At 69.9% G+C, this 57,671-nt stretch carries 49 protein-coding genes, 1 tRNA gene and 1 other RNA gene (1 of these 51 only partly in view); 27 read left to right on the forward strand and 24 right to left on the reverse strand.

Translation table 11 applies throughout. The features are described 5' to 3' along the window. Window positions 1–1,952, forward strand: the 3' portion of a protein-coding gene (locus tag BW982_RS01945) for an acyltransferase family protein (RefSeq protein ID WP_175611010.1). It extends 124 nt beyond the left edge of the window; only the last 1,952 of its 2,076 coding nucleotides appear in the window; its start codon lies off the left edge, out of view; the stop codon is at window positions 1,950–1,952. A 34-nt stretch (window positions 1,953–1,986) separates the two neighbouring features. On the opposite strand, the gene BW982_RS01950 is transcribed toward BW982_RS01945, so the two are convergent. The 6 genes from BW982_RS01950 to BW982_RS01970 form a co-directional block, all read right to left on the reverse strand. Beyond that, a tRNA-Val gene (locus tag BW982_RS01950) sits at window positions 1,987–2,062 on the reverse strand. Window positions 2,063–2,099: 37 nt separating this feature from the next. Continuing rightward, window positions 2,100–3,374: a hypothetical protein gene (locus tag BW982_RS18075; protein WP_076490411.1), complete on the reverse strand. Its 1,275-nt coding sequence runs from the start codon at window positions 3,372–3,374 to the stop codon at window positions 2,100–2,102. After that, window positions 3,371–3,700: a hypothetical protein gene (locus BW982_RS18080; protein ID WP_076490412.1), complete on the reverse strand. Its 330-nt coding sequence runs from the start codon at window positions 3,698–3,700 to the stop codon at window positions 3,371–3,373. Before BW982_RS18080 ends, BW982_RS18075 begins: the two co-directional genes overlap by 4 nt. Further along, complete coding sequence (locus BW982_RS18625; RefSeq protein WP_368483018.1) at window positions 3,697–3,942, reverse strand: glycine zipper domain-containing protein; 246 nt, start codon at window positions 3,940–3,942, stop codon at window positions 3,697–3,699. The genes BW982_RS18080 and BW982_RS18625 overlap by 4 nt, the downstream gene beginning before the upstream one ends. Next, the gene (locus tag BW982_RS01965; protein WP_076490413.1) at window positions 3,834–4,925 is read right to left on the reverse strand and encodes a hypothetical protein; all 1,092 of its coding nucleotides are present in this window, start codon (window positions 4,923–4,925) and stop codon (window positions 3,834–3,836) included. The genes BW982_RS18625 and BW982_RS01965 overlap by 109 nt, the downstream gene beginning before the upstream one ends. Next, the gene (locus tag BW982_RS01970) at window positions 4,922–5,236 is read right to left on the reverse strand and encodes a DUF6507 family protein (protein WP_076490414.1); all 315 of its coding nucleotides are present in this window, start codon (window positions 5,234–5,236) and stop codon (window positions 4,922–4,924) included. The genes BW982_RS01965 and BW982_RS01970 overlap by 4 nt, the downstream gene beginning before the upstream one ends. A gap of 91 nt (window positions 5,237–5,327) precedes the next feature. Between BW982_RS01970 and BW982_RS01975 the strand changes: the two genes are divergently transcribed. From BW982_RS01975 to BW982_RS01990, 4 genes are all read left to right on the forward strand, one after another. Further along, window positions 5,328–6,056, forward strand: coding sequence for a zinc ribbon domain-containing protein (locus BW982_RS01975; protein ID WP_076491751.1), 729 nt, complete (start codon window positions 5,328–5,330; stop codon window positions 6,054–6,056). A gap of 63 nt (window positions 6,057–6,119) precedes the next feature. Further along, complete coding sequence (locus tag BW982_RS01980) at window positions 6,120–7,778, forward strand: bifunctional 3'-5' exonuclease/DNA polymerase (protein WP_254845544.1); 1,659 nt, start codon at window positions 6,120–6,122, stop codon at window positions 7,776–7,778. A gap of 28 nt (window positions 7,779–7,806) precedes the next feature. Further along, window positions 7,807–8,171, forward strand: an RNA gene (gene rnpB / locus BW982_RS01985) — RNase P RNA component class A. Between the two features lie 126 nt (window positions 8,172–8,297). Continuing rightward, a complete protein-coding gene (locus tag BW982_RS01990; protein ID WP_076490416.1) occupies window positions 8,298–9,434 on the forward strand; it encodes an S-layer homology domain-containing protein in 1,137 nt (378 codons plus the stop codon). 42 nt (window positions 9,435–9,476) lie between these two features. Here BW982_RS01990 and ppgK read toward each other — a convergent pair whose 3' ends face one another. After that, window positions 9,477–10,262: a polyphosphate--glucose phosphotransferase gene (ppgK, locus tag BW982_RS01995; RefSeq protein WP_076490417.1), complete on the reverse strand. Its 786-nt coding sequence runs from the start codon at window positions 10,260–10,262 to the stop codon at window positions 9,477–9,479. A 98-nt stretch (window positions 10,263–10,360) separates the two neighbouring features. Here ppgK and BW982_RS02000 point away from each other — a divergent pair, with 98 nt between their 5' ends. Genes BW982_RS02000 through BW982_RS02010 form a run of 3 tightly spaced genes read left to right on the forward strand, consistent with a single transcriptional unit; the run spans window position 10,361 to window position 14,936 of the window. Next, entirely contained in the window at window positions 10,361–10,567 is a 207-nt protein-coding gene (locus BW982_RS02000; protein WP_076490418.1) for a hypothetical protein, read from the forward strand. A 27-nt stretch (window positions 10,568–10,594) separates the two neighbouring features. After that, window positions 10,595–11,935, forward strand: a complete 1,341-nt coding sequence (gene glnA / locus BW982_RS02005) for a type I glutamate--ammonia ligase (RefSeq protein ID WP_076490419.1) — start codon at window positions 10,595–10,597, stop codon at window positions 11,933–11,935. Between the two features lie 10 nt (window positions 11,936–11,945). Next, the gene (locus BW982_RS02010; RefSeq protein ID WP_076490420.1) at window positions 11,946–14,936 is read left to right on the forward strand and encodes a bifunctional [glutamine synthetase] adenylyltransferase/[glutamine synthetase]-adenylyl-L-tyrosine phosphorylase; all 2,991 of its coding nucleotides are present in this window, start codon (window positions 11,946–11,948) and stop codon (window positions 14,934–14,936) included. A 6-nt stretch (window positions 14,937–14,942) separates the two neighbouring features. Here the strand turns inward: BW982_RS02010 and BW982_RS02015 are convergent, their stop codons facing one another. Then, window positions 14,943–16,637, reverse strand: a complete 1,695-nt coding sequence (locus BW982_RS02015; protein WP_076490421.1) for a long-chain-fatty-acid--CoA ligase — start codon at window positions 16,635–16,637, stop codon at window positions 14,943–14,945. Window positions 16,638–16,745: 108 nt separating this feature from the next. Between BW982_RS02015 and BW982_RS02020 the strand changes: the two genes are divergently transcribed. Beyond that, window positions 16,746–17,060, forward strand: a complete 315-nt coding sequence (locus BW982_RS02020) for a DUF2277 domain-containing protein (protein ID WP_076490422.1) — start codon at window positions 16,746–16,748, stop codon at window positions 17,058–17,060. 6 nt (window positions 17,061–17,066) lie between these two features. Here the strand turns inward: BW982_RS02020 and BW982_RS02025 are convergent, their stop codons facing one another. Both BW982_RS02025 and glnA (BW982_RS02030) read right to left on the reverse strand, forming a co-directional pair. Further along, complete coding sequence (locus BW982_RS02025) at window positions 17,067–17,660, reverse strand: hypothetical protein (RefSeq protein WP_139327301.1); 594 nt, start codon at window positions 17,658–17,660, stop codon at window positions 17,067–17,069. A gap of 206 nt (window positions 17,661–17,866) precedes the next feature. Then, a complete protein-coding gene (gene glnA / locus BW982_RS02030; RefSeq protein ID WP_076490424.1) occupies window positions 17,867–19,291 on the reverse strand; it encodes a type I glutamate--ammonia ligase in 1,425 nt (474 codons plus the stop codon). 90 nt (window positions 19,292–19,381) lie between these two features. Between glnA (BW982_RS02030) and BW982_RS02035 the strand changes: the two genes are divergently transcribed. Next, window positions 19,382–19,852, forward strand: coding sequence for an RDD family protein (locus BW982_RS02035; protein WP_076490425.1), 471 nt, complete (start codon window positions 19,382–19,384; stop codon window positions 19,850–19,852). Between the two features lie 44 nt (window positions 19,853–19,896). On the opposite strand, the gene BW982_RS02040 is transcribed toward BW982_RS02035, so the two are convergent. Next, a complete protein-coding gene (locus tag BW982_RS02040; RefSeq protein WP_076490426.1) occupies window positions 19,897–20,607 on the reverse strand; it encodes a DUF4191 domain-containing protein in 711 nt (236 codons plus the stop codon). A 120-nt stretch (window positions 20,608–20,727) separates the two neighbouring features. On the opposite strand from BW982_RS02040, the gene BW982_RS02045 reads away from it, so the two are divergent. Further along, window positions 20,728–21,810 carry a hypothetical protein gene (locus tag BW982_RS02045; RefSeq protein WP_076490427.1) on the forward strand — a complete coding sequence of 361 codons (1,083 nt, stop codon included), beginning with the start codon at window positions 20,728–20,730 and terminating at the stop codon, window positions 21,808–21,810. 17 nt (window positions 21,811–21,827) lie between these two features. Here BW982_RS02045 and sucB read toward each other — a convergent pair whose 3' ends face one another. Genes sucB through BW982_RS02060 form a run of 3 tightly spaced genes read right to left on the reverse strand, consistent with a single transcriptional unit; the run spans window position 21,828 to window position 26,448 of the window. Then, on the reverse strand, window positions 21,828–23,558 hold the full coding sequence (sucB, locus tag BW982_RS02050; RefSeq protein WP_076490428.1) for a 2-oxoglutarate dehydrogenase, E2 component, dihydrolipoamide succinyltransferase: 1,731 nt from the start codon (window positions 23,556–23,558) through the stop codon (window positions 21,828–21,830). Window positions 23,559–23,611: 53 nt separating this feature from the next. Next, on the reverse strand, window positions 23,612–24,985 hold the full coding sequence (gene lpdA / locus BW982_RS02055; RefSeq protein ID WP_076490429.1) for a dihydrolipoyl dehydrogenase: 1,374 nt from the start codon (window positions 24,983–24,985) through the stop codon (window positions 23,612–23,614). Further along, entirely contained in the window at window positions 24,982–26,448 is a 1,467-nt protein-coding gene (locus BW982_RS02060; RefSeq protein ID WP_076490430.1) for a leucyl aminopeptidase, read from the reverse strand. Before BW982_RS02060 ends, lpdA begins: the two co-directional genes overlap by 4 nt. 85 nt (window positions 26,449–26,533) lie before the next feature. Here BW982_RS02060 and BW982_RS02065 point away from each other — a divergent pair, with 85 nt between their 5' ends. The 4 genes from BW982_RS02065 (at window position 26,534) to murJ (ending at window position 31,379) form a co-directional block, all read left to right on the forward strand. After that, window positions 26,534–27,460, forward strand: a complete 927-nt coding sequence (locus tag BW982_RS02065) for a proteasome assembly chaperone family protein (protein WP_076490431.1) — start codon at window positions 26,534–26,536, stop codon at window positions 27,458–27,460. Window positions 27,461–27,755: 295 nt separating this feature from the next. Further along, entirely contained in the window at window positions 27,756–29,078 is a 1,323-nt protein-coding gene (locus BW982_RS02070; RefSeq protein ID WP_076490432.1) for an RNA polymerase sigma factor, read from the forward strand. After that, window positions 29,075–29,776, forward strand: a complete 702-nt coding sequence (locus tag BW982_RS02075) for a coenzyme F420-0:L-glutamate ligase (RefSeq protein ID WP_076490433.1) — start codon at window positions 29,075–29,077, stop codon at window positions 29,774–29,776. Before BW982_RS02070 ends, BW982_RS02075 begins: the two co-directional genes overlap by 4 nt. 10 nt (window positions 29,777–29,786) lie before the next feature. After that, window positions 29,787–31,379, forward strand: a complete 1,593-nt coding sequence (gene murJ, locus BW982_RS02080; RefSeq protein WP_076490434.1) for a murein biosynthesis integral membrane protein MurJ — start codon at window positions 29,787–29,789, stop codon at window positions 31,377–31,379. A 30-nt stretch (window positions 31,380–31,409) separates the two neighbouring features. Here the strand turns inward: murJ and BW982_RS02085 are convergent, their stop codons facing one another. After that, window positions 31,410–32,444: a sugar-transfer associated ATP-grasp domain-containing protein gene (locus BW982_RS02085; protein WP_076490435.1), complete on the reverse strand. Its 1,035-nt coding sequence runs from the start codon at window positions 32,442–32,444 to the stop codon at window positions 31,410–31,412. Window positions 32,445–32,590: 146 nt separating this feature from the next. On the opposite strand from BW982_RS02085, the gene BW982_RS02090 reads away from it, so the two are divergent. The 3 genes from BW982_RS02090 to BW982_RS02100 are packed head-to-tail and all read left to right on the forward strand — an operon-like array spanning window position 32,591 to window position 35,324. Continuing rightward, on the forward strand, window positions 32,591–33,622 hold the full coding sequence (locus BW982_RS02090; protein WP_076490436.1) for a sugar-transfer associated ATP-grasp domain-containing protein: 1,032 nt from the start codon (window positions 32,591–32,593) through the stop codon (window positions 33,620–33,622). Continuing rightward, window positions 33,619–34,269, forward strand: coding sequence for an alanine racemase C-terminal domain-containing protein (locus BW982_RS02095; protein ID WP_076490437.1), 651 nt, complete (start codon window positions 33,619–33,621; stop codon window positions 34,267–34,269). The genes BW982_RS02090 and BW982_RS02095 overlap by 4 nt, the downstream gene beginning before the upstream one ends. Next, complete coding sequence (locus tag BW982_RS02100; protein WP_076490438.1) at window positions 34,266–35,324, forward strand: alanine racemase; 1,059 nt, start codon at window positions 34,266–34,268, stop codon at window positions 35,322–35,324. The genes BW982_RS02095 and BW982_RS02100 overlap by 4 nt, the downstream gene beginning before the upstream one ends. 31 nt (window positions 35,325–35,355) lie before the next feature. Here BW982_RS02100 and BW982_RS02105 read toward each other — a convergent pair whose 3' ends face one another. Beyond that, entirely contained in the window at window positions 35,356–35,577 is a 222-nt protein-coding gene (locus tag BW982_RS02105) for a DUF7455 domain-containing protein (RefSeq protein WP_076490439.1), read from the reverse strand. 162 nt (window positions 35,578–35,739) lie between these two features. On the opposite strand from BW982_RS02105, the gene BW982_RS02110 reads away from it, so the two are divergent. Continuing rightward, entirely contained in the window at window positions 35,740–37,812 is a 2,073-nt protein-coding gene (locus BW982_RS02110) for a DNA gyrase/topoisomerase IV subunit B (protein ID WP_139327363.1), read from the forward strand. Between the two features lie 192 nt (window positions 37,813–38,004). On the opposite strand, the gene BW982_RS02115 is transcribed toward BW982_RS02110, so the two are convergent. Continuing rightward, window positions 38,005–40,464, reverse strand: coding sequence for a DNA gyrase/topoisomerase IV subunit A (locus tag BW982_RS02115; RefSeq protein WP_076490441.1), 2,460 nt, complete (start codon window positions 40,462–40,464; stop codon window positions 38,005–38,007). Between the two features lie 70 nt (window positions 40,465–40,534). On the opposite strand from BW982_RS02115, the gene BW982_RS02120 reads away from it, so the two are divergent. Next, window positions 40,535–41,662, forward strand: coding sequence for an alkaline phosphatase family protein (locus BW982_RS02120; RefSeq protein ID WP_076490442.1), 1,128 nt, complete (start codon window positions 40,535–40,537; stop codon window positions 41,660–41,662). A 5-nt stretch (window positions 41,663–41,667) separates the two neighbouring features. Here the strand turns inward: BW982_RS02120 and sepH are convergent, their stop codons facing one another. Then, window positions 41,668–42,717 carry a septation protein SepH gene (gene sepH, locus BW982_RS02125; protein WP_076490443.1) on the reverse strand — a complete coding sequence of 350 codons (1,050 nt, stop codon included), beginning with the start codon at window positions 42,715–42,717 and terminating at the stop codon, window positions 41,668–41,670. A 211-nt stretch (window positions 42,718–42,928) separates the two neighbouring features. On the opposite strand from sepH, the gene BW982_RS02130 reads away from it, so the two are divergent. After that, a complete protein-coding gene (locus BW982_RS02130) occupies window positions 42,929–43,222 on the forward strand; it encodes a DUF4193 domain-containing protein (RefSeq protein WP_076490444.1) in 294 nt (97 codons plus the stop codon). Here BW982_RS02130 and BW982_RS02135 read toward each other — a convergent pair. Next, window positions 43,197–43,688: a DUF3093 domain-containing protein gene (locus BW982_RS02135; RefSeq protein WP_076490445.1), complete on the reverse strand. Its 492-nt coding sequence runs from the start codon at window positions 43,686–43,688 to the stop codon at window positions 43,197–43,199. The two genes, BW982_RS02130 and BW982_RS02135, sit on opposite strands and share 26 nt — an antisense overlap. A gap of 12 nt (window positions 43,689–43,700) precedes the next feature. Between BW982_RS02135 and dut the strand changes: the two genes are divergently transcribed. The 5 genes from dut (at window position 43,701) to dxs (ending at window position 50,588) form a co-directional block, all read left to right on the forward strand. After that, window positions 43,701–44,156, forward strand: coding sequence for a dUTP diphosphatase (dut, locus tag BW982_RS02140; protein WP_076490446.1), 456 nt, complete (start codon window positions 43,701–43,703; stop codon window positions 44,154–44,156). Further along, entirely contained in the window at window positions 44,153–44,761 is a 609-nt protein-coding gene (locus tag BW982_RS02145; RefSeq protein ID WP_076490447.1) for a DUF3710 domain-containing protein, read from the forward strand. The genes dut and BW982_RS02145 overlap by 4 nt, the downstream gene beginning before the upstream one ends. After that, the gene (locus tag BW982_RS02150) at window positions 44,758–45,507 is read left to right on the forward strand and encodes a DUF3159 domain-containing protein (RefSeq protein WP_076490448.1); all 750 of its coding nucleotides are present in this window, start codon (window positions 44,758–44,760) and stop codon (window positions 45,505–45,507) included. Before BW982_RS02145 ends, BW982_RS02150 begins: the two co-directional genes overlap by 4 nt. A gap of 134 nt (window positions 45,508–45,641) precedes the next feature. Continuing rightward, a complete protein-coding gene (gene acnA, locus BW982_RS02155; RefSeq protein WP_076490449.1) occupies window positions 45,642–48,473 on the forward strand; it encodes an aconitate hydratase AcnA in 2,832 nt (943 codons plus the stop codon). Between the two features lie 165 nt (window positions 48,474–48,638). After that, complete coding sequence (gene dxs, locus BW982_RS02160; RefSeq protein ID WP_076490450.1) at window positions 48,639–50,588, forward strand: 1-deoxy-D-xylulose-5-phosphate synthase; 1,950 nt, start codon at window positions 48,639–48,641, stop codon at window positions 50,586–50,588. Between the two features lie 203 nt (window positions 50,589–50,791). Here the strand turns inward: dxs and BW982_RS02165 are convergent, their stop codons facing one another. From BW982_RS02165 to BW982_RS02180, 4 genes are all read right to left on the reverse strand, one after another. Continuing rightward, window positions 50,792–52,930 carry a 3-hydroxyacyl-CoA dehydrogenase NAD-binding domain-containing protein gene (locus BW982_RS02165; protein WP_076490451.1) on the reverse strand — a complete coding sequence of 713 codons (2,139 nt, stop codon included), beginning with the start codon at window positions 52,928–52,930 and terminating at the stop codon, window positions 50,792–50,794. Continuing rightward, entirely contained in the window at window positions 52,927–54,135 is a 1,209-nt protein-coding gene (locus tag BW982_RS02170) for a thiolase family protein (protein WP_076490452.1), read from the reverse strand. The genes BW982_RS02165 and BW982_RS02170 overlap by 4 nt, the downstream gene beginning before the upstream one ends. Before the next feature lie 71 nt (window positions 54,136–54,206). Continuing rightward, entirely contained in the window at window positions 54,207–55,403 is a 1,197-nt protein-coding gene (locus tag BW982_RS02175) for a ribonuclease D (RefSeq protein ID WP_076490453.1), read from the reverse strand. Beyond that, complete coding sequence (locus BW982_RS02180; RefSeq protein WP_139327302.1) at window positions 55,396–55,992, reverse strand: DUF3000 domain-containing protein; 597 nt, start codon at window positions 55,990–55,992, stop codon at window positions 55,396–55,398. Before BW982_RS02180 ends, BW982_RS02175 begins: the two co-directional genes overlap by 8 nt. Before the next feature lie 19 nt (window positions 55,993–56,011). Between BW982_RS02180 and BW982_RS02185 the strand changes: the two genes are divergently transcribed. Beyond that, the gene (locus BW982_RS02185; protein WP_076490454.1) at window positions 56,012–57,220 is read left to right on the forward strand and encodes an alpha/beta hydrolase family protein; all 1,209 of its coding nucleotides are present in this window, start codon (window positions 56,012–56,014) and stop codon (window positions 57,218–57,220) included. Window positions 57,221–57,224: 4 nt separating this feature from the next. Here the strand turns inward: BW982_RS02185 and BW982_RS02190 are convergent, their stop codons facing one another. Then, window positions 57,225–57,665 carry a SufE family protein gene (locus BW982_RS02190; protein WP_076490455.1) on the reverse strand — a complete coding sequence of 147 codons (441 nt, stop codon included), beginning with the start codon at window positions 57,663–57,665 and terminating at the stop codon, window positions 57,225–57,227. Window positions 57,666–57,671: the final 6 nt, after the last annotated feature.

Consider the following 57,671-nt stretch of genomic DNA (forward strand, 5'->3'; position numbering starts at 1 on the left):
GCTTCGTCGGGGTCGACGTGTTCTTCGTCATCTCCGGCTTCCTCATCACCGGGCATCTCCGACGCGAGATCCTCGCCACGGGCACGGTGCGGTTGGCGGCATTCTGGGGTCGACGCGTACGCCGGTTGCTCCCCGCAGCTCTGGTGGTGCTGGGCTTCTGTGCGGTGGTGATCTCCGTCCCGTCGCTGGCGCTGCTGTCGGCGCTCCCCGCACGGGTGAAGGAGATCGTGGCGGCGACGTCGTACGTGGCGAACTGGCAACTGGTCGCCACCTCCGCCAACTACTTCGGAGACTCCAACAGTCCGACGTTTGCCCGACACTATTGGTCGCTGTCCACTGAGGAACAGTTCTACCTGGTCTGGCCGCTGGCGCTTCTGGCGGGCGTGGCGATCGCTCGTCGTGTGCACAGACGGAGCACTGCGGGAACCATCGGTGCGGTTCTGCTGATCTCGCTCGTGAGCTTCGGCGCGAGCGTGTGGTTCACCGAGGTCAGTCCCGCGGCGGCCTACTTCGCCACGTTCACCCGGGTCTGGGAGTTCGGGGCGGGGGCGCTGCTCGCGCTCTTTCCCCGGCTGCGCGCGCGAAGCGCGTCGGCCCGGATGGTCTGCGGCTGGCTCGGGCTCGCCGGTCTGACGATGTCCTTCGCGTTGATGAGCGACGCCATCCATTTCCCGGGTTACGCCGCGCTTCTGCCCGTCGCGGCGACCGTGCTGATCCTTGCCGTCGTCCCCGGCGGTGCGTGGTGGTTCCCGACTCGACTGATCTCGCTCCCACCCTTCGACTTCGTCGGGAAGATCTCCTACAGCCTCTACCTCTGGCACTGGCCTCTGATCCTCGTGGTCCCGGCGCTGCCGTGGTGGACCGGGGGCATCACGCAAACCGCGGCGCTTCTCCTCGTCACCGTCGTCCTCTCGTGGCTGACGCAGCGGTTCGTCGAAGATCCGCTGCGTTCCTGGCCCTGGCTCGTCGGCGCCCGCCCCCGCCGAACGTTCGCCGTCGGTGGCGCGGCGATGGCGGCCGTCGTGGTGCTGACCATCGGGCTCGGCGCGGTGAATCTCCCGCAGTTCCTCAGCGCCAGGTCGGCGCTCGCCGACCTCCGCGCGGACCCGACGATGTGCTCCACGCCACTGAACGAACCCGCGGAGGCCTGCGACGTTCTCTCCACCGGCGGATTCTTCCCGGCATCGAGCATCGCCGGCATGGACTCGCCGCAGTCCTCGGAGTGCCTCGCGCAATTCGACGAGGCGGAACCGCTCACCTGCTCTTTCGGGACGGACGATCCGGATGCGCCCAGCGTGCTCTTGATCGGGGACAGCCACGCGTTCCAGTACATCGACGTCCTCGCCGATGTCGCCGTCCGCGAAGGATGGCGCCTGACGACAGCACTCAAGGGCGGGTGCCCGTGGAGCACGACGAAACTGGCATCGGAGGTTCCCTTCGCACGCGTGTGCGACGAGTGGCGCGACAACGTCTCGGGATGGTTGCTCAGCCAGACGCCGGCGGTGATCGTCACCTCGGCCTATTCCGGCACGCAGTACGCCGTCGACGGATATGGATCACGAACGGACGCGGCCGTGGCGGGATTCGCGGGTGCCTGGAGCAGTCCGGCGGTTGCCGCGGTTCCGATTCTCGCGGTGACGGACAACCCCGCCTTTCCGACCAATCCGAATCTCTGCTTGCTGAACCGCGCCGCCACGGACTGCGATGTGCCACGCGCCCAAGCGGTCCCCGCGCCCGATCCGATGAGTAGCGCAGCGGAGGCACGTCCGAACGTTCACGTCCTCGACAACACGGACATCTTCTGCGACGACGCGGTGTGCAGCCCGGTGGTCGGCAATCGGAACGCCTACCGCGATCCCAACCACCTGACCGCGAGCTTCGCGGCGTCGCTGGGCTCGCGCCTGACCGTCGCGATTCAGCGGGTTCTTGACGCTCACCCCCAAGGCCAATGACGATCCTCGGCGGCGCAAGCATATGACGAACTGGTGGTGGGCCCTGCCGGGATCGAACCGACGACATCCACGGTGTAAACGTGGCGCTCTACCAGCTGAGCTAAAGGCCCTGGAGGTCTCGAGTCTAGCCCGAGACGATCCGCGTCCTCAGGCGCGGGCGCGCGAGACCGACGCCGCGAGAGCGTCGAACACGGCGGCCGTCGGCTCGGCGCGCAGCGGATGGATGCCGTCGACCGGCGCCCCGAGGTGCAGCCAGCCGCGCGACGGCGAGATCGCGTCGTAGAGCTCCCCGCCCTCGCTGCGGACGAGCACCTCGGTCCACGGTTCGACGGTGGGGTCCTCGGACGCCACGTGCGCGGCGAGGTCGACGGCCGTAATCTCCTCGCCTTCCTCGCTCACGGGCCAGGCGGGAGTGAGACCCAGCCACGCCGAGACGAAAGTCGGCACGTGGTCCGGATCGAGGACGACCGCGTGGCGCGCCGCGCCGTCCGTCGCCGGCACCTCGGTGTGAGAAGGATCGTGCAGGACGAGCACGCCGCGCGGACCCGCGTAGGCGACCAGCAGCGCGGCCCGATCGCCCCGCCGCGTCTGCGCGGTCACCACGTGCCGATTCGCGGCGAGCGCCGTGCCCGCAGCACCGCCTTCGCGGGTCAGCCGTCCGTCGGCCTCGACCCACCCGGCATCCTGAAGCTCCTGTGCCTCCGCGGTGCCGCGATCGGCGCGCGCGAGGATGCCGTAGGCCGCGCCCACACGCGTCTTCGTCGCCCCGGTGAGCAGCGCCTGCAGTGCCGCGGTGGACACACGCGGGGCCGCCGAGAGGAACGTGGGGGCGGGGATGCCGTCGAGCGACTCGATGGCGTGGCCCTCCCGCGTGGTGAGCGCCGCGTCCAGGGGCGCGTCACCGGGTGCGGAAGCCGCCGCAGCCACGGCCTCCGCGTCGGCGGTCAGCACGAGGTGCGCGGCGACGCCGTCGAACACGGGCGCGTACGCCGTCCACTGGGAGGGGGAGCAGCTGGCCGACAGGTGGACGTGGTGCGTGCCCGTGGCCCACACCCATTTGGCGACGACGACGTCCTGTCCATTCTCCGCGCGGTACACGAAGACGATGCGCCGTCCGCGCGGCGCGGAGTCGTCGGACGCCGGATGCCAGAGATCGACCGCGATCACGTAGGCCCCGGGGTGCTGGGCCCGGGCAGCGTGGAACGCCGCGGTCGAGGCATCCATCAGGGGAGCCGTGCTGGCGACGGACGTGAGCACGAGATTGGGGACGAAACCCTCGGGGCGATCGACCGGCGTGAGGACGACGTCGGCGCCATCGAAGTCCGACGTCTCGAGCCAGTTGGGATACGTGACGTTCGCGTGGAGCGTCTCCGCGATCAGGATCGCGGGTTCGGAGGGCGCCCGACCGGTGAAGAACTTCATGCGCGTCCGTTCGCTCGGGTGTCGTCGCCCCGCAGGACACGGAACCACGCGGGAAGAAGGAACCTCGGCAGCCAGAAGAGCCCGACGGCTCCGACGACCAGCAGAACGGCCGCCACTCCGATCAGGACGAAGAAGGCCGGACGCGACGCGGACTCGACCAGCAGAGCCACGGCCCCGACGACGAGGGCGAGGCCGATCCACAACCACGCGAACCCGATCGTCGCGCCGAACCCGCGGCGGACACGGATCCAGCCCTTCCAGGCTCCGGTGTAGGCGACGACCCCTCCGGCGAGGAAGAGGATCCCGACGAGCAGCCCGGCGGTCACAGGACGTTCCCCGCCGGCTGCTCGGCCGTGCCCAGCGGCCCCGGCGCCATGATGGTCGTGTTCTCGCCGCGCACGTCGTCCATGATGTCCTGCGACACCTTCTGCCCGCCCCACCCGCCGGCGACACCGCCGATCACGCCGCCGACGATGCCCCCGATGACCGTTCCCGGACCGGGGAAGATCGACCCGATGGCGGCACCCGCCGCCGCGCCACCCCACGCACCACCGGCACCGGCGACCACCGACGAGGTGCCGACGAGGTGCCGACGACGGCGGTGTCCGTCCAGGCCTCCTGCTGACGCTGATCTTCGCTCCAGTCGGGATGCCGGGTGAGGGTGTCGTTGTAGCTCTCGCCGTAGACGCTCCAGTACGTCAGGCCCGCACCGACCACCGACAGCGCCTTACCGGCGTGTCCGGCCCACGCCGGGGGCGTCCCGACCTCGTTCGGCGCGAACTGCGGCACGCCCGACCATCCGGGGAGGCGGGTCGAGGGGAGAGGAGTATCGGGGAGGAGGTTGCTCTCCAGCATCCAAGCTCCCGAAGGCCGCTGCACCCAGATCTGTCCGTCGATCTTCGAGCGCGGCCAGGTGGGGTTGATGTCACCGGCCGTCAGGCGGATCTCGTCCGGGAGGACCGCGCCGGGCCCCGGGACCATCAGCGTTCCGCGATAGCGCTGCAGGAGCTCGGACGCGAGACCCTGGACGGCCGAGCCGCTGTTCCCGGTGACGATGTCGAGACCGCCGTTCAACGCCCAGCTGAGGGACGTGCGCAGGCCACGGAGCGTGCTCGCGCATTCTGCGTCGGCGGCGGCCGCGTCGGCGTCGAACCGGAAGCGGTCGCCGGCGACGCTTCCCGCGCTCGGGGCGTCGGGGTCGCGGTCTTCCACATCCAGGGTCGCCTGCTGCTTCACCGTCGCGAGGTCGGCCACGATCGCAGCCCGTCGGGTCTCGAGACCCACGAGCGTCTGGGCGTACGTGCGCAGCGCCGACACGGCCGTGGAGAGCGCCGTGGTCAGTTCCTCCGCGGCGGGGGAGAGCGGGGCCAGCGCGCCGTACGCAGTCTGCGCCTCGGGCGCCTCGTACACGGCGCTGAGCCCACCCCAGGTGGCCGTGATGTCGGAGACCGCATCGTCCAGACCGTCGAGGGCCGCCGCGAGGGTGTCCGCCGCACCGGAGACGGCGGCGGAGCTCGGAATGGTGGCCGGTGTCCCGCCCAGTCCGCTCACGGCTCCAGTCCGCTCATCGTCGACTGCGTCTGCGCGGCCATCTCGTAGTCGGTCTGCTCATACAGAGAGATGACGCTCTCGGTCGTCTCGGTGACCGTGCTCACCATGCGGCGCATGCCGGCGAGTCTGATCAGGAAGGGGTCGGCGGCGACCTCGCCGAGAGCGGTGGCGGTCTCGCCGTCACCGACCGCGGCCTGCGCGGACTCGAACGCTCCGGCGGTCGTGGCGACGATCGAGTCGATCGCGGCGGCCCGCTCGTCGGCGGTGCGGCAGATACCGCGCGCCTGAGGGGGATCGATGCTCCAGGTCATCGGATGGCATCCATTCATCGGTGGGGGGTTCCGTGGCCTCCAGGCTAACCGAGGTCCCGGCGTGTCGGACGGCCGGGGTAGCGTGGAGTCCGTGAACGCCGACCCCGCCGACCAGCGCAAACTGCTCGATCTCGCCGACCTCGATGCGCGCATCCTGCGCGACGAGCACGTCAAGGGCAACCCGCCGCAGGCCGCGAAGGTGCGTGAGCTCATCGCGCAGCGGTCGTCCCTGTCGCAGGAATTGGTGAACCGCGCCAACGCCCGCGACGACCTGAAGGCCGAATTGGCGCGGGTCGAGTCCGATGTGGCCGTCGTCGACGCGCGCGTCAAGCGCGACGCCGAGCGTCTGGCCGCCGCCACCAACGCCAAGCAGGCCCAGGGCTTCGAAGCTGAGCTGGCCTCACTGGCTCGCCGCAAGAGCGATCTCGAAGACGCCGAGATCGCCCTCATGGAACAGCTCGAGGCCGCCGACGCCGCGGTCGCCGAACAAGAGGCCCTCATCGCCGAGACCAACGCGCAGGGTGCCGAGCTGAGCGCCGAGGCCAAGCGTGTGGTGTCCGAAGCCACCGACCGTCTCGAGGCCGCGCGTCGCGATCGCGACGCCGTCGCCGGAGCCGTCCCCGCCGACCTCCTCGCCCTGTACGAGCGTCTCGCTGCCCGCGGCACGGGGGCCGGACTCCTTCGCGCGGGCGCGTGCGAAGCCTGCCGCATGGTCCTGCCGCCGAGCGACCTCGCCGAGGTGCGCCGCGCGCAGACCGACGAGGTCGTGTTCTGTCCCGAGTGCGGCGCGATCCTCGTCCGCACCGAAGAATCGCGGTGACCGGTCCTGGCGTCCTCCTCGACTGAGGTCGTCGTCGGGCGCACGGCATCCGGAGCCGTCGGACTGAGCGAGCTGGATGCCGCCGGCTCCGTCGTCCGCACCTTCACGATCCCGGATCGCGACGACCTGCCCGCCGCGATCCGGGATCGCGAGGCGGTCGGCGACGTGCGGTGGGTGTGGAGCGACACCCCCACCTGGTACGGACCGGTACTGGCATCCGGGATCCGCGTGGCCCGCGCCTGGGACCTCCGCCTCGTGCACGCTGTCCTCCGTGACGCGGAGGCCGTCGTCGACGATGGCGGCCTTCGCGCGCATCGGGAGTGGGATGCCGCCGCCCCGACCTCCGACGACACCGACACGCTCTTCTCGCTCGGCGCCGCCCGCAGCGGCCCGCCCGACGACATCGAGTCGGCCGCCGCCGAGTACCGCCGTCAGCGAGCCGCGATCGCCGCCGCGACCACACCGGGGGCGCTGCGCCTGCTCGCCGCCGCGGAATCGGCGGGGGCGCTGATCGCCGCGGAGCTGCAGGCCGCCGGGCTCCCGTGGAGCGTCGAGGCGCACGAGCGCCTGCTCGCGGAACAGCTCGGCACGCGGGTGGGCGGCGGGCTGCCGACGCACATCGAGCAGGCCGCGGCCGCCGTCCGTGACGCGCTCGGAGATCCGTCCGTCTCCCTCGACTCGCAGCCGCGACTCCTGCGAGCACTGCACCGCGCCGGGCTCCTCGTGCAGTCGACGAATCGCTGGGAGCTCGCCGAGCACGACCACCCCGTCATCGCCCCGCTGATCGCCTACAAGAAGCTCATGCGTCTCTACACCGCGAACGGCTGGGCGTGGATGGCCGAGTGGGTGCGCGACGCCCGCTTCCGCCCCGTCTACGTTCCCGCCGGCGTCGTGACGGGGCGCTGGGCGTCGTCGGGTGGGGGAGCGCTGCAGATCCCACGGCAGCTCCGCACCGCCGTCCGGGCCGACCCGGGCTGGACCCTCGTGACCGCCGACGTCGCGCAGCTCGAACCCCGGGTGCTCGCCGCGATGGCCCGCGACACGGCGTTGGCGGAGGCGGCATCCGGTCGAGACCTGTACGCCGGGATCGTGGATGCCGGAGCGGTCGGTACCCGCGCCGACGCCAAGATCGCGATGCTCGGCGCCATGTACGGGGCGACGAGCGGCGAGAGCGGACGCCTGGTGCCGCGGCTGCGGCGCACGTTCCCGCGCGCGATGGCGCTCGTCGACGACGCCGCGCGCGTCGGCGCGGAGGGTGGCCGCGTCCACACCTGGCTCGGCCGCACGTCACCGCCCGCCGGCGACCTGTGGCGGGCCGTGCAGTCGCAGGCGAGCGACGCCGAGGCATCCGGGGTCGACGAGACCCGCGCGCGCCGCGCCGCCCGCGACCGTGGCCGCTTCACGCGCAACTTCGTCGTGCAGGGGACCGCCGCCGAGTGGGCCCTCGCGTGGCTCGCCGACCTGCGCACCCGCCTGTCCGCCCTCGAACCCGTGGATGCCGCCCGCGCGGCCCCCGCGTCCGGCCCGGCGTTCGCGCGGGTGCCGCACCTGGCGTTCTACCTGCACGACGAGATCGTCGTGCACACCCCGGTCGAGCACGCGGACACCGTGGCCGACGCGGTGCGGGAGTCTGCGGCATCCGCGGGTCGGCTGCTGTTCGGGACGTTCCCGATCGACTTCCCCCTCGACCTGCGCATCGGCGAGACGGCCGAGAAGGGCTGACCCGCCCGCGTAGACTCGACGATGCGAATGGGTCGGCTGGACGGTCGCGTCACGGGTTCGCCCGTGCCGAGGAACGTCCGGGCTCCACAGGGCAGGACGGTGGGTAACGCCCACCCGGAGCAATCCGCGAGACAGTGCCACAGAGAGCAGACCGCCCGCGCTTCACGGCGCGGGTAAGGGTGAAAGGGTGGTGTAAGAGACCACCGGGGTCGTGGTGACACGACCCGCGAGGTAAACCTCGTCCGGAGCAAGGCCAGACAGGGGATGACGACGCGGCTCGCCGAGTCCCCGGGTAGGCCGCTGGAGCGGCACGGCAACGTGTCGCCGAGAGAGATGACCGTCCACGGGGCTCACGCCCTCGGACAGAACCCGGCGTACAGGCCGGCCCATTCGCGCTCCGCCGGACGCCGTCGCCCCTCACGGTGCGGGTCTGTTCACGTGTTCGTCATGTGAACCCTGGTAGCTTTCCGAGAAGCGGCTATGCGAATGCCGAGTTCTGCCATGGGGGGCACACACCGAATGAGCACTTTTCGTCGACGTCTGATCTCGGCCGCGATCACGATGGGCCTCGTGGCCGGGTCGGTACTGGTTCCCGCCGCCGCGAATGCAGCTTCGTCCTATCCGGTGGCGGACGGGCCGATCTACATCCGATTCGAATGCGGCGCCTCGGCGACGATGGTTCTGTCGTTCTCGCTCAAGGACGGCTCGGGCGGCTCGGGCTCGGGCGACGCCCAGCTCTACGCCCACCACTTCCAGGAGCGGCAGCAGGAAGCCTCGAGCATCAAGACATTCCACTACCCGGGGGAATACACGTGGGAGGTCCCGCTGACCTACTTCGACGAAGTGATCTGGCAGCTGGGAGTCACCGGCGGTGACGCGTTCACCGATGCGTACTTCGCCCTGCTGCCGGAGGACTGCTGGAGCCCCTTCCAGGACGTCCCCTACAACGCGAGCTTCTACAAGGAGATCCGGTGGATGGCCGAGACCGGCATCTCCACCGGCTACCCGCTGCCGCCCAGCACGGGGGAGAACGACCCGTACAGCCCCTATCTTCCGCGCCAGGAGTACCGCCCCTTCGGCTCGGTGACCCGCGACGCCATGGCGGCGTTCCTCTACCGGTTCGCGGGGTCGCCGGAGGTTTCCGTCGACGGCCCCTCGCCGTTCGTGGACGTTCCCAAGAGCCACCCGTTCTACAAGCAGATCCTGTGGCTCAAGAATTCGGGGGTGAGTACCGGATGGCCGTCGGGAAACGGGCGCGAGTACCGGCCCGCCAGCCCGATCACCCGGGACGCGATGGCGGCCTTCCTCCAGCGCATGCTCGGTGACGCACTCCCGCCGGAGAGCACGCCTGCCACTTCGCCCTTCACCGACGTCGCCAAAGATGGCCCGTTCTACGATGCGATCAGCTGGCTCTCGCAGAAGGGCATCTCCACGGGCTGGCCCGCGGCCGGCGGCAAGAAGGAATTCCGCCCGTACGAGAACATCACCCGGGATGCTATGGCCGCGTTCCTCTACCGCACCGCCGGCCTGTTCCAGAACCAGTCCCGCCGATCGGTCTCCGGCGGCGCGGAATTCACGGCGCCCATCGCATCGCTCCCCCTGGGAGCCGACATCGCGGGGCTCTCGGAAGCCGCTGAGGTACCGCTCGGCCGCTGAGATCCGGCACGGGCGAGCTCGATCGCTGCCCGCGGGGGAGTCCTACTTCACCGCGGGCAGCGCCTCGGGCACCGGCACAGCCAGCGACGCCGCGCCGATGATGCCCGCGTTGTTGCGGTGCTTCGCCGGGACGATCGGGGCGCGCAGCTTCAGCAGCGGCAGGAACTCCTCGGAGTGCTTCGACACCCCGCCGCCGACCACGATGAGGTCGGGGCTGAAGAGGAACTCGACGTAGTCGTAGTACCACTGCAGACGCTTCGCCCACTTCTCCCACGACAGCTCGTCGCGCTCCATCGCGGAGTAGGCGGCGTAGCCCTCGGCATCCTTCTTGTGCTCGGCGCGCTGAAGGTGACCCAGCTCGCTGTTCGGGATGAGGACGCCGTCGTAGATCATGGCGGACCCGATGCCGGTGCCGAGGGTCGTGAGGATCACGAGGCCGTTCACGCCCTTGGCGGCGCCGTATCGCACCTCGGCGATGCCCGCCACGTCGGCGTCGTTGGCGAAGTGGATGTCACGGGACAGGCCCTGCTCGAAGAACTTCTCGGCCTCGAAGCCGATCCACGACGAGGCCACGTTCGCGGCAGACAGCGTCCGACCGTTCTTCACGATCGCGGGGAACGCCACGCCGAGCGGCAGGTCGTCCGGCGCCTCCAGCGTCTGGAGCACCTCCTTGACCGCCGCCAGAACGTCCGCGGGCTCCGCGCCCTTCGGAGTGGAGACCTTCACCCGGTCGCTGATGAGCTCACCGGCATCCAGGTCGACGATTCCCGCCTTGATCCCGGTTCCGCCGATGTCCACTCCGACCGCACGCGACGCATTCGTTGCCATACCCTCCAGCCTATCCAGGCTGACGGCCCGGATCAGTAGGATCGGGAGAGCGCCCGCCAGACGTCCGCTGCGGAGCGAGACCCACGCAAGGAGCGATCGTGAGCGACGAGAATCAGAAGTACTGGTACAACCTCGAGACCGGTCAGGTCGAGCAGGGCTACGAGTCGCCGGCGATCGACCGCGCGGGCCCCTTCGACACCGCCGAAGAAGCCGCGCGCGCCCCCCAGCTGATGAAGGAACGTTCGAAGAAGTGGGCCGAAGACGACGCCCGCGACTCCGACTGGGGCTCCGGCTCCGGCCGCTGATCCCGCCCACCGAGAACGAGGAGAACGATGGACAAGCAGCGCGATTTCGTCCTGCGGACGATCGAGGAACGCGGCGTGAAGTTCGTGCGCCTGTGGTTCACCGACGTCGTCGGAACCCTGAAGTCGGTGGCGATCGCGCCGGCCGAGGTCGAGGGCGCCTTCAGTGAGGGCCTGGGCTTCGACGGCTCGGCCATCGAGGGTCTCACCCGCTCGTACGAGTCCGACCTGCTCGCCCACCCCGACCCGACGACGTTCCAGATCCTGCCGTGGCGCGGCGAGATCGACCCGACGGCACGCATGTTCTGCGACATCACCACGCCCGACGGTCAGCCCGCCGTGGCCGACCCGCGGCACGTCCTCAAGCGCACGCTCGCGAAGGCGGCCGATGCCGGGTTCACGTTCTACACGCACCCCGAGATCGAGTTCTACCTGCTGAAGTCGTCGCAGCTCGGTCCCGACGGGCGCCCCGAGCCCGTCGACTCGGCCGGCTACTTCGACAATGTGCCCGGCGGCACGGCGCACGACTTCCGTCGCCGATCGGTGCGCATGCTGGAGGACCTCGGGATCTCCGTCGAGTTCAGCCACCACGAGGGCGGTCCCGGTCAGAACGAGATCGATCTGCGCTACGCCGACGCCCTCACCACGGCCGACAACATCATGACGTTCCGCACGGTCGTCAAGGAGGTCGCGATCGAGCAGGGCGTGTACGCCACGTTCATGCCGAAGCCCCTGAGCGGCCAGCCCGGCAGCGGCATGCACACGCACATGTCGCTCTTCGAGGGCGACATGAACGCCTTCTACGAAGAGGGCGGCCAGTACCAGTTGTCGAAGGTCGGACGCCAGTTCATCGCGGGGCTCCTGCGTCACGCCAACGAGATCTCGGCCGTCACGAACCAGTTCGTCAACTCGTACAAGCGCCTGTGGGGTGGCGACGAGGCACCCAGCTTCATCTGCTGGGGCCACAACAACCGCTCCGCCCTGGTGCGCGTGCCCTTGTACAAGCCGAACAAGGGCCAGTCCACGCGGGTCGAGTACCGCGCCCTCGACTCGGCGGCGAACCCGTACCTGTCGTACGCGCTGATGCTCGCGGCGGGCCTGAAGGGCATCGAAGAGGGCTACGAGCTGCCCCCCGAGGCCGAAGACAACGTGTGGTCGCTCACCGACGCCGAGCGCCGCGCCCTGGGCTACGCGCCGCTGCCGGCGAGCCTCGACCACGCCCTCGAGTACCTCGAAGAATCCGAGCTGGTCGCCGAGACGCTGGGGGAGCAGGTCTTCAAGTACGTGCTGCTGAACAAGCGCCGCGAATGGCAGCAGTACCGCGCACAGGTCACGCCCTTCGAGCTGCAGAGCAACCTCGAGGCGCTCTGACCGGGCCGTGATGATCTCGGGCGATCGATCGACGGCGCTCACCGCCCTGGCCCGCACCGGCTTCTCGCGTCTCGCGGAAGCCGATGCGGGTCTGGGCGAGCTCGAGCAGCTGACGGCTGCCGGACGGGCGGATGTCATGGCGCTGGCGCAGCGCGTGGCCGACCCCGACCGTGCCCTCTCGGCGCTCCTGCAGATCGCACGGCGCGATCCGGACGCAATCCGCTCCGCCGCGGCGGATGCGGGCACCTGGCGCGCCCTGTGGGACATCGTGGGCGCCTCGGACGGGTTCGCGGAGTTCTACCTGCGACACCCCGACGAGATCGCGCATCTCGCCGGTGCGGGACTGACGGTCCCGGACGAGCACCTGATGCGCACCGAGCTGCTGGCATCCGTCGGTGACGTCGAGGGATTCGCCGCCGACGCGACGGATGCCGCGTGGGTCGCGCTGCGCGCGCGCTATCGGCGTCTGCTCGCACGGATCGCCGCCTACGATCTGGGCCAGGACGACTCGGCGGCGGCGATCGACGTCGTCTCCGCATCGCTCGCGGATCTCGCGGGCGCCGCCCTGGAGGCGTCTCTCAGCGTCGCCCGGTCGCGCGTCGCGGGCACCGGCCCGGCCGCGTTCCCGCGCGCTCAGGTCGCCGCGACCCGGTTCGCGATCATCGCGATGGGGAAGACCGGCGCGCGCGAGTTGAACTACGTCAGCGACGTGGACGTGATCTTCGTCGGCGGCACCTCCGACGAAGACGTGGTCTCCGAGGCTCGCGCGATCGACATCGGCACCCGGCTCGCGGTGCAGACGATGCGCGGCATCTCCGGCCCGGAGATCGAGCCCCCACTGTGGGAGGTCGACCCGAACCTCCGGCCCGAGGGCAAGCAGGGGGCGCTCGTCCGCAGCCTCGGCGCCCACGAGCAGTACTACGCGCGATGGGCGAAGAGCTGGGAGTTCCAGGCACTGCTCAAGGCGCGGGCCATCGCCGGCGACGCCGCTCTCGGCGCGGAGTACATCGCCGCCGTGCAGCCCCTGGTGTGGCAGAGCGCCGCCCGCGAGAACTTCGTCGAGGGCGTGCAGCGCATGCGCGAGCGGGTCACCGACCACATCCCGGCGAGCGAAGTGAACCGTCAGGTGAAGCTCGGTCCGGGTGGCATCCGGGATGTCGAGTTCACCGTGCAGCTGCTGCAGCTCGTCCACGGACTCACCGACGAACGCATCCGTCAGCGCGGGACGTTGGAGGCTCTCGACGCGCTCGTCGCCGAGGGGTACATCGGTCGCAGCGAAGCCGAGGCCTTCGGCCGCGACTACCGTCTGCTGCGTCTTATCGAGCATCGGCTGCAGCTCCGCGGCCTGCGTCGCACGGCCCTGCTCCCCGAGAAGGACGACGATCTCCGCGTCCTCGCGCGGGCCACCGGACTCGCGGACTCCGCCGCGGGCGTGCAGACCGCGTGGGAGAGCATCAAGCGCGAGGTGCGCGACATCCACGTCCGCCTGTTCTACCGGCCGCTGTTGTCGGCCGTGGCGGCGCTGCCCGAGGGCGAGCGGACCCTCTCCACCGAGCAGGCACGCGACCGTCTCGCCGCCATCGGCTTCCGCGACCCGGCGGGTGCGCTGCGCCACATCGCGGCGCTCACCAGCGGCCTGAGTCGCAAGGCGACCATCCAGCGGCACCTGATGCCGATCATGATCCGGTGGTTCGCCGACGGCGTCGACCCCGACTACGGCCTTCTGGTCTTCCGCCGCATCAGCGAGCGCCTGGGCAACACCCCGTGGTTCCTGCGGATGCTGCGCGACTCGGCCGGCGCCGCAGAGAGCCTCACCCGCGTGCTGTCGGGGTCGCGCTACATCGGCGAGCTGATGGAGTGGATCCCCGAGTCGGTCGCGTGGCTCGATGACGACGCGCTCCTGCGTCCCCGCTCGGGAGCGGCCCTCCAGGAGGAGGCGCGGGCCATTCAGACCCGTTGGGACGACATCGACGGCGCCATGCGCTCGGTGCGCGCGCTCCGACGACGCGAGATGCTGCGCGTCGCGATGGCGGCGGTCCTCGAGGTCGTCTCGCTCGAGGAGCTCTCGGACGCCCTGACGACGATCACCGAGGTGACGATCCAGGCGACGCTGCGCGCGGTCCGGCGCGAGGTCGTCCCGCCCGAGGACGACGCCCTCGACTTCTCCGTCATCGCGATGGGACGCTTCGGCGGTCGCGAGATCGGCTTCGGCTCGGATGCCGACGTGATGTACGTCTATCGCGCGAACGGCATCGACCCCCAGCGCGCGAGCCAGCTGGCCCTGAAACTCGTCGCCGGCCTCCGGGAGCACTCGGAGGACCACCGCCTCCCGCTCGACCTCGACGCGGAGCTGCGACCCGAGGGGCGCAGCGGTCCGCTGGCGCGCTCGCTCGAGGCCTACGCCGAGTACTACCGGCGGTGGTCGCTGTCGTGGGAGGCGCAGGCCCTGCTGCGCGCCCGCGGGGTCGCCGGCAGCGTCAAGCTCATCGCCGACTTCCTGGCCCTCGCCGACGACGTGCGCTACCCGGCGAACGCCGACCCGAACGGATTGCGGGAGATCCGCCGCATCAAGGCACGGGTCGAGAACGAGCGCCTGCCGCAGGGAGCCGATCCCGCCCGGCACCTCAAGCTCGGTCCCGGCTCGATCAGCGACGTCGAGTGGCTGGTGCAGATCCTCCAACTCCAGCACGCGCGGGCGGTTCCGGCGATGCGGACGACGTCGACCCTGGACGCGCTGCAGGCGGCCGTGGAGGCGGGGCTCATCGCTTCGGACGCGGCGGAGAAGCTCGCGGCATCCTGGCACCTCGCCAGCCGCCTGCGCTCGGCCAACACCCTGTTGTCGGGGCAGACGAGCGACGTGCTGCCCGCCGACCGTGCGCGGCTCGACGGCATCGGGCGGATCCTCGAGTACCCGCCCCACTCGGCCACCCAGGTCGAAGAGGACTATCTCGGTGCCACGCGACGGGCCCGCCGCGTGTTCGAGAAGCTCTTCTACGGGTGATCGACCTCAGGATGCCAGGAGTCGCTCGCGCACCTCGCGGCGCAGCACCTTCCCGATGAGCGAACGGGGCAGGTCGTCGACGACGACCACCCGCCGCGGGACCTTGTAGGACGCCAGTCGCGACTTGCAGTAGTCGCGGATCGCCTCCGGTTCGATCTCGACGCCATCGCGCACGACGATCGCGGCCGCCACGTCTTCGCCTCCGCGGGGCTTCGGGAGAGCGACGACGGCCGCACCCTCGATGTCGGGGTGCGACACCAGGACGTCCTCGACTTCGCTGGGCGAGACGTTGAAGCCGCCGGTGATGATGATCTCCTTCAACCGGTCGACGATCGTGACGAAGCCGTCGGTGGACACCGAGGCGATGTCGCCGGTACGCAGCCACCCGCCGTCGAGAAGCGTCGCTGCCGTGTCGGTCGGCCGGTTCCAGTAGCCCTCGAACACCTGCGGGCCGCGCAGCAGCAGCTCACCGGACTCACCGAGAGGAAGGTCCTTCTCGGGATCGTCGGGGTCGACCACCCGGATGTCGGTGCTGGGGAACGGCACTCCCACGGTGCCGGGGCGCCGCGACGGTCCGATCGGGTTGCCCAGCGCGACGGGCGACGACTCGGTCATGCCGTAGCCCTCCACCAGCAACCCACCGGTCGCCGTCTCCCAGCGGTCGACGGTCGCCACCGGCAGGCTCATCGCCCCCGAGATCGCGAAGCGGACCGTCGAGAGGTCGAGCGTGCCGCGGGAGGCGGCGCGCGCGAGCTGGTCGTAGATGGGCGGAACCGCCGGGAGGAACGTCGGCGGGCTCTTCTTGACCGCGGATGCCACGAGGTCGAGGTCGTACTTGGGGAACAGCACGAGCTTCGCACCGATGCTCATCGCGAACGTCAGGCAGAGGGTGAGCCCGTACGCGTGGAAGAGCGGGAGGACGCCGTAGAACGTCTCCTCGCCGTCGTGGAGGCCCGGTACCCACGCGCGGCCCTGCATCGCGTTCGCGCGAAGGTTCCGGTGCGTCAGGATCGCGCCCTTCGGCGTCCCCGTCGTTCCGCTGGTGTACTGCAGCAGCGCGATGTCGTCGAGGAGCGGCCCCTCGTGCTTGCGGGAGAGCTTTCCGTGGGTGAGGAGCTTCTCCCACGCGATCGGTCGCTTCGACGAGGGCTCGGCCGTCAGCTGCGCGCGGGACTCACGGGCCTTCTTCACCGGCAGCCGCAGCGCCATGCGCGTGCCGAACGGCATCGCCCGGGTGATGTCCACCGCGACGATGTGCGGGAGCGCGAGATCCGAGGGGAAGTCGGCGACGAGGTCGGCCACCTTGTCCCAGACGATCGCGAAGGTCGCGCCGTGATCCTCGAACTGGTGCCGCAGCTCGCGCGCGGTGTACAGCGGGTTGTGCTCGATCACGATCGCCCCGAGCCGCAGCGCCGCGTAGAACGCGACCACGTGCTGAGGGCAGTTCGGCAGCACGAGCGCGACCCGGTCTCCCGCCTTGAGACCCAGACGGCGCAGGCCCTCGGCCGCGCGGGCGATCTGGTCGCCCAGCTCGCGGTAGGTCGTCTGCGCACCGAAGAACTCCAGCGCGACGCCCTTGCCGTATCGGTGGACGGAGTCCGCGATCATCTCGGGCAGCGTCTGCGAGGGCTCGTCGATGTCGTGCGGCACGCCCTCGGCGTACGAGCTCAGCCACGGACGCGACGCGTAAGGGGAGGTCATGGCATCCATCCTTCCCGACGCCACCGACACGCGAGCAGCGCGACGCCTGTGCGGATGCCGAGAAGCCGGGACCTTCCGTGCGTCGAGGGAGCGGCCTAGCCTGTCGGCATGTGTCGCAACATCGTCCCTCTCCACAACTTCGAGCCGCCGGCGTCCGACGACGAGTGCCACGACGCGGCTCTGCAGTTCGTGCGGAAGATCACGGGGACGACGAAGCCCTCCCGCGCGAACCAGGAAGTGTTCGACCGCGCCGTCGACGAGGTCGCCGCGGCCACCCGCCGGCTGCTCGATGACCTCGTCACCGCGGCGCCACCGAAGACGCGCGAGGTCGAGGCGGCGAAGCGCCAGGCGCGGTCCGCCGATCGTTACGAAGCGATCCGCGTGTTCCAGGAGCAGAAGCGCGCCGCGCGCTCGGCATCCTGATCCGGATCATCCCTCCGCGAAGCGCTCGAACAGGGGAGTGGCATCCGGGCTCTCCAGATCCGGGATGCCATTGTCGCTCGGCACCGCGGTGAGGGGGCCGCGCAGCTGGTCGAGGAGCGCGCCGGCATCGCCGGGTTCGCATGTGGACGTCGCACGGAGCTCCAGCACGTCGATCGCGCCCTCGGCGGGATTCGCCGGAACCATGTCGACATCCAGACGCGACACCTTCGCCTCCGGCTTCCCCGCCATGATCACGATGTTCTCGATCCCCTCCCCGTACGTCGGCGTCGGCGCAAGCTGCCACCCGTTCTCCGACAACCACGAACGAAGCTGTTCCATCCGCTGCGCACCCTGACCATCGAACGAGAAGCCCTCGGGGAGCTTGCGTCGCAGGAAGAACTGGTACCCGCCCTCGCACTGATCGGGAACGTCGCCGTACTCTCCGACACGCCAGTCTCCGTCGAAAATCTGCTTCTGCACATCGGCGACGGCCGCCTTGAACTCAAGGTTGACCGCGCGGGCGTCGTCGAATGCCTGCTCCGACCCGGGCTCTGCGGGCTCCTCGCCGCACGCCGTGAGCACGAGAACCATGGAAGCCACGAACACCGCCGCCAGCGCTGTTCGCTTCCGCCCACCCCTCAGGTCCTTCACGCCGCCCCCTCTCGACCGATCCAGGATGCCGAATCCCCGCGACCCTGGCCAACGACTGCCGCTCGCTGTCCGGAACGTCTAATATCCCGGGCACAACGACGAAGCCCGCCCCCGCGAAACGGCGGGGACGGGCTTCGTCGTGGATGATCGGGCGATCAGACCCCGAAGTACAGCTCGTACTCGAAGGGGTGCGGGCGCTGAGCGATCGGCTGGATCTCGTTCTCGATCTTGTACTCGATCCAGGTCTCGATGAGCTCCTCCGTGAAGACGCCACCGGCGAGCAGGAACTCGTGGTCGGCGCGGAGGGCCTCGAGCGAGTCGAGCAGCGAGTTCGGAACCTGCGGGATGTTCTTGGCCTCTTCGGCGGGGAGCTCGTAGAGGTCCTTGTCGACGGGCTCGTGCGGCTCGATGCGGTTCTTGATGCCGTCGATGCCGGCCATCAGCTGTGCGGCGAACGCGAGGTACGGGTTGCCCGACGCGTCGGGCGCACGGAACTCGATGCGCTTGGCCTTGGGGTTCGTGCCCGTGATCGGGATACGGATGGCCGCGGAGCGGTTACCGGCCGAGTACACCAGGTTGACCGGAGCCTCGAAGCCCTTCACCAGGCGGTGGTAGCTGTTGAGGGTCGGGTTGGTGAAGGCGAGCACGGCGGGGGCGTGAGCCAGGATGCCACCGATGTACCAGCGCGCGAGGTCGGAGAGCCCGCCGTAGCCGGTCTCGTCGTAGAACAGCGGCTTGCCGTCGTTCCACAGCGACTGGTGGGTGTGCATGCCCGAACCGTTGTCGCCGAAGAGGGGCTTGGGCATGAAGGTCGCGACCTTGCCCCACTCGAGAGCCGTGTTCTTGACGATGTACTTGAACTTCAGGATGTCGTCGGCCGCGTGCACCATGGTGTCGAAGCGGTAGTTGATCTCCGCCTGACCACCGGTGCCCACCTCGTGGTGAGCGCGCTCGAGGATGAGGCCGGCGTCGATCAGCTTGAGGCTGATGTCGTCGCGGAGGTCGGCCTGCTTGTCGACGGGGGAGACGGGGAAGTAGCCGCCCTTGTAGGGCGTCTTGTTGGCGAGGTTGCCGCCCTCTTCCACGCGACCGGTGTTCCAGGCGCCTTCCTCGGAGTCGACCGAGTAGAAGCTCGCGTTCTGCTTCACTTCGTAACGGACGTCGTCGAAGATGTAGAACTCGGCCTCGGGCGCGAAGAATGCGGTGTCGGCGATGCCGGTGGAGGCGAGGTACTTCTCGGCCTTCTTGGCGACCTGACGCGGGTCCTTCGAGTAGATCTCGCCGTTGCGCGGGTTGTAGATGTCGAAGACCATGATGAGCGTCTTCGCCTCGCGGAACGGGTCGAGGTACGCCGTCGTCACGTCGGGGATGAGCTGCATGTCCGACTCGTGGATGTTCGCGAACCCGCGGATCGACGAGCCATCGAACAGCTGTCCGACGGTGAAGAACTCCTCGTCGACGGTCGACGCGGGAATGTTGAAGTGCTGCTGCACGCCAGGAAGATCCGTGAAACGGATGTCGAGGAACTTGACGTCCTCGTCCTGGATGAACTTCAGCACCTCGGACGAATCTTTGAACATGAAGACTCCAGAGGTAGAACATTCGGGATCGGCCGGCCTCGGCCAGCCTCCTTGACCCTACCCAGAACCGGTGTCTCGGTCATATCTCGCATGTTTCGGGCGTGTTACGGAGCCCCGATTACGCTGGATGCCGTGACCGTCCCCGTCGAGAACGAATATCCGGGCCAGCGACTCGGCCTCCCCCGCGAGGGGCGCGGGTCCATCGGCCGACCGGGGCGGCGCATCGCCGCACTTCTGGTCGATGTCGCCTGCGCCGGCCTGATCGGCTATGCGTTCTTCTCCACGCCGGATCCCGTCACCGGCGTGCCGTTCGCGAATCCGCTCGCGACGAACCTCATCTTCTTCCTCGTCCAGATCGTGTTCATCCCGCTGATCGGCGGGAGCCCAGGGCACCGACTGCTGGGGATGCGTCTCGAACTGGCATCCGGGGGATGGGTGGGCGTCTGGCGCCCCATCGTCCGCACGCTGCTGCTCGGTGTGATCATCCCCGCGGTGGTGTGGGACGCCGATCAGCGCGGCCTCCACGACAAGGCGGTCGGCACGGTACTCGTCCGCAGCTGACGGACGAAGAACGGCCCCGCCGGAGCGGGGCCGTTCTCACGTGATCAGCGGGGACGCGGGGCGCGCATCTTCGTCGGGTCGACACCCTTCGGAATCGGCAGCGACGACAGCCCCTGCGACACCGACGACACGCGCTTGATGACCGCCGCCTGCGTCGTGCGGTCGACCTTCTTCGGCAGCGCCTTGATCGCGGAGGCGAGGTTCTTGATCTCGACCTCGCCCTCGCCGTGTCCGACGTACAGGACCGTCACCGGGACACCGGCGGCGACTCGCTGAACGCGCGCGCGTTCCTCGTTGACGAGGCGGGACAGGCGCGTCTGGGAGCCCTCGCCGACCAGGACCACGCCGCCGCGACCGATCGCGCGGTAGACAGCCTCCTGCGTACGGGGGTTCACCCCGATGGGCGTCTCGGAGGCCTGCCAGTTGCGGCCGAGCGACGACGAGAGCACGTGACCGGTGGCACCGGGCATGCCGTCCATGCGGCGGTACATCGCCCGCGTCGACAGGCGGGTCATCGTGATCATCCCGACCAGGACGCCGGCCAGCAGACCCGTGACGCCCCACAGGATGACGCTCCACACCGCCACCGGCGGAATGAGGAAACCGACGAGCACGCCGAGGCCGATGCCCGCGAGGACGATGCCGGCCAGCGCGAACGGCAGCCAGCGGTACTCCTTCTGCGTGAAGGTGTACAGGGTGCGAAGCTGGGAGAAGAATCCCGGACGCTTCTCGGGGGTGGAGGTGCGAGCGGCCATGCGGACGATTCTATCTTCGACGTCGGCACCCCTCCTCCCCTTCGGTCGGGATCACGGCTCCATCCCCGGAACGCGTTCGGCGCCCGATCGGTCGCGCCCGATTCACGACAGCCTCGAGGCATGCACCCGACGCCTCTCCCTCAGACGATCGACACCGTCGCCGGTTACCTTCGCCGCAGAGGCCGGAGCTCCCATGTCCTGACCGCAGGCGAAGCAGCCACACTCGCGATCGCCGTCGTGCGCGGGTGCGCCGCCGCTCCGTCCCGGGCGGCGCCGGGGGAGTGGCGGCTCACCGCCGAGGGGCAGCCCGTCCTCGTCGCCCACCCGGGCGGAGAAGACGTGCTGGCCGTCACCGTGGCGATCCTCGACGAGGTGGCGTCCCTCGTGAGCGCCGATGTCAGGCCCGGCTTCGCACGCCTGCGCGACGGGGTTCTGACGGAACCTCCGCCGACATGGTCCCTCCTCGAGAAGCGTCTGCTCGCCGTTGTGGAGCCGCAGCCGCTCGTGCTCGGACCGCTGGCCCCTGTCGCATCGACCGTGCTGCAGGCGGTGCACGACGACGATGCCGCATCCTCGACTCTCGTCACACGCCTCCGTGACGTCGTACGGCGCATCCGACCGCCCGTGATGTGGACGGGGGCCGGTCTCGCCGGCGTGCTCGTGTTCGTGGCGGTGTCACTGCTCACGAGCGCGGAAGCGACCGAGGCGAGCGGGGAGCAGACGGCATCCGGAACCGTCGTCGTCGACGCGACGACCCCGTCCGCGAGCCCGGGGCGCGGCGCGGCCGTGACCTCGCCCGCCGACGAGACGACGACCGACACGGATCTGTTGCCCGCGGGACAAGACCGGACGGCGTCGGGACCCGAGGGCGACGGGGCGTCGTCGGGTGACGACGATCCGCTCACGGAAACGACGTCGTCGGATGCCGATGACGTGCGGTCGGCGGCGACCGACGTCCTCCGGTCCCTCGCGGCCTGCGCTGACGAGGAGTGCGTACGGCGACTGTGGGAATCCCCGGACGGATCACGCGATCCGGTGCCCCTGGACCCTGCGATCGCCGAACTCGAGCTGATCGACGACTACGGCGGGCTGGCCGTGGTCCGCCTGACCGCCGACGATCGCACGCAGTACGCAACACTCGTCCGGCAGGAAGACCGATGGCTGGTCCGCTCCGTCAGGGACGTCGCGGACCAGCCATCATGAGCCGGTCAAGCCGGGGATCAGATCCCGAGGTCGCCTTCGAACTGCGCGGCCTCGAGACGGGCCTTCACGGCACCGAGGAAGCGGGCGGCGTCCGCACCGTCGATGATGCGGTGGTCGTACGAGAGCGCCAGGTAGACGTACGAACGGACCGAGATCGCGTCCTTGCCGTCGACCGAGACGACACCGGGCTTCTTCACGACCGCGCCGAGGCCAAGAATGGCCGACTGCGGGAGGAAGACGATCGGCGTGTCGAAAAGGGCGCCGCGCGAACCCGTGTTGGTCAACGTGAACGTGCCACCGGCGAGCTCGTCGGGCTTCAGCTTGTTGTCGCGCGTGCGCGCAGCCAGGTCGGCGATCTCGCGGGCCAGCTGCGCGATGTTCTTCTCACCGGCATCCTTGACGACCGGAGTGAGGAGCCCGCGCTCGGTGTCGACCGCGATCGAGACGTTCTCGTGGGCCGGGTAGACGATCTCGTCGCCCTCGACTGTGGAGTTGATGATCGGGTAGGTCTTCAGCGCCTCGACGGCGGAGAGCGCGAAGAAGGGCAGGAACGACAGCTTGTCGCCCGTCTTCTGCTGGAACTCGCCCTTCACGCGGTCGCGGAGGGCCGCGACCTTGGTGACGTCGACCTCGACGACGGTCGTCAGCTGAGCCGTCGCCTGCATCGATGCGACAGCACGCTCCGCGATGACCTTGCGCAGACGCGTCATCTTCTGCGTGGTACCCCGCAGCGGCGAAACCTCGACCGGCGCGGCGGGTGCGGCAGCCACCGGGGCGGCGCTCGCCGCGGGAGCGGACTTCGCAGCCTCAGCGGCCTTGAGGACGTCTTCCTTGCGGATACGCCCACCGACGCCGCTCCCCGAAACGGTGGCGAGGTCGACGCCCTGCTGCTGGGCCAGACGGCGCACCAGCGGGGTGACGTAGGTGATCTCGTCGCCGCCGGCCGCGGGAGCCGGCGGCGCCGCGGGCTGGGCTGCGGACGGAGCGGGCGCGGCGGGCTGCGCCGCGGGGGCGGGCTGCTCGGCCGGCTTCTCGTCCGCGGGGGCGGCGGGCGCGGGCTGCTCGGGCGCCTCTTCCTCAGCGGGGGCTTCCGGAGCGGCGGCGGGCGCCTCGGGGGCTGCAGCCGGGGCCGCGCCGCTGCCGATGCGGGCGAGAGCGGAACCGACGGCGACCGTCTCGTCTTCCTGGACGAGGATCTCCTGCAGGGTGCCGGCGACCGGCGAGGGGATCTCGGTGTCGACCTTGTCGGTGGAGATCTCGAGGAGGGGTTCGTCGACCGCGACGTCGTCGCCGACGGCCTTGAGCCAGCGCGTGATCGTGCCTTCGGTCACGCTCTCGCCGAGTTCGGGGAGCGTGACCTCGGTCGCGTCGGACGAGGCGGCGGGCTGCGCGGCGGGGGCCGGCTCCTCAGCGGGCGCGGATTCGGCCGGAGCCGGCTCTTCGGCGGCCGGGGCCGGAGTCTCCTCGGCGGGGGCGGCCTCGGGAGCGTCGTCCGAGGACGACGCACCGGAGCCGTCACCGATCTTCGCCAGGACGGCGCCGACCTCGACGGTCTCGTCCTCCTGCACGAGGATCTCCTCGATGACGCCGGAGACGGGCGAGGGGATCTCGGTGTCGACCTTGTCGGTCGAGATCTCCAACAGACCTTCGTCCTCCTGGACGGTGTCACCGACCTGCTTGAGCCAGCGGGTGACCGTTCCCTCGGTCACGCTCTCGCCGAGAGCGGGGAGGACGACGGAAGTGCTCATGGATATGTCTCCTTCGTACCGGATGCGGTATCTAGCTTAGTGACGGCTGAGGGTCAGAGTGCGTGCAGCGGCTTGCCGGCCAGGGCGAGGAACGCCTCGCCCAACGCTTCGCTCTGTGTGGGGTGGGCGTGGACGAACGGCGCGATGTCCTCCGGGTGGGCTTCCCACCCGACGGCGAGCTGCGCCTCGGTGATGAGCTCACCGACGCGGTCGCCGACGAGGTGGGCTCCGACGACGGGACCGTCGACGCGGCGGACGATCTTCACGATCCCCGAGGTCCCGATGATCTCGCTGCGACCGTTGCCGGCCAGGTTGTACTCGTACGCGCGGACGCCGTCGGCGCCGAAGCGCTCCTGGGCCTGCGCTTCGGTCAATCCGACGGAGGCGACCTCGGGATGCGAGTACGCGACGCGCGGCACATCGACGTCCGGCACGAGCACCGGAGAAAGACCCGCGATCTCCTCGGCCACGAAGATGCCCTGTTGGAACCCGCGATGAGCGAGCTGAAGACCGGGCACGATGTCGCCGACGGCCCAGACGTGCGCGGCCGTGGTGCGCAGCCGCTCGTCGGTCTGCACGAAGCCGCGATCGAGGCGGACGCCGGCCTCCTCGAAGCCCAGGCCCGCCGTGGACGGGCCCCGACCGACAGCCACGAGCACATAGTCGGCTTCGAGTTCGGTGCCGTCATCGAGGCTCACCGTGACCGAGGATTCGGTCTGCGTGAGGGACGAGAAGCGTCGGCCGAGCTGGAATCCGATCCCGCGCTTGCGGAACGCGCGTTCGAGCGCCTTGCTCGACGAGACGTCTTCGGCCGGCAGCAGATGAGGCAGCGCCTCGACGATCGTGACCTCGACGCCGAACGAACGCCACACGCTGGCGAACTCCACGCCGATGACGCCACCGCCGAGGACGACCACGCGCTCGGGGACGACATCCAGATCGAGCGCCTGCTCGCTGGTGAGGACGCGTCCCCCGATGTCGAGCCCGGGGAGCGTCCGGCTGTACGACCCCGTCGCGAGGATCACGTCGGACCCGCGGTAGACGTCGTCTCCGACTCGCACCGCCGCTCCGCTCTCGAGCGAGCCTTCGCCATGGACCACCCGGATGCCGCGCGCCGAGATCAGGCCCTCGAGGCCCTTGAACTTCTTCGCGACGATCCCCTCGCGGTAGGCCCGGACGCCGGCGGGATCGATGCCGTCGAACGACGCCACTACGCCGATCCCCGCCGCGCCGCGCGCCGCGTCGGCGACCTCGGCCGCATGAAGCAACGCCTTCGTGGGGATGCAGCCTCGATGCAGACAGGTCCCGCCGAGCTTGTGCTTCTCGACGAGCACGACATCCTTGCCCAACTCGGCGAGACGCAGCGCGGCGGCGTATCCACCGCTGCCACCGCCGAGGACGACGACGTCGGCCACGAACTCGGTCACCGGACGCTCCCCGCCGAGATCAGCTCGATGAGCGAGCGCACGGTCGCACCGGTCACGCCCTTGTCGGTGAACCCGAAGGGCGCGGACTTGTTCATGCCGACGCCGGCGATGTCCAGGTGCACCCAGGGGATGCGCGGGGCGTTCGCTTCCTCGGACACGCGTCCGACGAAGTGCCGCAGGAAGAGCCCGGCGAAGAGCGAACCGCCTGCGGGGTCGCCGATCTTGGCGTTCTGCAGATCGGCGATGGGGGAGTCCAGCTCGTCCACCATGTGTGCGGGGAGCGGCAGCTGCCAGGCGAGTTCGGACACCCGCTCCGCGGCGGCGAGATACTCGGCCACCGCCTCGTCGTCGCCCATCACGCCGGTGTGGCGATTGCCGAGGGCGACCGTGATGGCGCCGGTGAGGGTCGCCACGTCAACGATGAGATCGGGGTTCTCCCGGCTTGCGGCGACGAGACCGTCCGCGAGCACCAGGCGTCCCTCGGCATCCGTGTTGAGCACCTCCACGGTGGTTCCGTCGAGCATGCGCAGCACATCGCCCGGGCGCGTCGCGCGCCCCGAAGGCATGTTGTCGGCGATGCACAGCCAGGCGCTCACGCGCACCGGCAGAGCCATCTCGGCGGCGGCCCGCAGCACGGCGAGCACGGTGGCGGCACCGCACATGTCGTACTTCATCCCGACCATGGATGCCGCGGGCTTCAGCGACAGCCCACCGGTGTCGAACGTGATGCCCTTGCCCACGAGGGCGACGAAGCGGTCGGCGTCGACCGGGGAGTACTCGAGGTGGACGAGACGCGGCGGACGATCGGAGCCCTGGCCGACACCCAGGATGCCTCCGTAGCCGCCCTCCGTGAGCGCGTCCTCATCCAGCACGGTCACGGTGACGGGCAGGCCGTCCACGGCGGCGACCGCGGCATCCGCGAAGTCGGCCGGACCGAGCCACTCCGCGGGCGTCGTGACGAGATCCTTCACCAGCGCGACAGCCCCCGCGACCGCGGCGACCGCGGCCTGCTCGGCGTCCGTGGGCGGCGTGGTCCTGTGGACGGTCACGCGCGACGCGCGGGCCCTCGGCGCCTCGCTCTTGTACCCGGCGAAGCGGTATCCGCCCAGCGCCGCGCCTTCGGCGAGCGGAGCCCACGGCGCCTCCACCAGCGACTGCACCGCCACGTGCTCGAAACCGGTCAGCTGACGCAGGCCCGTTCCCACAGCGTCGCGGAGAGCGGCGACATCGGGCGCGACGCCGGCGCCGACGACGGCCACCGGCAGGGACACACCGGGCACATGCACGCGCTGGAAGGAGCCGGCCGCACCGGTGAACCCCACCGCGGTCAGCGAACTCGTGAGACCGTCCCATCCATCCGGGTCCGGAGCCGAGCCGTCGGACTTCGCGACCACCAGGAGGATCGCATCGGCGCCGGAGTCGAGGACGGGGACATCGGAGTACGTCACGGAGGGGAATGGCATAGCTTCCATCCTAGGTTCGCGGGTGTTCGCTAGCAGCGGGACGCACCGCCGCCGCCGTGTCGGACGCGGCTCGTAGAGTGGAGACATGCCGCATCACGCACCGCTGTACGACCGCGCCCCCGCCGCGCCGCCGGTGCCGTCCGGGCTTCCGCTGGTCATTGCGCTCACCGGCTTCACCGACGCGGGAGGTGCGGTGACCCGTCTGGTCGAGTACTTCCGCGACGACCTCGAACCCCACCCTGTCGTCGTCTTCGACAACGACACGTTGCTCGACTACCGGGCCCGGCGTCCTCTCATCACGTTCGTCGAAGACCATCTCACCGACTACCGCCCACCGCGGCTCGAGCTCTCGCTCGCGCACGACTCTCTCGGGCATCCGTTCCTCCTGCTCGCCGGCTACGAGCCGGACTTCCTCTGGGAGGCTTTCGCCGAGAGCGTGCTCGAGCTCAGCGCCGGTCTGCAGGTGTCGTCGATCACGTGGGTGCACGCCATCCCGATGCCGGTTCCGCACACGCGCCCGATCGGCACCACCGTCAGCGGTACGCGCAGCGACCTCGCCGAGGCGCACTCGGTATGGCGTCCGCACACGCACATCCCCTCGACCGTCGGCCACCTGCTCGAGTACCGCTTCGCCGAGGCCGGCGCCAAGGTCGCCGGCTTCGCGCTGCTCGTCCCGCACTACCTCGGCGACACCGAGTACCCCGCGGCGGCGCTGGCCGGTCTCGACAGCCTGACGGTCGCGACGGGACTCGTGTTCTCCGGCGAGGTGCTGCGCGAGGAGAACCGCGAGTTCCTCGTCAAGGTCGCCGAGCAGGTCGAGGGCAGCGACGAGCTCACGCGCATGCTGCAGGGCCTCGAAGAGCGGTACGACGCGTACATGGCCGGCTCGACGCAGGCGACGCCCATCATTCACACCGGCGACCTGCCGAGTGCCGACGAGCTCGCGGCCGAACTCGAGCGATTCCTCGCCAATCGTCCCGGCGACGACGATCGCCGCGGCCGCCTGGGCTGACTCGCGCGGAGACCGGGAGGAGTGCGCGCCCGGCTCTTCCGATGCCGATCCGCGATACTCCGCGTGGGATCGCTCCCGCGTCACAGGGAATACCGAGGCGCCGTGCGCGGTTCCCTACGCATAGATCCCCGGTGCACGTCAAGTCCCGCGCCGGGAATGTGAGACAATGAAGAACCTGACCCGTTGTCGGCCGAACCTGGAGCCCGCTCCACAGGATCGGACTTGACAAGGGTCTTACTAGTGTCCGAGAACGACCGGCGGCCGTGCAACATGCGTTCCCGGTGAAAGGCGAAACGTGGCAGGCACGAACACCAAGACCCGCTCCGGCAGTGAGAAGGACACCGACCTCGACGCTGCCGAGGAGACCGTGACCGCGTCGAAGAAGACCGCGGCCAAGAAGGCCCCCGCCAAGGCGAAGGCGACGCCCGCCAAGGCGAAGTCGAAGGCCAAGTCCGACGACGACCTCGACGAGGACGACATCGAGGAAGAGATCGACGACGAGATCGAAGTCGCCGACGACTCCGACGACGACGACACCGACGGCGACGAGGCGGCCAAGCCCGCGGCGAAGAAGTCGGACGACGACAGCGACGACGACGACGAGGCCCCGGCGGCGCCCGCCGAGGCCCTGCCGACCGGCGCGATCGTCATCTCGTCGAGCGACGAGGACGACGTCCCTGTCTACTCGGCGCAGATCACCGGTGCGACGGCCGACCCCGTCAAGGACTACCTGAAGCAGATCGGTAAGGTCCCGCTGCTGAACGCGGCCGAAGAGGTCGAGCTCGCGATGCGCATCGAGGCGGGCCTGTTCGCCGAAGAGAAGCTGTCGAACATGTCGGCGGCGGAGAAGACCAGCCAGCTGGGTCTCGACCTCCAGTGGGTCGCTCGCGACGGTCAGCGCGCCAAGAGCCACCTGCTCGGCGCCAACCTCCGCCTGGTCGTGTCCCTCGCCAAGCGCTACACCGGTCGCGGCATGCAGTTCCTCGACCTCATCCAGGAGGGCAACCTGGGTCTGATCCGTGCGGTCGAGAAGTTCGACTACACGAAGGGCTTCAAGTTCTCGACCTACGCCACCTGGTGGATCCGTCAGGCGATCACGCGCGCCATGGCCGACCAGGCCCGCACCATCCGCATCCCGGTGCACATGGTCGAGGTCATCAACAAGCTCGCGCGCGTCCAGCGCCAGATGCTGCAGGACCTCGGACGCGAACCCACGCCCGAAGAGCTGAGCCGCGAGCTCGACATGACCCCCGAGAAGGTCATCGAGGTGCAGAAGTACGGTCGTGAGCCGATCTCGCTGCACACGCCGCTCGGTGAAGACGGCGACAGCGAGTTCGGTGACCTCATCGAGGACACCGAGGCGGTCGTCCCGGCCGACGCGGTGGGCTTCACCATGCTGCAGCGCCAGCTCGAGTCGCTTCTGGACTCTCTGAGCGAGCGTGAAGCGGGTGTCATCCGCATGCGCTTCGGTCTTGGCGACGGTCAGCCCAAGACGCTCGACCAGATCGGTGACACGTTCGGCGTCACGCGTGAGCGCATCCGCCAGATCGAGTCGAAGACCATGGCGAAGCTCCGGCACCCCAGCCGGTCGCAGTCGCTGCGGGACTACCTCGAATGAGCGGCGAGGCCAACGCCGGCAAGGCGCTCACCCGTACCGTCGAGGGCACTTCGTACGCCCGCATCCCGATCCGCACGCGGGTCGTCATGCCGGGAGACGACCTCGACGCATTCATCCTCGAGTACGCGAAGGATGCCGTGCAGCCGGGCGACCTGCTGTTCGTCACCGAGAAGATCGTGGCGATCACGCAGGGCCGCTCGTTCAAGCTCGACAGCATCAAGCCGCGCAAGCTCGCGCTCTTCCTGTCGAAGTACGTCACCCGGACGCCGTACGGCATCGGGCTCGGCATGCCGGAGACGATGGAGATGGCGCTGCGCGAGTGCGGCACACCCCGCATCCTGTTCGCGGCGGCCGTCTCGGCCGTGACCAAGGCGTTCGGGCGCAAGGGCGACTTCTACCGCATCGCCGGCGACAAGGCCCGAGCGATCGACGGCCCCACCAAGGGCACGATCCCGCCGTACAATCAGGCGGTCGTGCTCGGGCCGGAGCGTCCGCGCGAGGTCGCGACGCGGCTGAAGGCTCTGCTGGGCATCGAACTCGACGTCGCCGTCGTGGACATCAACGACCTGGGGGGCAACATCCTCGGTTCGACGATGGACAAGGCCGGCGAGAAGCGTCTCGTGGCGATCCTCAAGGACAACCCGCTCGGCCAGGGACACGAGTCCACGCCGCTGGGTATCGTCCGCGCCGCGGCCTGACGCGTCCTCGATGAACCTCGCACGGGCGAGCAGCCTGATCGCCGCGGGCACCCTGGTGTCGCGCATGACGGGGCTGGTGCGCACCATCGTCCTGGTCGCCGCGATCAGTTCGGTGGGCGCGTCGGCCGATGCGTTCTACGTCGCCAATCAGCTGCCGAACACGGTGCTGACGCTGATCTCGACCGGACTGTTGACCGGCGTGATCGTGCCACGGGTGGTGGCGGTGAGCGCACAGGCCGACGGCGGCCGGATCTTCCTCCCCAAGCTGATCACGGCCGGAGCCGCGATCCTGCTGCTGACCACCGCTGTCGCGATCGCGATCGCTCCGGCGCTGGTCGCCGTGATGGCGAGCGGCTACGACGGCGCGACGCGCGAGCTGACGATCGCGTTCGCCTACTGGTGCCTGCCGCAGATCTTCTTCTACGGCATGTTCGCCCTCATCGGTGAGAGTCTGAACGCCCGCCGCATGTTCACGCCGTACGCGTGGGCCCCCGTGGTCAACAACATCGTCTCGATCGCGGGCTTCGGGCTGTTCATCGTGCTGTTCGGCTTCCATCGCACCGAGGTGGGGTGGTGGACGCCGTCCTCGATCGCGCTGGTCGGCGGCACCGCGACGCTCGGCATCGTCGCGCAGACGGTCGTCCTCGCCGTCGCCTGGCGCCGGTCCGGCATCCCGCTCCGTCCCGACTTCCGCTGGCGAGGAGTGGGCTTCGGCAGCATGGGGAGCCTCGCCACCTGGACGTTCGGCATGGTGGTCGTGACGCTCCTCGCCGGTCTCGTCCAGGTGAACGTCATGAGCGCGGCGTCGGGAGAGAACGCCTCCGTCGCCGTGTGGGGCAACGCCTGGCTGATCTACATGGTGCCGTACTCCCTGATCGTGCTGTCCATCGGGACGCCGTACTTCACACGGATCGCCGAGCACGCCGCGGCCGGTCGCGGGGAGGACGTCCGCGCGGACATCAGCGCGGCGATCCGCATCCTCGGCCTGTTCGTCGTGATCTCCGCCGGTGCCCTGATCGCTGCAGCCGCGCCGGCCTCTCGAATCTTCACCAGCAGCGCCGGTGACGCCCTCCTGGCCGCGCCCGTCCTCATCGCGTTCCTCGTCGGTCTCGTGCCGATGGCCGTGCTGTTCATCATCCAGCGGACTTTCTACGCCTACGGCGACACGCGGACGCCGTTCTTCTTCACCCTCGCGCAGGGCGCCCTGGTCGTCGTCCTGACCCTGGTGGCGGTCACGGTCCCGAAGGAGTTCCTCACCGCGACGGTCGCCTCCGTCCAGACGCTCTGCGGCATCCTGGAGCTCCTGCTCGCGACCTGGCTCCTACGCCGGAAGATCGGGCCCCTCGGCATCCGGAAGGCCGTCTCCTCGCTCGCGCTCTTCATCGGAGCCGCAATCCCGGCCGCCCTTGCCGGCTGGGGGATCTATCTCTGGTCCGGCGCCGAGCAGGGGTGGATGCTCGACAACCTGCTCCTCGGTGCGGCCGGCACGGCGCTCATCTGCTCCGTGGCGGGTGCGATCTATCTCGGGATCCTCGCCGCGCTGCGGACGCCGGAACTCACGTCCGCGATCACGCTGGTACGCGCGCGCTTCGGTCGTCGCTGACGCGGAACCCGGTGGTGCGGGCCGAACGTCTCAGCGGCGACGTTCGAGGATGCCGGGACCGATGGCGTCGCGGTAGCGGTGCAGGAGCCCGGTGCGGATGCCGGACACGCTCGGCTTCATCTGGAACACGCTGGAGTTGTGGTTCGCCTCGATGAGTGCGGGCCCCTCCGGCGTGATCGCGACGTCCCAGCCCACGTAGGGCACGGTGGGCAGGCGGCGGGAGGCCTCCTCGACCATCGCGACCGCCTCGGCGAACAGCGGTACCTGGAATCCGGCGATCTCGACATCGGTGACGGGATGCCGGGCGAAGACGTTGGAGTTCTTGTCGACCCCCGCCCACTGGGCGGTGCCGTGGTCGTCGACCATCGTGAACATCCCGCCGCCGGCGAAGTTGTCGATGACACCGCCGTTGCCGATGCGCAGCACGGAGGCGATGAGGTGGAAGCTGCCGTCCTGCCGCCGGTAGGTGATCAGGCGGAGCGTGTTGACGCTGCCCGGGTACAGGCGGGCGAGATCCTCGTGCTGGGGGAGGATCTCCTCGACCAACGTGCGGTTCTCGGCCACGAGCGTCGCGCGCCAGGCGGCGACGTCGGTGATCTCGTCGGCGGTGAACGTCGTGATGCCGCGTCCGCCCTCGCCGAGCGCGGGCTTGACCAGGACACGCGGATGCCGCGCGAGGAAGTCCGCCAGCTCCTGATCGCTCGCCGTGGTGGCGTCGATCCATTCGCGGCCGATCATGTCGGCGAAGTCGCGGTAGAAGCGCGGCTTGTCACCCAGCAGCGCGGCCGAGTCGGGACCGTTGAGCGTGTTGTTGAGACGGATGGCCTTGGGGTGCGTCATCCACGTGCGCCGCTCGCGACCGTTGAGGAGCCGGATGTCCCAGACCGCGTAGTCGCGGAAGCCCATCTCGTAGCGCACCGACGACCAGAGCATGTCGGCGATGATGACGGGCAGGGGCGCGCGGGAGACCTTCTTCACCTGACCGGCGAACTCCGTGACATTCCCCAGACTCAGGCGTCGAGCTCGCTGCAGCAGGTACCGGACGCGCAGAGACCTCTGTGACACCTCGACACGCTAACACAGCGCCACCGAGCGTCCGCGGCGCGGGCGCGCGGAGGTCGGCCTCGTATGATGGGTACTTCGGAAGCGCTGCGACGGACGTTCGTCCGGGCGGCGACTGACCTCCGGACGAGAAAGCGATCAGCCTGCCGATGGACATCTCCCCGAAGGCGCGCGCCGCCTACTTCTTCAAGCGCGTCGCCGCATTCCGCCCCTCCCGCGTCTGGACGTTCGCGCGTCAGATCGGTCAGGAGCAGGGCAAGTTCGCTCCGTTCGTGCTCGTCGACATGCTGTGGTGGGCGGCGTTCCACGACACCGCCTACATCGACTACTACGAGGCCGACTTCGCGCTGTTGAACCGTCGCGAACGCAAGACGTTCATGACCTCCCTCATCCAGCATCACCTCGCCACCGCGGTGAACGACCGCGAGGTCGCGAAGACGCTCGAGAACAAGCTCAACTTCAACCGCGCGTTCGAGGACTTCCTCGGGCGCGAATGGATGCAGCTCGACACCACCGACACCGCCGCGCTGAAGGACTTCGCCGGGCGCCACCCGGTGATCATCGCGAAGGTTCCGGTGAGCCGCGAGGGCAAGGGCGTCTTCCGCTACGACACCGCCGAGGTGACGGACTGGGAGGCGTTCCGCGCCGAGCTGCTGCGGAAGGGGCAGATCCTGATCGAGCAGCCGATCGTGCAGCACCCCTATCTCGCGTCCTACTGCGCGGGAACCGTCAACACGACGCGCATCACGACCTACTTCGACGGCGAGACCGTCCACCCGATGGTGATGGTGCAGAAGTTCGGGCGCGGCGCGGTGAGCGACCAGTTCACCTGGGGCGGCTTCTTCACGATGCTCGACGACGACGGCCACTCGGTCGGCCCCGGCCACACGGGCAAGCACAAGAGCCGCTACGACGTGCACCCCGAATCGCAGCAGTCGATCGTCGACTTCCAGGTTCCGCTCTGGGACCAGGCGCTCGCGCTGGTCGGCGAGGCCGCGCGACGGATCCCCGAAGTGCCGTACGTCGGCTGGGATGTCGCCGTCGGGCCGGACGGTCCGGTCCTGATCGAGGGCAACTGGATCCCCGGACTCTACGAGACGCGGGTGAGCACGACCGGTATCCGCGAGGGCTCGCGGCCGCGCCACGAGCGGCTGATGGGCGACGCGCTCCGCCGTCGATGACTTCCGACGCCGAGATCCTCACTGCACCCGACGCCGCCGGGGGAGTCTCTCCGGTCGCGCGGGTGTCGGAGCGGAACCTCCGCGCGAATGCGCGGCTCGCCTCGACCGGCCGTGCCGACGATGTGCTCGCCGCCGACGCCTGGGGACACGGCGCCGACTGGGTGGCATCCGTCCTGGGCTCCCTCGGGACCGACCCCGCAGGACTCGACGCGGCCACCCTGTTCGGCCTCCCCGGGGGCGACCCCCGCTCCCGACCCGTGCTGTCCCTGCACGGGCGCGTGCTGGGCACGAAGGCGTTGCTCACGGGAGAGGGCGTCTCCTACGGCTACACGCACCGCGCCGCGCGCGACACGACCGTGGCGCTGGTGACCGGCGGGTACGCGCAGGGCGTGGTGCGCTCACTGGGGAACGCGGCCGACGTCGCCATCGACGGCCGCCGTCACCGCATCGTCGGCCGCGTCGCCATGGACGTCTGCGTCGTCGACGTCGACGACGCACGCCCCGTCCGCGGCAGCGGCGTCGTGTTCTTCGGCGATCCCGTCGCCGGTCACCCGGCCCTGGGGGAATGGACGGATGCCACCGGCTGGAACGCCGGAGAGATCGTCGCCGCCGTCGGCGCCCGGGCCGTGCGGACGGTGGTCGCGTGAGCGCCGAATACCGGGTCGATCTCGACGCCTTCGCCCGCAACCTCGCGCGCGTCCGCGAGGCGGTCGCCCACGCCCGGCACATGCTCGTCGTCAAGGACGACGCCTATGCCCACGGACTCGAGGCGATCGTGCGGCGAGCGATGACCGAGGGGGTGGAGTGGATCGGCGCGTTCGACGTCGAGACCGGGCGGGCGGTGCGCGCCGTCGCGGGGCCGAACGTGCGCATCTTCGTCTGGCTGCTCGGCGGCGCCGAGGACCTCGCCGCCGGAATCGAGGCGGACCTCGACCTCGGAATCGGCGATCACGCGCTGCTCGACGACCTCGCAGAACTGGCGGCCGCCCCGTCCCCGGCCCGCGTACACCTCAAGATCGACACGGGCCTCCATCGCAACGGCATCCGTCCCGAAGACTGGGAGCGGGCGCTTGCGGCCCTGTCGAGGCTCGTCGACGCGGGGAAGGCGTCGTTCGAAGGTCTGTGGTCGCACATCGCGGAGGCCTCGGATGCCGACGACGACGACGCTCGCGAGATCTTCCTCGCCGCGCGGGCGACCGCCGTCGGCGCGGGCCTCACGCCGCAGTTCTCCCACCTCGCCGCCAGCGCGGCCGGCTTCGCACGGGAGGCGTTCCGCGAAGACCTCGTGCGGGTCGGGGCGTTCTCGTACGGCATCCGCCCCGCCGGTGGCCCGACCGAACGGGATCTCGGGATCGAGCCGATCTCGACGCTCGTCGCTTCGGTGACCTCGGTCGAAGGCGACGCGGTGCGTCTCGACCTCGGCAGTCTTCACGGGCTCCCCTCGGTGCTGGAGGGGCGGTTCTCGGTCGAGACGCCCGCCGGTCCGCGGGGCGTCCGTGCGATCGAACCGACGTCCATGCTCGTCGACGCGTGGGCCGATGCGGCCCCGGGCGACACCGTGATCGTGTGGGGACGCGGGGGAGCGGTGTCGGCGACGGACCTCGCCGAACTCATCGACACGATCGGCGAGGAGATCGCACTCCGCGTCTCACCGCTCGTTCCCCGCCGGTACACGTCGAACGGGCCCCGCACCGCTCGGTGAAAGCGGTCGGGGCCCGTTCGGATGTCGGGGGTCAGTCGGCGGCGTGCAGACGAGCGGTCTCGTCGTGCCACGACGTGGCGATGCTGCGCAGCTTCTCTTCGTACTTGCGTCCGTGATGGGCGCAGAAGAGCAGCTCGCTGCCGTTGACCTCGGCGGCGATGTAGGCCTGCGCTCCGCAGGAGTCGCAGCGATCAGCCGCCGTCAGACGGTGGTCGAGGACGACGGACGCGTCGGGTGCGGTCGTAGTGGTCATCTCGGGTGCCCTCCTCGGTGGTCGTTGGGCGAGTCTGTCAATAGAACCACGAGGATGTTTCCCCTATGCCGCACGCGCGTGACATTTCGCTGTGCGCGTACGCCGACCCCAACCGGCCGTGTGTCTGCAAGTCGATGTCCGAGGCCCCGATTACGCTGGGGGATCGTGACGTCCGAGTATTCCGCCCATCATCTCCAGGTCCTCGAAGGACTCGAAGCGGTGCGCAAGCGCCCGGGCATGTACATCGGGTCCACCGACTCCCGCGGGCTCATGCACTGCCTGTGGGAGATCATCGACAACTCCGTCGACGAGGCCCTCGCCGGTCACGGTTCGCGCATCGACATCGTGCTCCACCGCGACGGCAGTGTCGAGGTGCGGGACCGAGCCCGCGGCATCCCGGTCGACGTCGAGCCGCGCACCGGCCTCACCGGCGTCGAGGTCGTCTTCACGAAGCTCCACGCGGGCGGCAAGTTCGGTGGGGGTTCGTACGCCGCGTCCGGTGGCCTACACGGCGTGGGCGCGTCGGTGGTCAACGCCCTGTCCGAGCGTCTCGACGTCGAGGTCGACCGCGGCGGCAAGACCTACGCGATGTCGTTCCATCGCGGTGAGCCCGGAGTCTTCGCGGGCGAAGGACCCGATTCGCCCTTCGCGCCCTACGACGCCAGCAGCGAGCTGCGGATCGTGGGGAAGGCCGCGCGCGGCGTCACCGGTACGCGCATCCGGTATTGGGCCGATCGGCAGATCTTCACGAAGGATGCTGCGTTCGGGTTCGACGAGCTCGTTCAGCGCGCACGGCAGACGGCGTTCCTCGTGCCGGGTCTCGAGATCGTCATCACCGACGAGCGTGGCGACGAGCCGGTCGAGACGAGCTACCGCTTCGACGGCGGCATCTCCGAGTTCGCCGACTTCCTCGCCCCCGACTCCGCCATCACCGACACGTGGCGGCTGACCGGCACCGGCTCTTTCACCGAGACGGTGCCCGTCCTCCAGCCCGGCGGGTCGATGGTGCCGACCGAGGTGGAGCGCGAGTGCGAGGTCGACGTCGCGGTGCGCTGGGGGACCGGGTACGACACCACCACCCGATCATTCGTCAACATCATCGCGACCCCCAAGGGCGGCACGCACCAGCAGGGCTTCGAGCAGGGTCTCATGAAGATCCTCCGTAGCCAGGTCGAGCAGAACGCGCGCAAGCTCAAGGTGGGCAGCGACAAGATCGAGAAGGATGACATCCTCGCCGGTCTCACGGCGGTGCTGACCGTCCGTCTTCCCGAACCGCAGTTCGAGGGTCAGACGAAGGAAGTCCTCGGAACACCGGCCGTGCGCCAGATCGTGACGCAGGTCGTCGCGAAGGCGCTCACAGAGCGGTTCACGTCGCCCAAGCGCGACGACAAGGCGCAGACCGCGCTCCTGCTCGAGAAGGTCGTCTCCGAGATGAAGGCGCGCATCTCCGCGCGCACGCACAAAGAGACCCAGCGCCGCAAGAACGCACTGGAGTCCTCGTCGCTGCCGTCGAAGCTCGTCGATTGCCGCTCCAACGACGTCGCCGATTCCGAACTGTTCATCGTCGAGGGCAACTCGGCGCTGGGGACGGCCCGCGACGCCCGCAACAGCGCCTACCAGGCGCTGCTCCCGATCCGCGGCAAGATCCTGAATACGCAGAAGGCGTCGATCAGCGACATGCTCTCCAATGCCGAGTGCGCCTCCATCATCCAGGTCATCGGCGCCGGTTCCGGGCGCTCGTTCGACCTCGACGCGGCCCGCTACGGCAAGATCATCCTGATGAGCGACGCCGACGTCGACGGTGCGCACATCCGCACGCTGCTCCTGACGCTGTTCTTCCGCTACATGCGTCCCCTCGTCGAAGCCGGACGCGTGTTCGCCGCCGTCCCGCCGCTGCACCGCGTGATCGTGATGAACCCCGGCTCGAAGCCGAACGAGACGATCTACACGTACAGCGAGCAGGAATTGCACGCTCTGCTCGCCAAGCTCAAGAAGTCGAACAAGCGCTGGCAGGAACCCATCCAGCGGTACAAGGGCCTGGGCGAGATGGATGCCGATCAGCTCGCGACGACCACGATGGACCGCGCCGGGCGGACCCTCCGCCGCGTGCAGGTGCGCGACATCGAAGAGGCCGCCAAGATCTTCGACCTCCTCATGGGCAGCGACGTCGCGCCGCGCCGCGAGTTCATCGTGGACTCGAGCGACCGTCTGGCGCGCGAGCGCATCGACGTCTGACCGGCGCCGCGCAGTCTCCTGCCGGCATCCGACCTGACATCGCCCCGTTGCAGCCGAACCGTCGTGCGGACTTCACCGCCGACACGCCGCCCACGATGGCCGTCATCCGGCGCGTCGCCGTCGGACTCCGCACGAGGGCACGGCGGCGCCGCACCCCGCGGCACGACGGCACCCCGGCTGCTGCCCGGTGCGTCAGCGGATCGCGGTGCCGACCGCGCCGATGACCGCGTCGAGCGGGTGACCCGAGGCGTCGCGCTTGGCGCCGGGCTCGGGAAGCGAGCGGACGGCTCCGTCACCGCCCACGGCGCGCGGATCGGATCCGACCCAGGCGAGCGTCAGGGCATCCTCGCCGCGCAGCAGGCGCTGCGCGCGCACACCGCCCGTGGCACGACCCTTGGCCGGGAACTCCGAGAACGCCGAGACCTTGGCGGAGCCGGCATCCGTTCCCGGAAGAGCGGACGTGGAGCCCGCGACCGTGACGACGACGGCGTCGAACGCCGACCCGCCGACGACGGCGAACGCGATCACCTGCGCGCCGTCGGACAGCCGGATGCCGGCCATGCCCCCGGCCGAACGACCCTGCGGTCGCACGGACGAGGCGTCGAAGCGCAGCAGTTGCGCGTCGTCGGCGACGAACACCAGCTCGGCGGCGTCCGAGGCTGGTGCCGCCCCGACCACGCGGTCGCCGTCGCGGAGGGCGATGATCTCGATCTCGGGCTTGGTGCCGAGTTCGCTCGCGGCCACGCGCTTCACGATGCCCTGGGCCGTGCCGAGCGCGATGGGCGCGCCGTCGGTCAATGGCACGAGCGCCACCACCTGCTCGCCCTTGGCCAGGGTGAGGTACTGCTCGACCTTCGTCCCCGCCGCGAGCTGCACCGCGTTGCCGGGCACGGAGGGGAGGTCGACGGGGGAGAAGCGGACGAGACGTCCGGCGGAGGTCACCGCGCCGATGTCACCGCGGGTCGTGGTGTCCACCGAGGAGCGGATCGCGTCGTGCTTCGCGCGCCGCGTCGGCGGCACGACGCCGCCACCCGGGGCATCGGCGGTGAGTTCGGCGCGGACCATGCGCCCGGTCGCAGAGAGGAACACGCGGCAGGGGGCGTCGGCGATCTGGAGGTCGGCGGCCGCGGCGGCCTTGGCCGAGCGCGGCTGCACCGGCCCTCCGTTCAGCAGCATCGTGCGGCGCGGGGTGCCGTACGCCTCGGCCGCGGCCTCGAGCTCGCTCGCGACCTGGCCGCGCAGGAGGACGTCGCTGCCGAGGAGCTCGACCAGCTGGTCGATCTCCGCCTGCAGCTGATCGCGCTCGGCCTCGAGCTCGATGCGGGAGAACTTCGTGAGGCGCCGCAGACGCAGCTCGAGGATGTACTCGGCCTGCGGGTGCGACAGGTCGAAGACCTCTTGCAGGCGGGTGCGGGCCTGCTCACCGTCGTCGGAGGTGCGGATGACCTGGATGACCTCGTCGATGTCGAGGATCGCGATCAGCAGGCCCTCGACGAGGTGGAGGCGCTCGCGCCTGCGCGCCAGACGGTACTCGCTGCGGCGGGTGACGACGCGGATGCGGTGGTCGAGATAGACCCGCAGCATGTCGCGCAGACCCAGCGTCTGGGGCTGCCCGTCGACGAGGGCGACGTTGTTGATGCCGAAGGAGTCCTCGAGCGGGGTCAGCCGGTACAGGTGCTCGAGCACGGCCTGCGCGTCGAAGCCGGTCTTGATGCCGATGACGAGACGGAGCCCGTTCTGACGGTCGCTGAGGTCGGTGACGTCGGCGATGCCCGCGAGCTTCTTCGCCTGCACGGCATCCTTGATCTTCTCGATCACCCGCTCGGGGCCGACGAGATACGGGAGCTCGGTGATCACGATGCCCGTGCGTCGCGGCCCCAGGGACTCGATCGAGGCTTTCGCGCGCGTGCGGAACAGTCCGCGGCCGTTCGTGTAGGCGTCCTTGATGCCGTCGAGCCCGACGATGATGCCCCCCGAGGGCAGGTCGGGGCCGGGGACGAACTCCATCAGCTCATCGACCGTGGCCTCGGGGTTGTTCAGCAGGTGGATTGCGGCACCGACCACCTCGATGAGGTTGTGCGGCGCCATGTTCGTCGCCATGCCGACGGCGATACCCGTGGCGCCGTTCACCAGCAGGTTCGGGAACGCGGCGGGCAGCACGTCCGGCTGCTGGAACTGTCCGTCGTAGTTCGGGACGAAGTCGACCACGTCTTCGTCGAGGTTCTCGGTGAGCGCGAGGGCCGGCGGTGCCAGACGCGCTTCGGTGTAGCGGGACGCCGCCGGGCCGTCGTCGAGCGAGCCGAAGTTGCCGTGCCCGTCGACGAGCGGGACCCGCAGCGAGAAGTGCTGCGCCAACCGCACGAGTGCGTCGTAGATCGCGGAGTCCCCGTGCGGGTGGAGCTTTCCCATCACCTCGCCGACGACGCGGGCGCTCTTCACGTGTCCACGGTCGGGGCGGAGGCCCATCTCGGCCATCTGGTACAGGATGCGACGCTGGACGGGCTTGAGCCCGTCGCGGGCGTCGGGGAGGGCACGCGAGTAGATGACCGAGTAGGCGTACTCGAGGAACGACCCCTGCATCTCGGCCGAGACATCGACGTCTTCGATGCGCTCGGGGGCGGGGGAAGCGGCAGTGGAACGGGAATCGGGCATAGGTGCGGCCTCGGGTCGGGCGGGCGTCGATCTCGACGGGGGCGGAATGTCGTGTGGAAGACTGGCCCCGATGTCCCTCAGCCTACCGGCGGCCCCGCCGCGCGCCCGGAGCCTCACCGGAGTGGTGAACGAGGCGATCGCCGCGCTCGACGGGCGATCCGAGTGGTTCGCACCTGCCCGCAGCGCCGTGGTGTTCGTCGTCGACGGGCTCGGCTCGCACAATCTCGCCGAGCGTCGCGGTCACGCACGATTCCTGGGTTCGGCCGGCTCGCGGCGCGATATCGCGCGGACGGTGTTCCCGTCCACGACGGCGGCCGCCCTCACGAGCCTCCTCACCGGAACCGAGCCGGGAGAGCACGGGATCGTCGGTTACAGCACCCGCGCTCCGGGCGCGCCCTCCGCCACGAACCAGCTCCACGGCTGGGAGACCGACGGCCTCGACCCGCGGACGTGGCAGCGCAGCCGTCCGCTGTTCGAGGTCGAGGCCGAACGCGGGCGGCCCGTGTTCGTCGTCTCCCGCCCCGACTACACCGGCACCGGGTTCACGGCGGCGACGCTCCGGGGCGCCGAGTTCGTGTCGTCCGCCGACGTGCGCGAACGCGCCGCCATCGCCGCCGATCTCTCGTCCCGGCATCCGGGAGCCCTCGTGTACCTCTACACGCCCGACCTCGACAGCGCCGGCCACCGGGACGGCTGGGAGTCGGACCGCTGGACCGACGCCCTCGAACGCGTCGACGCCGCCGCCCGTGACCTCGCCGGGGCCGTTCACCCCGACACCGGCGTGCTGGTGACCGCGGATCACGGGATGGTCGACGTCCCCGCGCGCAAGCACGTGCTGCTCGGTCACGGCGACCCGCTCGTGGAGGGCGTCGACGTCGTCGGCGGCGAGCCCCGCATGCTGCACCTGTACGCCGCGCCGGGCGAAGCGGATGCCGTGGCCTCGCGCTGGCGCGAACGCGAGCAGGCGCGGGCGTGGGTGATGACACGCGACGAGGCGATCGCGGCCGGGCTGTTCGGTCCGGTCGCCCCGGAGGTGCGCGAGCGCATCGGCGACGTGCTCGTCGCGGCTCGCGGACGGTTCGCGTACTACGACGATCGCGAGCGCGACAAGCGCCCGCAGCGCATGGTCGGCCAGCACGGGTCGCTCACCGACGAGGAGCGCACCGTGCCGCTCCTGCGGCTCGGCGCTTTCGCCTGATCGCGTCAGCTCTCGTCGGAGCGGGCCCCGAACACGATCTCGTCCCACGACGGCATCGACGGGCGGCCCTTCGCGCGTCGCCCGGAGTCGGTGGATGCCGCGGGAGCGGCGGTGCGCTCGGGTTCGGCGTCCTCCTCGGCCTCGTCGGCGCGGTAGCCGGGCTCCAGTGCGTCGAAGAGCGCGACGGGCGCGCTGGGGGTCCGCGGTTCGGGCTCGCGCGCCTCTGCGGCACCGGGCAGCGGCTCGCGCTGACCGCGACGGCGGCGGAGCGCCTCGAGGAGGTCGGCCGTCTCCGACGACGTGACGGGGGCATCGGGCGCGCGCTTGATCGCCGCCGCCTGGACGGCTGCGGCGACGGGGCCGGTGGCTTCGACGCCCGGCTCGTCCTCGATGTCGAGGCGTCGAGGACCGAATGCGCCGCTGTCGAAGCGCGAGTCGTCCTTCGCGAGCGGGGTGTCGAGGGCGCGCAGCCGCGGGATCAGCCCCTCGGGGAGCGAGCCCTGGCGCGACAGCTGGATGGCATCCGAGTTCTGCGGGGAGAGGGTGCTGCGTCGCGGGTCGAACCCCCAACGGGCGTCGTGGTCGATCCCGTTCGCGGTGAACTCGAGCTTGACCATCCAGCCGGAGGAATCCTTCCAACTCGTCCAGCGCTCCGACGACGCTCCCGCCTCGGCGAGCTTCGCCCGCACGGCGGTCCCGAAGGTCACCGGACCGTCGTGTTCGAGTGCGCCGCCGAGGAGGACGGGCACCGCGAGGGCCTGTGCCACGACGTGTTCGCGCTCGGCGAGGACGGGGCCTTCGAAGCGCTCCACGTCTTCGACGCGGGCGCCGAGCAGGGTCGCGACCTCGCGCGCGGAGAGTCCCGCTCGGATGTGCGCCTGAATGTCGCGCGGGCTCGGGCGGGGCGCGCGCTCGTCGTCGTGCTCGCGCCCACGGCGCGCTCGGCGCGCCTCAGCGCGCAGCACCTCGTCGAGCGGCAGGGCGAAACGTTCACCCGTTTCGGTCGCGACGACGAGGACGTCATCCTCGGTTCCGATGACTTTGAGCTGTTCCATGCGAAACACCCCTCCGATCTGCGGTCGAGCCCCATGCTGACACGCCCCCGGGGCCGGAGCCGGGAATATCGCGGGCGCGCCGCGAGTTTCACGCGTCGCACGGCCCTTCACCCGCGAGATCCGCATTTGCTTATCGGGTTCGGGTCATGCAAACTATGGCCGCCCGTTCGGGCGATGCACCACGAAAAACCGGAAGTAGAGACCTTCACGCATGGCCACCGATTACGACGCACCGCGCAAGACCGAGGACGACAGCGAGTCGATCGAGGCCCTCAAGGAGCGCGTGCCCGACAAGACGTCGGGGTCGATCGACAACGAGGATGCCGACAACCCTTCGGGCTTCGAGCTGCCCGGGGCCGACCTGTCGGACATCGACCTCGACGTCGTCGTTCTTCCCCCCCAGGAGGACGAGTTCACCTGTATGAACTGCTTCCTGGTGAAGCACCGTTCCCAGATCGCCGAGGAGAGCGGCTCCGGCTTCATCTGCCTGGAGTGCGCAGCCTGACCTGAGCGCGCTGGATCGCCGCGATGAGGCGGTCCGGCGTCCGGGTGGAGATCACCCACATCGGAGTCGGATCATCGGGATCGGTCACGGGTACCGTGACGATCCCGTCGATCCCGCCCCGGATGACATGCCAGGCCCGCCGGTCGAGACCACTCCCGCGGGCCGTTCGCGCCTCCTCCGCCATCACGCCGGCCGGCGCCCCGAGGTGCTCGACCGGGATATGGGCCCGGCCCGCCCGCAGTTCCCCGTCGCGCACCTCGACCACGGGGGAGAGCGCGACGAGCGCCGCGACGATCCCGACCGACACGGCCAGGCCCACGACAAGGGCCACGGTGGTGTCGATCGGCGAGAAGACCAGGGCCGCCATCGGGCCGCAGACCGCCGCGGCGACCAGGGCCCACAGCGACGGACTCAGGCGTTCGCGGTACTCGATTCCGGTGCGGATGCCGCACCCCCTCTTCTGCATTACCCTCGTGGGGTGACCGAAACGGTGGACGTCCTCATTGTCGCATCCGAGCCTCCGGTCTTCGCCCACCCCGGCGACGCCGGGGCCGACCTCGTCGCCGCCGAGGCCGTCCGACTCGAACCCGGCCGACGTGCCCTCGTCGCGACCGGAGTGCGGATCGCGCTGCCGGAGGGCTACGCCGCCTTCGTCGTCCCGCGCAGCGGCCTCGCCGCCAAGCACGGGATCACGATCGTCAATTCACCCGGCACGATCGACGCGGGCTACCGCGGCGAGATCAAAGTGGCGCTGCTGAACACCGACCTCGACGAGGCGTACGAGATCTCGGTCGGAGACCGGATCGCGCAGCTGATCGTCATGCCCGTCCCACCCGTGCGCTTCATTCCCGTCGACGACCTCCCGGCCAGCGTGCGCGGAGAGGGCGGCTTCGGATCCAGCGGCTACCAGACACCCTCAGGGAGCACCCGATGACCGAAGACTCCGACCCGCAGATCGAAGCCGCCCCGCCCGCCAAGAGCGGACCGGTGGACCGCGAGACCGTCGGTCCCTTCGACGAGTCGGAGGCCAACGCGGTCCGCCCGTACATCGACCTCGGCGGCATCAAGATCCTTCCGCGCGAGGGCCTGAATCTTCGGCTCGAGGTCGAGGAGCAGACCAAGCGCATCGTCGCGGTGGGTCTGGACTACGTCGAGTCGACGCTGCAGGTGCAGCCCTTCGCGGCTCCCCGTTCGAGCGGCCTGTGGGAAGAGACCCGCGAGCAGATCCGTCAGCAGGTCAAGCAGCAGGGTGGCCGCGTGGAGGAGCGCGAGGGACCGCTCGGTCCCGAACTGCTCGCCGAGGTGCCGGTCGTCGCCGGACCCGACGGCGCCACCAAGCGCCTCGCTCGCTTCGTCGGCGTCGACGGCCCGCGCTGGTTCCTGCGCGGCGTCATCGGCGGCGCGGCGACGTCCGACGTCGAGGCGGCCGCGGCCGTGGAAGACCTGTTCCGCTCGATCGTCGTCGTGCGCGGCACCTCACCCATGCCGCCGCGCGATCTGATCCCGCTGCGGATGCCGACCACCCCCGGCACGGCATGACCGAGCCCGCGCGCCCCGACGACGGCGACCGCGTCCCGCTGGAGCCGCCCTCGGCGGCCGACAGTGTGTCGGCCGCGCTCGGGAGCGCCGCCCGTCGGGCCGGGCTCGACCCCGCCAAGCACGCGTCGACCGGCGCCGCCGTCTGGGCGGCCATGGGCGGATGGCGCGGCATCCTGGAGTCGGTGCTGCCGTCGCTGGCGTTCGTGGTCCTGTTCACCGTCACGATCGATCCCGAGACGCGCCAGGGGAACCTGCCGTTGAGTCTGGGGGTCTCCGTCGGCTTGGCGCTGGTGTTCACGATCGCCCGGCTGGTGGCCAAGTCGCCGCCGAGCGCGGCGATCGGGGGGTTGGTCGCGACCGCCGCCGCCGCGCTGTTGACGCTGTTCACCGGCCGCGGGCAGGACAACTTCGTCTTCGGCTTCTTCACCAACGGCGCGTACGGCGCCGCCTTCCTCGTCTCGGTGCTCGTCGGGTGGCCGCTCATCGGCCTGATCGCCGGCTATCTGCTCGGCGAGGGCACGTCGTGGCGGACCGACAAGCGCCGTCGACGCGTCTACACCTGGCTCTCGCTGGGCTGGGCGGCACTGTTCGTCGCGCGCCTGATCGTGCAGCTCCCGCTGTACTTCGCGGGAGACGTGACGGCCCTCGGCACGCTGAAGATCGTCATGGGCCTGCCGCTGTTCGCTCCCATGGTGGCCGTGACGTGGCTCGCCGTGCGAGCGCTCTCGCCTCGCCGCGAGTCCTGATACATTTATCTTGATATCAAGATAAATCTCCCTCCCTCGCGGTTAGGTCGGCCTTCCTGGCATCCTCCGAACCGCGCAGGGAAGATGGAGAGGGCGGGCCGACGCCTGCGCATACGCCGACGAAGGAGACGATCGTGTCCACGGTTGACAGCTTCGGTGCCAAGAGCACCCTGACGGTCGGCAGCACCGACTACGAGATCTTCCGCATCGACACCGTCGCCGGATTCGAGAAGCTCCCGTTCAGCCTCAAGGTGCTGCTCGAGAACCTGCTCCGCACCGAAGACGGGGCGAACGTCACGGCGGACCAGATCCGCGCCCTCGGATCCTGGAACCCGGATGCCGAGCCCGACACCGAGATCCAGTTCACGCCCGCACGCGTCGTGATGCAGGACTTCACCGGCGTCCCCTGCATTGTCGACCTCGCCACCATGCGCGAGGCCGTGACGGCCCTCGGCGGCGACCCCAGCCGCATCAACCCGCTCTCGCCGGCCGAGATGGTCATCGACCACTCCGTCATCGCCGACCTCTTCGGCAGTGAGAACGCCCTCGAGCGCAACGTCGAGATCGAGTACGAGCGCAACGGTGAGCGCTACCAGTTCCTCCGCTGGGGCCAGACCGCGTTCGACGACTTCAAGGTCGTCCCGCCGGGCACCGGCATCGTCCACCAGGTGAACATCGAGCACCTCGCCAAGGTCGTCTACGACCGCACGGTCGACGGCGTGCTGCGCGCCTACCCCGACACCTGCGTCGGCACCGACTCGCACACCACGATGGTCAACGGCCTGGGCGTGCTCGGCTGGGGCGTCGGCGGCATCGAGGCCGAGGCCGCGATGCTCGGCCAGCCCGTGTCGATGCTCATCCCGCGCGTCGTCGGCTTCAAGCTCAGCGGCGAGATCCCCGCCGGCGTCACCGCGACCGACGTCGTCCTCACGATCACCGACATGCTGCGCAAGCACGGCGTCGTGGGCAAGTTCGTCGAGTTCTACGGCGAGGGCGTGGCCTCCGTGCCGCTCGCCAACCGCGCCACGATCGGCAACATGAGCCCCGAGTTCGGCTCGACCGCGGCGATGTTCCCCATCGACGACGTCACGCTCGACTACCTGCGCCTCACCGGCCGCGACGAGCAGACCGTCGCGCTCGTCGAGGCGTACGCCAAGGAGCAGAAGCTCTGGCACGACCCGGCGCGCGAGCTGGTCTTCAGCGAGTTCATGGAGCTCGACCTCTTCACGGTGGTCCCCTCGATCGCCGGACCGAAGCGTCCGCAAGACCGCATCCTGCTGTCCGAGGCGAAGAACCAGTTCGAGAAGGACATCCTCAACTACGCCGCAGTCACGTCGGACTCGATCGTCGATCTCGAGAGCGACCAGTCGTTCCCGGCGTCCGACCCCGGTCCCGTCCCCGGCGACGAGCACACCCACACCGGTGAGGTGCTCATCTCCTCGGGCCACCCGGCCAACGCCTCCAAGCCCGTCAAGGTCACGACCCCCGAGGGCCAGTCGTACCTCCTCGACAACGGCGCGGTGACCCTCGCGGCGATCACCTCGTGCACGAACACGTCGAACCCCTCGGTCATGATCGCGGCGGGCCTGCTCGCCAAGAACGCCGTCGACAAGGGCCTCAAGCGCAAGCCGTGGGTCAAGACGACGCTCGGCCCCGGCTCGAAGGTCGTCACCGACTACTACGAGAAGTCGGGCCTCGACAAGGCGCTCGAGGGCCTCGACTTCTACACCGTCGGCTACGGCTGCACGATCTGCATCGGCAACTCCGGCCCCCTCATCGAGGAGGTCTCCGCGGCGATCAACGAGAACGACCTCGCCGTGACGGCGGTCCTCTCGGGCAACCGCAACTTCGAGGGCCGCATCAGCCCCGACGTGAAGATGAACTACCTGGCATCCCCGCCGCTGGTGGTCGCCTACGCGCTGGCCGGGTCGATGAACTTCGACTTCGAGACCGACGCCCTCGGCAAGGACCAGAACGGCGACGACGTCTTCCTGAAGGACATCTGGCCCGCGCCCGACCAGGTGCAGACGATCATCGACGCGTCGATCTCGCGCGAGCAGTTCATCCAGCAGTACGCCACCGTCTTCGAGGGCGACGAGCGCTGGAAGAACCTGCCCACCCCGACCGGCCCGATCTTCGAGTGGGATGCCGATTCGACCTACGTCCGGAAGGCGCCCTACTTCGACGGCATGTCGATGGAGCCCTCGCCGGTCACCGACATCAGCGGTGCACGCGTCATGGCCGCCCTCGGCGACTCGGTCACGACCGACCACATCAGCCCGGCCGGCAACATCAAGGCGGGCACCCCCGCCGCGCAGTACCTGACCGAGCACGGCGTCGCGCAGAAGGACTTCAACTCCTACGGCTCGCGTCGCGGCAACCACGAGGTGATGATCCGCGGCACGTTCGCGAACATCCGTCTGAAGAACGAGCTCACCGCGGCCGTCAACGACGGCAAGGTCGTCGAGGGCGGGTACACCCGCGACTTCACGCAGCCCGGCGGCCCGCAGTCGTACATCTTCGACGCGAGCCAGAACTACCAGGCGCAGGGCACCCCGCTCGTGATCTTCGGCGGCAAGGAGTACGGCTCCGGCTCGTCGCGCGACTGGGCGGCCAAGGGCACGAACCTGCTCGGCGTGAAGGCCGTGATCACCGAGAGCTTCGAGCGCATCCACCGCTCGAACCTCATCGGCATGGGCGTCGTCCCGCTGCAGTTCCCGGCCGGCGAGAGCTGGAAGTCGCTGGGTCTGGACGGCACCGAGATCGTCTCGATCGAGGGTCTCGAGCAGCTCAACGAGGGCGTGACGCCGAAGACGGTGAAGGTCACGGCCGAGCCGAGCGAGTTCTCGCCCGAGGGCAAGCAGACCGTGACGTTCGACGCCGTGGTCCGCATCGACACCCCCGGTGAGGCCGACTACTACCGCAACGGCGGCATCCTGCAGTACGTGCTGCGTTCGCTCGTCTGATCCCGCCTCGACCGCGCCCCGGGGAGCTTCGGCCCCCGGGGCGCGGTCGCGTTTTCCGACACCATGGATCGCTCGCTGGCAAGCCATTGCCGGGCCCGCTCGAGGTGCCGAGACTAGAATCGACAGACGCGCAGGCCACTGCGCGCACCGCACGAGAGGAGTCGTATGGCTCTCCTACCCGGCATCCACGGTCCCCGTGATCTCGACGCACTGACGCCCGACGAACTGCGGCAGCTCGCGGCCGAGATCCGCTCGTTCCTCGTCGAGAACGTCGCCCGCACCGGCGGCCACCTCGGTCCGAACCTCGGCGTCGTCGAGCTGACGATCGCCCTGCACAAAGTCTTCGACTCACCCGAAGACCCGATCATCTTCGACACCGGGCACCAGTCGTACGTCCACAAGATCCTCACCGGGCGCCAGGATTTCGCGCAGCTGCGCTCGCGCGGGGGCCTCGCCGGATACCCGCAGCGCTCCGAGAGCGAGCACGACATCGTCGAGTCCTCTCACGCGTCGAGCTCGCTGAGCTGGGCCGACGGCGTCTCACGGGCGTTCTCGCGCACCGGCCGTAAGGACCGGCACGTCATCGCCGTCGTGGGCGACGGCGCCCTCACCGGCGGAATGACGTGGGAGGCGCTGAACAACATCAGCGACGACAACGACCGGAACCTCGTCATCGTCGTCAACGACAACGGTCGCTCCTACGCGCCCACGATCGGCGGCATGGCGCGCTACCTGAACCGCGTGCGCACGAACGAGGCGTACCGGCACCTCCACCGCAGTTCCGACACGCTGTTCCGGCGGCTCGGCCCCGCGGCGCGCGCCGTCTACCGGGGAGTGCGGGGCGGCACCCACGGCTTCCTCTCCCGCTTCACCAACAACGAAGCGCTGTACAGCAATCTCGACATCAAGTACTTGGGACCGATCGACGGACACGACTTCGAGTCGCTCATCGAGACGCTCGAGCTGGCGAAGTCGTACGGCGCCCCGGTCATCGTGCACGCGATCACCGACAAGGGAAGCGGATACGCCCCCGCCCTCAGCGACACCGCCGACCAGTTCCACGCCGTCGGCAAGATCGACCCGATCACGGGCGAGGCACTCGGCTCGGGCGGAGGTCCGCAGTGGACCGACGTGTTCGCCGAGGAGCTGACCGCGGTGGGCGGGGAACGCGACGACGTCATCGCGATGACCGCGGCGATGCTGCGACCCACGGGCCTGCAGTCCTTCGCGGAACGCTTCCCCGAGCGCGTCTACGACGTCGGTATCGCCGAGCAGCACGCGGTCGCCTCGGCCGCGGGCCTGGCCTTCGGTGGCCTGCACCCGGTCGTCGCGATCTACGCGACCTTCATGAACCGCGCGTTCGACCAGGTCATGATGGATGTCGCCCTGCACAAGGCCGGGGTCACGTTCGTGCTCGACCGCGCCGGTGTGACCGGCCCCGACGGTCCGAGCCACCACGGCATCTGGGATCTGGCGATGCTGCAGCTGGTCCCCGGCATCCGGATCGCCGCTCCGCGCGATGCGACGCGGCTCCGCGAGGAGTTCCGTGAGGCGGTCGCCGTCGGCGATGCTCCGACGGTGGTGCGCTACCCGAAGGGCGGTGTCCCGGCCGACCTCGACGCGATCGAGCGCCTGCCCGACGGCGTCGACGTCCTGGCCCGCGGCACGTCTGATGACGTGCTGCTGGTCGGCATCGGACCGATGGTCCACCTCGCGATGGAGGTCGCCGAACGCCTGCGCGCGCAGGGCATCGGAGCGACGGTCGTCGACCCGCGCTGGGCGATCCCCGTGCAGCCGTCGATCGTCGACCTCGCCCGCGAGCACCGTCTGGTGATCACGATCGAGGACGGTATCCGCGTCGGCGGCGTCGGCACCCGCGTGCGCCAGGTCCTGCGTGAGGCCGGGGTCGACACGGCGGTCGACGAGCTCGGCATCCCGGACGAGTTCATCGATCACGCCACGCGCGAGCAGATCCTCGAGGACGCCGGGCTCACGGCATCCAAGATCGCCCACGACGTGGTGGCCCAGGTGCTCGGGACGCGCATTCCGATGGCGCGTCAGACGCCCACCGGCTCAATCCCGACGCTGGAGGAGTGGGAGAAGTCCCGTCCGTGACCCGCTGACCCCGCACCGTACGCGGCGCGCCGCTCGTCAGCGTCCATTTCACGTGAAATGGGCGAACGTACGCACTGCGACGCGCGACGACGTGTGATGTCGATCAGATCGCGTGAAGTGGTGGCCCGTAGCCGGGCCGACCCACCCGCGCACGACAACGGCGCCGCCCCCTCGGGACGGCGCCGTTCTCGTACGTGCGGGGATCAGCCGCCGATGCCGCGGATCGGCGGGTGGTGGAACGTGTCGCCGAAGGCGCGCTCCGACGCCCCCTCGCGGTCGAGGTAGGGCGAGGCTCCGCCGTCGATGAACGGCCACCCGGCGCCGAGGATGAGGCACAGGTCGATGTCCTGCACCTCGGGCACCACGCCCTCGTCGAGCATGATCCTGATCTCCTGGGCGAGACCATCCTGCACGCGGGCGAGGATCGTCTCGGGTGCGACCGGCGTCTTACCGGTGACGAGCACCTTCTGAGCGGCCTTGGTCCAGCCGGTCACGCGGCCGCCCTTGTCCTTCTCGACGACCTCAGGGAGTGCCGCGAGCTCGTGGAAGTTCTCGGATGCGAAGAAGCGGTCGGGGAAGGCGTGCGCCATCGTGTCCTGCACGTGGGCCGCGACCTTCCAACCGACGAGGTCGATGAGCTGGAACGGTCCCATCGGCAGTCCGAGCGGCGCGAAGGCCTTCTCGACGACCGTGATCGGCGTTCCCTCGTACACCGCGCGTGCGGCCTCGCCCATGACCTTGGCGAGCAGGCGGTTGACGACGAACCCGGGCGCGTCGGCGGTCAGCACCGCGTTCTTCCCCAGGCCCTTGGCCACGACGAACGCGGTCGATAGCGCGGCGTCGGAGGTGGCATCCGTTCTCACGACCTCGATGAGCGGCATGACCGCGACGGGGTTGAAGAAGTGGAACCCGACGAGACGCTCGGGATTCTGCAGCACCGACCCGATCTCGGCGACCGAGAGCGACGAGGTGTTGGTGGCGAGGATCGTGTCTTCGGCGACGATCTTCTCGATCGCCGAGAACACCTCCTGCTTGACACCCACCTCTTCGAAGACGGCCTCGATGACGAAGTCGCAGTCGGCGAACTCCGACCGGTCGGTCGTGCCGTGCACGAGCGCGCGCAGTTGGTTCGCGGTGTCCGCGTCGAGCCGGCCCTTCGCTTCGAGCTTCCCGATCTCCTCGCGGATGGATGCCACGCCCTTGTCGACGCGTCCCTGGTCGAGGTCGGTGATGATCACGGGCACGCGCAGCTTCCGCACGAACAGCAGGGCGAACTGCGAGGCCATGAGGCCCGCGCCGATGACGCCGACCTTCGTGACCTTCTTCGCCAGCGCCTTGTCGGGAGCCCCGACCGGGCGCTTCGCGCGCTTCTGCACGAGGTCGAAGGCATACATGGATGCCGCGAACTGGTCGCCCGTGATGAGGTCGGCGAGAGCCTCGTCCTCGCGGGCGAAGCCCTCGGCCTTCGTGCCGCTCTTGGCCTTGTCGAGCAGGTCGAGCGCGACGTAGGGGGAGCGGGGGACGGTCCCGATCTTGGACTCGAGCATGTTTCGCGCGACCTTGATCGCGATCGGCCACTTGGTGAGGCGCTCGATCTTGCCGGGCTCGTTCTTGCGCTCGACACGGACCCGACCGGTCAGCACGCCGTCGGCCCACCGCAGCGAGTCCTCGAGGTAGCTGGCCGCGGGGAAGATGGCATCCATGATCCCGAGGTCGAACGCCTGCTGGGGCTTGAGCATCCGGTTCTGCTTGAGCGGGTTCGACACCACGACCTCGAGCGCGTTCTCGATGCCGATGAGGTTCGGCAGCAGGTACGCGCCACCCCAGCCGGGGATGATGCCGAGGAACACCTCGGGCAGCGCGATGGCGGCCGCAGAGGCGTCGACCGTGCGGTAGGTCGAGTTCAGCGCGATCTCGAGACCACCGCCCAGGGCGAGGCCGTTGACGAACGCGAACGACGGGACGCCGAGTTCGGACAGCGAACCCAGCACCTGGTGTCCGCGCTGCGCGATGAGGCGCGCGACCTCCTTCGACGGCAGCTTCGCGACGTCGGAGAGGTCGGCCCCGGCGGCCAGGATGTACTGCTTGCCGGTGATCGCGACCGCGTGGATCTCCCCGGCCGCGGCCCGCTGCTTCAGCGTCTCGAGCGTGCGGCCGAGCTCCGCGAGGGTCGCGGGCCCCAGCGTGTTCGGCCGGGTGTGGTCGCGGCCGTTGTCGAGCGTGACGAGGGCGACGACGTTGCCCGAGGGGAGCCGTACGTCGCGGACGGGGGAGTGGGTGACCACCTCGTCGCCCGTGAGGGCGTCGAGCGGCGAGAAGTCGATGGCGGCGTAGTCGGTCACTTGCGCTTCTTCTTTCCGTCGAAGAACGGGTTCTCCCAGATCACGGAGCCGCCCTGGCCGAGACCGACGCACATCGCCGTGAGGCCGTAGCGCACGTCGGGACGCTCGGCGAAGTGCGCCGCGAGCTGGATCATGAGACGGACACCGGATGCCGCGAGCGGGTGGCCCAGGGCGATGGCGCCGCCCCACGGGTTGACGCGCGGGTCGTCGTCGGCGATGCCGAAGTGGTCGAGCAGCGAGATGACCTGGATCGCGAAGGCCTCGTTGAGTTCGAACAGGCCGATGTCGTCGATCGTCAGACCGGCCTTCTTCAGCGCCTTCTCGGTCGAGGGGATCGGACCGATGCCCATGATCTCGGGCTGCACACCCGCGAACGCGAACGAGACCATCCGCATCTTCGGCGCGAGGCCGAACTCCTTCACGGCGGCGGAGCCCGCGAGCAGGCTGATCGTCGCGCCGTCGGTGAGCGGAGACGACGTGCCGGCGGTGACGCGGCCGTGCGGCCGGAAGGGGGTCTTGAGGGATGCCAGGCCCTCGAGGGTCGTCTCGGGGCGGCGCCCCTCGTCCTCGGTGGCGAGGCCCCAGGCGCCCTCGGCATCCTTGATCGCGACCGGGACGAGGTCGGGCTGGAACTTGCCGGCCTCGTACGCCGCCTGCGCCTTGTGCTGGCTGGCCATGCCGAAGCGGTCCGCGCGCTCCTTGGTCAGGTGCGGGAACCGGTCGTGGATGCGCTCGGCCGTCACGCCCATGTTGAGCGCGCCCGGGTCGACGAGCTTCTCGGCGACGAACCGCGGGTTCGGGTCGGCGTTGGCGCCGATGGGGTGGCGCCCCATGTGCTCGACACCGCCCGCGAGGGCGACGTCGTACATGCCGACGCCGATCGACGCGCCCATCGTGGTGACGCTCGTCATCGCGCCGGCGCACATGCGCTCGATCGCCAGGCCCGGCACGGTCATCGGCAGGCCGGCGAGGATCGCCGCCGTGCGCCCGAGCGTGAGGCCCTGGTCACCGGTCTGCGACGTCGCGGCGATCGCCACGTCGTCGATCCGGTCCTTCGGCACGTCGCCGTTGCGCTCCATCAGCCCGATGATCGCTTTGACCACCAGGTCGTCCGCGCGGGTGTTCCAGTACATGCCCTTCTCGCCGGCGCGCCCGAAAGGGGTCCGCATACCGTCGACGAAGAAGACGTCCGACATCTCGGCCACTCTGCCTCCAAAAGTTGGGATGCAGCCAGCCTAGGAAACGCGTCGCAGCGCGAAGAATCGGTTGTCCGAACCTACGAAGTCGGCTCCGCGGCGTCCGGATCGACGTTGAGGGAAGCTACAAAGCTATCGGCGATCACCTGTGCAGTCTGCTCAATCTGCCACGGGCGGGCGCCGAGGTCGGCGAGAGCGGCAGAGACCGCCTCGACCGTCAGCTCGGCCGGGGGAGTCCACGCCACGCGACGCAGCGTCTCGGGGGTGAGCAGGTTCTCCGTCGGCATCCGGAGTTCCTCCGCGCGGGCCTCGACGGCGGGACGCGCGGCCTTCAGGCGGCGGTCCGCCTCGGGGTTGCGGTCGACCCACGCACGGGGCGGGGGGAGGGTGTCGCTGGGCACGCGGTCCGGCGGCAGATCGGTGGCTTCGCGTCCCGCGACGATCGCGTTCCACCAGCGGTCGAGCTGGGTCCGGCTGGCCCGTCCGTTGAACTCCTTCACACCCGCGAGGGCCTGCTTGCTCTGCGGGTCGGCGAGGACGGCGGCGACCAGGGCCCGGTCGGGCACGAGGCGGCCGGGGGCCACGTCCTGCTCGCGGGCGTAGTCCTCGCGTGCCTGCCACAGAGAACGGGCCACGGCGAGTGAGCGGCGGCCGCGGACGGTGTGCAGGCCGCTGAGGCGACGCCACGGGTCGTCGCGCGGCGGCTTCGGCTCGCGCTCGAGCACGGCCTGGAACTCCTGGCGGGCGAACTCGGTCTTGTCCTGCTCGGCCAGCTCTTGCGCGAGCTTGTCCCGCACATCGACGAGGTGCTCGACATCGAGGGCCGCATACTCCAGCCAGGACGCCGGCAGCGGCCTGGTCGACCAGTCCGCCGCGGAATGGGCCTTGGCGAGGGTGATCCCCAGCGTCTCCTCGACGACGGCGCCGAGGCCGACGCGTTCATGCCCCAGCAGCCGCGAGCCCAACTCGGTGTCGAAGATCACGGGGGGTTCGAGACCGCGCTCGCGCAGCGACGGAAGATCCTGGCTCGCCGCGTGGAAGACCCACTCGACGTCGCCGATCGCCTCCTGAAGGGGGGAGAAGTCCTCGATCGTGGACGGGTCGAACAGGAAGACGCCCGCCTCCCGGCGGAACACCTGGATCAGGTAGGCGCGCTGAGAGTAGCGGAACCCCGAGGCGCGCTCGACGTCGACCGCGACGGGACCGACTCCGGATGCCAGAGACTGCGACGCCGCGGCGAGACCCGCGGCATCCTCGATGACGATGTACTCAACCACGCGGGGGCCTCCGGGCTCCGAGAACCGCAACGCCCTCCGACCCCGGGGGGAGTCCGGCGAGCATGCAGACAAGCTCCGCCCACGCCTCGAGGTGGGGACGGAAGGGACCGCGCGGCGACCATGACGCGCGAAGTTCGATCTGCGACCCTTCACCCTGCGACGCGAGCGCACCGAAGCCGGTCGACAGCGTCTTGGTCGCCGTCCCCGACTCGGAATGGCGTTCGGCACCGCGCGAATCGAGGGCGTCGATCAGCCACGACCAGGCGACCTCCGCCAGCAGGGGATCGATTCCGATCTCCGGCTCGAGCGGCGCCTGCGCGAAGCACACCACGCGCCACGCACCGCCCCACGACTCGGGCTCCTCCGGGTCGTGCAGAAGGATGAAGCGCCCCGTGCCGAACAGCGAATCCGTCGCGTGCACGTCGGGTCGCACATCACCGGCGAGCGCCAGCGACTGCGGTGCAAGACCCGACGGCGACGGGATCTCGCGCACCACGAAGTCATCGCGGAACGAGGTCGCGCGCAACTCGTCGGCCGCCCGGGCGAAAGCAGTCGCCGCCTCGGGTGAGCGGGGGTCAGTCACGGCCACAGACTAGAGTGAGGCCTCGATGAACGCTCCCAGGCGCGCCGCGAGGCGCCGGGCCCCGCATCCCGCGGCCGCACCGGTGCGGGTGGCCCTCACCGTTCTGACCGCCGCTCTCGGACTCAGCGCCACAGCGCTCGGCGCCGTCTCGCTGCGGATGGCCCGCACCGTGGTCACCCCCGCGGGCCGCGTCCCCGACGTCCGAATCCTCTCTCTCGATCCGGCTGCGCAGACCATCACCCTCGAACGCACCGACGACACCTCGCTTCCGGGGCGCTACGGGCTGTTCACGACGGGCACCTCCGACTACCTGCGCCTGGGGTCGGTCGTGAAGGAGGACGGCGCGGGCGTGACGCGGAAGCTCCTCACGCACGTCCCGGCGGACTCTCAGCTCGCGCCCGCGGCGGCCTTCAGCGGCTGGTACTACGACAAGCCCGAGGACCTGCAGATCCCGTACCGGAACGCGCTGATCGGCACCCCCGTGGGGCCCTGCCCGGCGTGGGAGTTCCCGGCGGCGATCGACAGCGACGTCTGGGTGATCCAGGTGCACGGCCGCGGGACGACGCGCTCCGAAGCGCTGCGCGCCGTGCCGGTCTTCCACGAACTCGGCATCACGAGCCTGCTCGTGTCTTACCGCAACGACGGCGAGGCGCCCCGCAGCCGCACGGGCACCTACGCCCTCGGTGCGACCGAGTGGCGTGACGTGGACGCCGCGATCGGCTACGCCCGCCGCCAGGGAGCCCGCCGCATCATACTCATGGGGTGGTCCATGGGGGGCGCGATCGCGCTGCAGACCGAGTTCTCCTCTCCCCACCGTGATGTGATCGCGGGTCTCATCCTGGAGTCGCCCGTCGCCGACTGGCGCACCGTGTTGCGGTACCAGAGCCGGCTCCTCCGCCTGCCCGCGATCGTTCTGGCGTTCGCGCAGCAGATCCTCGGCTCCGACTGGGGCGCGGTGCTCACCCGCAGCGGGTCCGCGATTCCGCTCGACAGCCTCGACGCCGTCGCGCGCGCCGGTGAACTCCGGCATCCCGTGCTCGTCCTGCACAGCGACGACGACGGTTTCGTGCCGAGCGACGCCTCTCACGCCCTCGCCGACGCGCGACCGGATCTCGTCATGATGGAGACGTTCGGCGTCGCGCGCCACACCAAACTATGGAACTACGACGAGACCCGGTGGACCCGGGTGATCCAGGACTGGGTGCGCGCGCGGGGCCTCGCCACCGAAGAGTGACGCGTCAGAGACCGCTCTTGGCACGCACCTGACGCTTCGCGCGCATGAGCATGCCGGTCATTCCGGCGATCCGCAGCGGGCTGACGGCGCGGGTGAGTCCGATGCCCTGCGGGAAGTCGTCCGGGACCGCCAGCACCTCCGCGGCCGAGAGTCCGGTGAGACCCTGCGCCAGGATGCTCGCGAAGCCGCGCGTCGTGGGCGCCTCGGCGGGTGCCGTCGCGTGCATCGCCACGCGGCCCGCGTCGTCGACGTCGACCACGATGTACACGGGCGACTGGCACTCGGCGACCCGCTCGCACATCTCCGGGTGATCGGCGTACTCCGCCGGGACGTCCGGCAGCTCGTGGGAGAACTCCAGGAGCAGCTGCAGACGGTCGGGCTCGTCGAGCTCGAGGAACTCGTCGCGGATCTCGGCGAGGCGGGCGGGGAGGGTGTTCTCGGACATCACCGT

The sequence above is a fragment of the Microbacterium sp. RURRCA19A genome (genome assembly GCF_900156455.1).
In the GTDB taxonomy this organism is placed as follows: Bacteria; Actinomycetota; Actinomycetes; order Actinomycetales; family Microbacteriaceae; genus Microbacterium.

Excerpts from the sequence above, each read along its gene's own strand:
- BW982_RS02060 (WP_076490430.1), bottom strand. The coding sequence starts at position 26,448 with ATGCCATTCCCCTCCGTGACGTACTCCGATGTCCCCGTCCTCGACTCC.
- BW982_RS02190 (WP_076490455.1), bottom strand. The coding sequence starts at position 57,665 with ATGTCCGAGAACACCCTCCCCGCCCGCCTCGCCGAGATCCGCGACGAG.
- glnA (WP_076490419.1), top strand. The coding sequence starts at position 10,595 with ATGGACAAGCAGCGCGATTTCGTCCTGCGGACGATCGAGGAACGCGGC.
- BW982_RS02040 (WP_076490426.1), bottom strand. The coding sequence starts at position 20,607 with ATGGCCGCTCGCACCTCCACCCCCGAGAAGCGTCCGGGATTCTTCTCC.
- BW982_RS02015 (WP_076490421.1), bottom strand. The coding sequence starts at position 16,637 with ATGACCTCCCCTTACGCGTCGCGTCCGTGGCTGAGCTCGTACGCCGAG.
- BW982_RS02185 (WP_076490454.1), top strand. The coding sequence starts at position 56,012 with ATGAACGCTCCCAGGCGCGCCGCGAGGCGCCGGGCCCCGCATCCCGCG.
- glnA (WP_076490424.1), bottom strand. The coding sequence starts at position 19,291 with ATGTTCAAAGATTCGTCCGAGGTGCTGAAGTTCATCCAGGACGAGGAC.
- BW982_RS02135 (WP_076490445.1), bottom strand. The coding sequence starts at position 43,688 with ATGCAGAAGAGGGGGTGCGGCATCCGCACCGGAATCGAGTACCGCGAA.
- BW982_RS02075 (WP_076490433.1), top strand. The coding sequence starts at position 29,075 with ATGAGCGGCGAGGCCAACGCCGGCAAGGCGCTCACCCGTACCGTCGAG.
- sepH (WP_076490443.1), bottom strand. The coding sequence starts at position 42,717 with ATGGAACAGCTCAAAGTCATCGGAACCGAGGATGACGTCCTCGTCGTC.
- BW982_RS01970 (WP_076490414.1), bottom strand. The coding sequence starts at position 5,236 with ATGACCTGGAGCATCGATCCCCCTCAGGCGCGCGGTATCTGCCGCACC.
- BW982_RS02130 (WP_076490444.1), top strand. The coding sequence starts at position 42,929 with ATGGCCACCGATTACGACGCACCGCGCAAGACCGAGGACGACAGCGAG.
- sucB (WP_076490428.1), bottom strand. The coding sequence starts at position 23,558 with ATGAGCACTTCCGTCGTCCTCCCCGCTCTCGGCGAGAGCGTGACCGAG.
- BW982_RS02065 (WP_076490431.1), top strand. The coding sequence starts at position 26,534 with ATGCCGCATCACGCACCGCTGTACGACCGCGCCCCCGCCGCGCCGCCG.
- BW982_RS01990 (WP_076490416.1), top strand. The coding sequence starts at position 8,298 with ATGAGCACTTTTCGTCGACGTCTGATCTCGGCCGCGATCACGATGGGC.
- BW982_RS02105 (WP_076490439.1), bottom strand. The coding sequence starts at position 35,577 with ATGACCACTACGACCGCACCCGACGCGTCCGTCGTCCTCGACCACCGT.
- BW982_RS02010 (WP_076490420.1), top strand. The coding sequence starts at position 11,946 with ATGATCTCGGGCGATCGATCGACGGCGCTCACCGCCCTGGCCCGCACC.
- BW982_RS02095 (WP_076490437.1), top strand. The coding sequence starts at position 33,619 with ATGACTTCCGACGCCGAGATCCTCACTGCACCCGACGCCGCCGGGGGA.
- BW982_RS02150 (WP_076490448.1), top strand. The coding sequence starts at position 44,758 with ATGACCGAGCCCGCGCGCCCCGACGACGGCGACCGCGTCCCGCTGGAG.
- BW982_RS02090 (WP_076490436.1), top strand. The coding sequence starts at position 32,591 with ATGGACATCTCCCCGAAGGCGCGCGCCGCCTACTTCTTCAAGCGCGTC.
- BW982_RS02045 (WP_076490427.1), top strand. The coding sequence starts at position 20,728 with ATGCACCCGACGCCTCTCCCTCAGACGATCGACACCGTCGCCGGTTAC.
- BW982_RS02145 (WP_076490447.1), top strand. The coding sequence starts at position 44,153 with ATGACCGAAGACTCCGACCCGCAGATCGAAGCCGCCCCGCCCGCCAAG.
- dxs (WP_076490450.1), top strand. The coding sequence starts at position 48,639 with ATGGCTCTCCTACCCGGCATCCACGGTCCCCGTGATCTCGACGCACTG.
- BW982_RS02115 (WP_076490441.1), bottom strand. The coding sequence starts at position 40,464 with ATGCCCGATTCCCGTTCCACTGCCGCTTCCCCCGCCCCCGAGCGCATC.
- BW982_RS02120 (WP_076490442.1), top strand. The coding sequence starts at position 40,535 with ATGTCCCTCAGCCTACCGGCGGCCCCGCCGCGCGCCCGGAGCCTCACC.
- BW982_RS18075 (WP_076490411.1), bottom strand. The coding sequence starts at position 3,374 with ATGAAGTTCTTCACCGGTCGGGCGCCCTCCGAACCCGCGATCCTGATC.
- murJ (WP_076490434.1), top strand. The coding sequence starts at position 29,787 with ATGAACCTCGCACGGGCGAGCAGCCTGATCGCCGCGGGCACCCTGGTG.
- BW982_RS02035 (WP_076490425.1), top strand. The coding sequence starts at position 19,382 with ATGTTTCGGGCGTGTTACGGAGCCCCGATTACGCTGGATGCCGTGACC.
- BW982_RS02020 (WP_076490422.1), top strand. The coding sequence starts at position 16,746 with ATGTGTCGCAACATCGTCCCTCTCCACAACTTCGAGCCGCCGGCGTCC.
- ppgK (WP_076490417.1), bottom strand. The coding sequence starts at position 10,262 with ATGGCAACGAATGCGTCGCGTGCGGTCGGAGTGGACATCGGCGGAACC.